48 protein-coding genes and 6 pseudogenes (1 of these 54 running past the window's edge) are annotated in these 57,671 nt (G+C 42.9%); 38 read left to right on the top strand and 16 right to left on the bottom strand.

The window, feature by feature from the left end; genetic code table 11:
• Nucleotides 1-982: part of a mucin-binding protein coding region (locus FC30_RS09505; RefSeq protein ID WP_162255310.1), annotated on the top strand (this coding region is incomplete at its 5' end). 524 nt of the annotated region lie to the left of the window's left edge; the window shows 982 of its 1,506 annotated nt.
• Between the two features lie 244 nt (nt 983-1,226).
• Entirely contained in the window at nt 1,227-2,027 is an 801-nt protein-coding gene (locus tag FC30_RS02015; protein WP_235804163.1) for a mucin-binding protein, read from the top strand.
• Between the two features lie 42 nt (nt 2,028-2,069).
• Here FC30_RS02015 and FC30_RS02010 read toward each other — a convergent pair whose 3' ends face one another.
• From FC30_RS02010 to FC30_RS02000, 3 genes are all read right to left on the bottom strand, one after another.
• Complete coding sequence (locus FC30_RS02010) at nt 2,070-2,348, bottom strand: helix-turn-helix domain-containing protein (RefSeq protein WP_010689839.1); 279 nt, start codon at nt 2,346-2,348, stop codon at nt 2,070-2,072.
• 188 nt (nt 2,349-2,536) lie between these two features.
• The gene (locus FC30_RS02005; protein ID WP_010689837.1) at nt 2,537-3,055 is read right to left on the bottom strand and encodes a GNAT family N-acetyltransferase; all 519 of its coding nucleotides are present in this window, start codon (nt 3,053-3,055) and stop codon (nt 2,537-2,539) included.
• A gap of 11 nt (nt 3,056-3,066) precedes the next feature.
• Nucleotides 3,067-3,519, bottom strand: coding sequence for a MarR family winged helix-turn-helix transcriptional regulator (locus FC30_RS02000; RefSeq protein WP_035448746.1), 453 nt, complete (start codon nt 3,517-3,519; stop codon nt 3,067-3,069).
• A 156-nt stretch (nt 3,520-3,675) separates the two neighbouring features.
• Here FC30_RS02000 and FC30_RS01995 point away from each other — a divergent pair, with 156 nt between their 5' ends.
• The 6 genes from FC30_RS01995 (at nt 3,676) to adhE (ending at nt 11,930) form a co-directional block, all read left to right on the top strand.
• Nucleotides 3,676-4,488: a Cof-type HAD-IIB family hydrolase gene (locus FC30_RS01995; RefSeq protein WP_225361428.1), complete on the top strand. Its 813-nt coding sequence runs from the start codon at nt 3,676-3,678 to the stop codon at nt 4,486-4,488.
• Between the two features lie 22 nt (nt 4,489-4,510).
• A complete protein-coding gene (locus FC30_RS01990; RefSeq protein ID WP_010689830.1) occupies nt 4,511-4,933 on the top strand; it encodes a hypothetical protein in 423 nt (140 codons plus the stop codon).
• Between the two features lie 73 nt (nt 4,934-5,006).
• Complete coding sequence (locus FC30_RS01985; protein ID WP_010689828.1) at nt 5,007-7,238, top strand: heavy metal translocating P-type ATPase; 2,232 nt, start codon at nt 5,007-5,009, stop codon at nt 7,236-7,238.
• A gap of 15 nt (nt 7,239-7,253) precedes the next feature.
• On the top strand, nt 7,254-7,448 hold the full coding sequence (locus FC30_RS01980) for a heavy-metal-associated domain-containing protein (protein ID WP_004050031.1): 195 nt from the start codon (nt 7,254-7,256) through the stop codon (nt 7,446-7,448).
• A 126-nt stretch (nt 7,449-7,574) separates the two neighbouring features.
• A complete protein-coding gene (locus tag FC30_RS01975) occupies nt 7,575-8,858 on the top strand; it encodes a hypothetical protein (RefSeq protein ID WP_010689826.1) in 1,284 nt (427 codons plus the stop codon).
• A 381-nt stretch (nt 8,859-9,239) separates the two neighbouring features.
• Nucleotides 9,240-11,930: a bifunctional acetaldehyde-CoA/alcohol dehydrogenase gene (gene adhE, locus FC30_RS01970; protein WP_056938458.1), complete on the top strand. Its 2,691-nt coding sequence runs from the start codon at nt 9,240-9,242 to the stop codon at nt 11,928-11,930.
• A 133-nt stretch (nt 11,931-12,063) separates the two neighbouring features.
• Here adhE and lacD read toward each other — a convergent pair.
• From lacD to FC30_RS01955, 3 genes and pseudogenes are all read right to left on the bottom strand, one after another.
• A pseudogene (gene lacD / locus FC30_RS01965) lies at nt 12,064-13,047 on the bottom strand (tagatose-bisphosphate aldolase).
• Nucleotides 13,048-13,169: 122 nt separating this feature from the next.
• Nucleotides 13,170-13,861, bottom strand: a pseudogene (locus FC30_RS01960) (GntR family transcriptional regulator).
• A gap of 5 nt (nt 13,862-13,866) precedes the next feature.
• Nucleotides 13,867-14,586, bottom strand: a complete 720-nt coding sequence (locus FC30_RS01955; RefSeq protein WP_010689815.1) for a GntR family transcriptional regulator — start codon at nt 14,584-14,586, stop codon at nt 13,867-13,869.
• 373 nt (nt 14,587-14,959) lie between these two features.
• On the opposite strand from FC30_RS01955, the gene FC30_RS01950 reads away from it, so the two are divergent.
• The 7 genes and pseudogenes from FC30_RS01950 (at nt 14,960) to nagA (ending at nt 21,684) form a co-directional block, all read left to right on the top strand.
• Nucleotides 14,960-16,684, top strand: a complete 1,725-nt coding sequence (locus FC30_RS01950) for a glycoside hydrolase family 35 protein (RefSeq protein WP_373878871.1) — start codon at nt 14,960-14,962, stop codon at nt 16,682-16,684.
• A pseudogene (locus tag FC30_RS01945) lies at nt 16,681-17,163 on the top strand (PTS sugar transporter subunit IIB). Before FC30_RS01950 ends, FC30_RS01945 begins: the two are co-directional and overlap by 4 nt.
• Before the next feature lie 6 nt (nt 17,164-17,169).
• Nucleotides 17,170-18,063, top strand: coding sequence for a PTS mannose/fructose/sorbose/N-acetylgalactosamine transporter subunit IIC (locus FC30_RS01940; RefSeq protein WP_010689811.1), 894 nt, complete (start codon nt 17,170-17,172; stop codon nt 18,061-18,063).
• Nucleotides 18,050-18,874: pseudogene (locus FC30_RS01935) on the top strand (PTS system mannose/fructose/sorbose family transporter subunit IID). The gene FC30_RS01940 and the pseudogene FC30_RS01935 overlap by 14 nt, the downstream one beginning before the upstream one ends.
• Nucleotides 18,875-18,942: 68 nt before the next feature.
• Complete coding sequence (locus tag FC30_RS01930) at nt 18,943-19,341, top strand: PTS sugar transporter subunit IIA (RefSeq protein ID WP_010689810.1); 399 nt, start codon at nt 18,943-18,945, stop codon at nt 19,339-19,341.
• Between the two features lie 12 nt (nt 19,342-19,353).
• Nucleotides 19,354-20,520 (top strand): AgaS family sugar isomerase, encoded by a 1,167-nt coding sequence (locus tag FC30_RS01925; protein ID WP_010689808.1) that lies wholly within the window; start codon nt 19,354-19,356, stop codon nt 20,518-20,520.
• A gap of 15 nt (nt 20,521-20,535) precedes the next feature.
• Nucleotides 20,536-21,684, top strand: a complete 1,149-nt coding sequence (nagA, locus tag FC30_RS01920) for an N-acetylglucosamine-6-phosphate deacetylase (RefSeq protein WP_010689807.1) — start codon at nt 20,536-20,538, stop codon at nt 21,682-21,684.
• 86 nt (nt 21,685-21,770) lie between these two features.
• Here nagA and FC30_RS01915 read toward each other — a convergent pair whose 3' ends face one another.
• Complete coding sequence (locus FC30_RS01915; protein WP_010689806.1) at nt 21,771-22,874, bottom strand: vitamin B12 independent methionine synthase; 1,104 nt, start codon at nt 22,872-22,874, stop codon at nt 21,771-21,773.
• Between the two features lie 208 nt (nt 22,875-23,082).
• On the opposite strand from FC30_RS01915, the gene FC30_RS01910 reads away from it, so the two are divergent.
• The 7 genes from FC30_RS01910 to FC30_RS09715 all read left to right on the top strand — a co-directional run bounded on the left by FC30_RS01910 (nt 23,083) and on the right by FC30_RS09715 (nt 28,442).
• The gene (locus FC30_RS01910) at nt 23,083-24,348 is read left to right on the top strand and encodes a serine hydrolase (protein WP_010689805.1); all 1,266 of its coding nucleotides are present in this window, start codon (nt 23,083-23,085) and stop codon (nt 24,346-24,348) included.
• A gap of 25 nt (nt 24,349-24,373) precedes the next feature.
• Nucleotides 24,374-24,901 (top strand): hypothetical protein, encoded by a 528-nt coding sequence (locus FC30_RS01905; protein WP_010689804.1) that lies wholly within the window; start codon nt 24,374-24,376, stop codon nt 24,899-24,901.
• A gap of 215 nt (nt 24,902-25,116) precedes the next feature.
• Nucleotides 25,117-25,755 carry a YfbR-like 5'-deoxynucleotidase gene (locus FC30_RS01900; RefSeq protein WP_010689803.1) on the top strand — a complete coding sequence of 213 codons (639 nt, stop codon included), beginning with the start codon at nt 25,117-25,119 and terminating at the stop codon, nt 25,753-25,755.
• Nucleotides 25,756-25,854: 99 nt separating this feature from the next.
• Nucleotides 25,855-26,283, top strand: coding sequence for a nucleoside-diphosphate kinase (gene ndk / locus FC30_RS01895; RefSeq protein WP_033193035.1), 429 nt, complete (start codon nt 25,855-25,857; stop codon nt 26,281-26,283).
• Nucleotides 26,284-26,338: 55 nt separating this feature from the next.
• Entirely contained in the window at nt 26,339-27,205 is an 867-nt protein-coding gene (locus FC30_RS01890; RefSeq protein WP_235804162.1) for an ArgE/DapE family deacylase, read from the top strand.
• Between the two features lie 5 nt (nt 27,206-27,210).
• Entirely contained in the window at nt 27,211-27,483 is a 273-nt protein-coding gene (locus FC30_RS09720; RefSeq protein WP_225361426.1) for a M20/M25/M40 family metallo-hydrolase, read from the top strand.
• Between the two features lie 707 nt (nt 27,484-28,190).
• On the top strand, nt 28,191-28,442 hold the full coding sequence (locus tag FC30_RS09715) for a hypothetical protein (RefSeq protein WP_225361425.1): 252 nt from the start codon (nt 28,191-28,193) through the stop codon (nt 28,440-28,442).
• 82 nt (nt 28,443-28,524) lie between these two features.
• On the opposite strand, the gene FC30_RS01875 is transcribed toward FC30_RS09715, so the two are convergent.
• Nucleotides 28,525-33,138 (bottom strand): S8 family serine peptidase, encoded by a 4,614-nt coding sequence (locus tag FC30_RS01875; RefSeq protein WP_010689797.1) that lies wholly within the window; start codon nt 33,136-33,138, stop codon nt 28,525-28,527.
• A gap of 213 nt (nt 33,139-33,351) precedes the next feature.
• Between FC30_RS01875 and FC30_RS01870 the strand changes: the two genes are divergently transcribed.
• The gene (locus FC30_RS01870; RefSeq protein ID WP_010689794.1) at nt 33,352-34,092 is read left to right on the top strand and encodes a threonine/serine exporter family protein; all 741 of its coding nucleotides are present in this window, start codon (nt 33,352-33,354) and stop codon (nt 34,090-34,092) included.
• 14 nt (nt 34,093-34,106) lie between these two features.
• Nucleotides 34,107-34,559 carry a threonine/serine exporter family protein gene (locus FC30_RS01865; protein WP_010689792.1) on the top strand — a complete coding sequence of 151 codons (453 nt, stop codon included), beginning with the start codon at nt 34,107-34,109 and terminating at the stop codon, nt 34,557-34,559.
• Nucleotides 34,560-34,575: 16 nt separating this feature from the next.
• On the opposite strand, the gene FC30_RS01860 is transcribed toward FC30_RS01865, so the two are convergent.
• Nucleotides 34,576-35,523, bottom strand: coding sequence for a helix-turn-helix transcriptional regulator (locus FC30_RS01860; protein ID WP_010689787.1), 948 nt, complete (start codon nt 35,521-35,523; stop codon nt 34,576-34,578).
• Between the two features lie 164 nt (nt 35,524-35,687).
• On the opposite strand from FC30_RS01860, the pseudogene FC30_RS01855 reads away from it, so the two are divergent.
• Nucleotides 35,688-35,915: pseudogene (locus FC30_RS01855) on the top strand (Mor transcription activator family protein); the annotation flags it as partial.
• Nucleotides 35,916-35,997: 82 nt separating this feature from the next.
• Nucleotides 35,998-36,762, top strand: a pseudogene (locus FC30_RS01850) (tyrosine-protein phosphatase); the annotation flags it as partial.
• 67 nt (nt 36,763-36,829) lie between these two features.
• Here the strand turns inward: FC30_RS01850 and FC30_RS01845 are convergent.
• The 7 genes from FC30_RS01845 to FC30_RS01815 all read right to left on the bottom strand — a co-directional run bounded on the left by FC30_RS01845 (nt 36,830) and on the right by FC30_RS01815 (nt 42,102).
• Complete coding sequence (locus FC30_RS01845; protein ID WP_010689781.1) at nt 36,830-37,675, bottom strand: DUF72 domain-containing protein; 846 nt, start codon at nt 37,673-37,675, stop codon at nt 36,830-36,832.
• A gap of 39 nt (nt 37,676-37,714) precedes the next feature.
• Nucleotides 37,715-38,125, bottom strand: a complete 411-nt coding sequence (locus FC30_RS01840; protein WP_010689779.1) for a peptide deformylase — start codon at nt 38,123-38,125, stop codon at nt 37,715-37,717.
• Between the two features lie 52 nt (nt 38,126-38,177).
• A complete protein-coding gene (locus tag FC30_RS01835) occupies nt 38,178-39,341 on the bottom strand; it encodes an MFS transporter (protein ID WP_010689777.1) in 1,164 nt (387 codons plus the stop codon).
• A gap of 2 nt (nt 39,342-39,343) precedes the next feature.
• Entirely contained in the window at nt 39,344-39,904 is a 561-nt protein-coding gene (locus FC30_RS01830) for a DUF536 domain-containing protein (RefSeq protein ID WP_010689775.1), read from the bottom strand.
• A gap of 126 nt (nt 39,905-40,030) precedes the next feature.
• Nucleotides 40,031-40,666 (bottom strand): cyclic di-AMP binding protein CbpA, encoded by a 636-nt coding sequence (gene cbpA / locus FC30_RS01825; protein ID WP_010689774.1) that lies wholly within the window; start codon nt 40,664-40,666, stop codon nt 40,031-40,033.
• Between the two features lie 156 nt (nt 40,667-40,822).
• Complete coding sequence (locus tag FC30_RS01820; protein ID WP_010689773.1) at nt 40,823-41,038, bottom strand: hypothetical protein; 216 nt, start codon at nt 41,036-41,038, stop codon at nt 40,823-40,825.
• 101 nt (nt 41,039-41,139) lie between these two features.
• On the bottom strand, nt 41,140-42,102 hold the full coding sequence (locus FC30_RS01815; RefSeq protein ID WP_010689772.1) for an L-lactate dehydrogenase: 963 nt from the start codon (nt 42,100-42,102) through the stop codon (nt 41,140-41,142).
• A 279-nt stretch (nt 42,103-42,381) separates the two neighbouring features.
• Here FC30_RS01815 and pth point away from each other — a divergent pair, with 279 nt between their 5' ends.
• The 12 genes from pth (at nt 42,382) to lysS (ending at nt 57,244) form a co-directional block, all read left to right on the top strand.
• A complete protein-coding gene (gene pth / locus FC30_RS01810; protein ID WP_010689769.1) occupies nt 42,382-42,948 on the top strand; it encodes an aminoacyl-tRNA hydrolase in 567 nt (188 codons plus the stop codon).
• A gap of 19 nt (nt 42,949-42,967) precedes the next feature.
• A complete protein-coding gene (gene mfd, locus FC30_RS01805) occupies nt 42,968-46,501 on the top strand; it encodes a transcription-repair coupling factor (protein ID WP_029507350.1) in 3,534 nt (1,177 codons plus the stop codon).
• Nucleotides 46,491-48,080 (top strand): putative polysaccharide biosynthesis protein, encoded by a 1,590-nt coding sequence (locus tag FC30_RS01800; protein WP_056938457.1) that lies wholly within the window; start codon nt 46,491-46,493, stop codon nt 48,078-48,080. Before mfd ends, FC30_RS01800 begins: the two co-directional genes overlap by 11 nt.
• On the top strand, nt 48,077-48,346 hold the full coding sequence (locus FC30_RS01795; protein WP_010689766.1) for an RNA-binding S4 domain-containing protein: 270 nt from the start codon (nt 48,077-48,079) through the stop codon (nt 48,344-48,346). Before FC30_RS01800 ends, FC30_RS01795 begins: the two co-directional genes overlap by 4 nt.
• 79 nt (nt 48,347-48,425) lie before the next feature.
• A complete protein-coding gene (locus FC30_RS01790) occupies nt 48,426-48,833 on the top strand; it encodes an FtsB family cell division protein (RefSeq protein WP_010689765.1) in 408 nt (135 codons plus the stop codon).
• Between the two features lie 79 nt (nt 48,834-48,912).
• The gene (locus tag FC30_RS01785) at nt 48,913-49,413 is read left to right on the top strand and encodes a S1 domain-containing RNA-binding protein (RefSeq protein ID WP_010689764.1); all 501 of its coding nucleotides are present in this window, start codon (nt 48,913-48,915) and stop codon (nt 49,411-49,413) included.
• 59 nt (nt 49,414-49,472) lie between these two features.
• A complete protein-coding gene (tilS, locus tag FC30_RS01780; RefSeq protein WP_082597201.1) occupies nt 49,473-50,843 on the top strand; it encodes a tRNA lysidine(34) synthetase TilS in 1,371 nt (456 codons plus the stop codon).
• Nucleotides 50,836-51,378: a hypoxanthine phosphoribosyltransferase gene (hpt, locus tag FC30_RS01775; protein ID WP_010689760.1), complete on the top strand. Its 543-nt coding sequence runs from the start codon at nt 50,836-50,838 to the stop codon at nt 51,376-51,378. The genes tilS and hpt overlap by 8 nt, the downstream gene beginning before the upstream one ends.
• Nucleotides 51,379-51,457: 79 nt before the next feature.
• Complete coding sequence (gene ftsH, locus FC30_RS01770) at nt 51,458-53,578, top strand: ATP-dependent zinc metalloprotease FtsH (protein ID WP_010689759.1); 2,121 nt, start codon at nt 51,458-51,460, stop codon at nt 53,576-53,578.
• Nucleotides 53,579-53,690: 112 nt separating this feature from the next.
• The gene (gene hslO, locus FC30_RS01765; RefSeq protein ID WP_056938456.1) at nt 53,691-54,578 is read left to right on the top strand and encodes an Hsp33 family molecular chaperone HslO; all 888 of its coding nucleotides are present in this window, start codon (nt 53,691-53,693) and stop codon (nt 54,576-54,578) included.
• Between the two features lie 70 nt (nt 54,579-54,648).
• Nucleotides 54,649-55,644: a tRNA dihydrouridine synthase DusB gene (gene dusB / locus FC30_RS01760; protein ID WP_010689754.1), complete on the top strand. Its 996-nt coding sequence runs from the start codon at nt 54,649-54,651 to the stop codon at nt 55,642-55,644.
• A 103-nt stretch (nt 55,645-55,747) separates the two neighbouring features.
• Nucleotides 55,748-57,244, top strand: a complete 1,497-nt coding sequence (gene lysS, locus FC30_RS01755; protein WP_004050100.1) for a lysine--tRNA ligase — start codon at nt 55,748-55,750, stop codon at nt 57,242-57,244.
• Nucleotides 57,245-57,671 lie beyond the last annotated feature (427 nt).

Genomic DNA, 57,671 nt, shown 5'->3' with positions numbered 1-57,671 from the left:
ACATGTGCACTATATCGACGATACGACAGGTAAGAAGTTGGAAGTTGTTCATGTCACCGGTAAGACGGATGAACCAATCAAACATGACAGCAAAGCTAAAGTCCAAGGTTACTTGGATAAGGGCTACGAATTAGTCTCAGATGGCTTTGCCAAAGCGGGTAAACCAAGTTACAATGCTGAAGATGAAGATCAACATTTCGAAGTTCATTTGAAACACGGATCTAAAGTGGTCAAAGCCGATCCAAGTAATGCGGATAGCCAAAAAGAAGTAAAACGGACGATCATTGTGAATGCACCAGATGGAACTAAGACAACTAAGGTCCAAACCGTTGTCTTCACTCGTGACGGTTCTAAAGATCTTGTAACTGGTAAGATTTCTTACCCAGATTGGGATGAAATTGCAACAAAAGCCTTTTCACAAGATGACGTGCCACAATATTTAGGTTATACTTCAATGGTAGCTGGAAGAAAACAAACGACAATTGCTGCCAAAAGCGTTCGTCCAACTGATGCTGACCAAGTGATCGAAGTCAGCTATGTTGCACGACCAAGCCAGCAAGTTATTACCTATCAAGATGAAAATGGTAACCAGATCGGGACCCAAGTGATCACTGGCCATACGGATGAAACGGTGAAATTAGTCCCAGTTCTCCCTGATGGTTGGGAATTGCTCGATCCGGATAGCCTACCTGAAAATGTGACATTTACACCAGAAGAAAACCCAGTATTGGTCATCACAGTTAAGCGGACTGCTACAGAAGACAGTGCTAAAACTGAAAAGACCGGTGAAAATACTGAGGTAGCTGAGCAAGAAGTTGTAAATGATACGACTGATGTCACAACTAATGAAAAGAATGAAGCAACACTTCCACAAATGGGTGAAAGTGATACTGAAGCTTTAGCATTTAGCTTATTAGGTCTAGTAACAGCAGCCTTTTCCTTGTTTTATTTTGGCAAAGAGAGAAGAAAGACTGATAACTAAAAAGAAATGATCAATGGATAGAAGTATTTTTAGTTAGCCATAGGAGGGACCACCTTAGATGATCTAGTCATTTATGGTGGTCTTTCTTAGTTTTAGGGGTTGAATTAGAATTTTTAGAAATTTTTCTGACGGTATTGCCGTCAAATACCAAAAAGTAGCGACCACTGCACAAACAACATTTGAATTTGTTGATCCGCGTGATCTAAAAACACCAGTCGCAATGTATTCGTACAAGACAAAAAAATTGGTAACAAGTGGGGTACTGGTCGCTGATGAAGTTCAAGAATTTGAACAAGTCAAGGTGCTAGTCGGGTATATGTATCATCGAACAAAGCGTAGATTTAAGGTGATCGATCCATATCGCAATGGACCTTTGGAAAAAGAAAGTCTCGAATTGCGTGATGATCGGGGCAATGTGCTGGGAGAAATGCCTTGCCAAAGTATCCCGCACGGTCATGTGATCGTGATCCCAACGATCTTTTCGAAAAACGATGAGTACTATACTTTAAAAGAGATCACCACCTTATTAAGAGATGATAAAAAAGCAACGATTGCCAAATATGAGCTAGCCCAAGTCACCGAGTCGTTGGACAAGACAACACTGACGACGCGCTTTGTGACGAAAACTGGCCAGCAGCTTTGCCGGGCCGCTAAACAGACGATCACCTGGAAGACACTTAAGTATCGGGATGCTAAAACGAGTCGTTCCTGGAGTGGTTCAAGCATTCCGGAAGAATCCAACTATGTAGCGGTCAAAAGTCCTTTGATCATGGGCTATGTAGCGCAAACAGCGGGCTTAGGACCAGCTAGCTTGAAAGCTAAAGAACAACAGATCGTCTATCAAAAATTAGGTAAGATCATTGCGATCGATAATGATGGCAATATTTTAGGTACGAAAAAATATTGCAATGATCGAACTGATCCTACGCAAGCAGCTGAGACTTTTTTACCATATATTAAAGGTTATCATCGTGCGATCAAGGCTGAAGCGATCTTACCGAGTGATCCAAGTTGTGATATTTTTGTTAAATATCTAGCCGACTAATAAATAAGCAGCTCCTAACGACATGAGCGCTATTGGGGCTGCTTATTTGTATACCATTTTAAAGTCGTCTAGTACTAATAGAATATGTTGGCTTATACGTTCGCTTGGTATTGGATCCATAGCTGTTAATTCGTGAATGAGTCGTAAAGTACTAGGTGTTAAGGTTTCAAGTGAGACATTATTTTCTTCCTGAAGTAATTCCGAGATCGAGATCCCTAGTGCTTGACAGATCGCATATAATTTCAAAAGATTGATATTTGTCTTTTGACCACGTTCTAATTTGGAGATAAAGTTGGTCGAAAGGTCACTGTATTCAGCCAATATGCAAGTTATTATCCATGAAAAACTACCCCTTTACTGCATGGAAAGTGTATACATGGATAATAAAGATAGTGATAATATATTAATACGGTTTATAGTCACTAAATTTATGGTTCGAAACCAAAATAACAGTACTATATTTATAGAAAAGGTTTTAAAATCCAAAAAAAGTTGGTAGGTTTCAATAACTACCAACTTTTTTTGATCATAATGAGATCAGTCTGTTCGTCAGTTCCCATGAAAAATGAGTGCGATCCGTGTTGAATAAAGCCCATTTTTTCGTAGAAAGCAAGGGCGGGATAGTTTTTCTCCCACACCCCGAGCCAGATACTGCTGCAATTTTTTGCTTGAGCGAGCTTGAGGGCTTCTTGGAATAAAAAGCGTCCCAAACCATGGCGTTTGAAGGCTGATCTGATGTAGATGCGTTCGATCTCAAGGGCATTAGGGGCAACTTGTTCACTTTGAGACTCGTTTAAGTTGACTTTTAAATAGCCGGCAAGTTGGTCATCTAAGTAAACAAAGTAAAATTGTGAGTTAGGATCATTGAGCTCGGCGGTCAATTTATTGAGGTCATAGGCTGTTTTTAAGTAATCGGCGAGGTCTTGAGCACTATTTTGGTCTTTAAAAGTATCGCTAAAAGTTTCAATGCTTATTTTTTGTAGTGTTTCAACTTCAGCTATAGTGATGCGTTTTAATGTTTTAGTCATCATATTTACTCCTAATAAGTTCGTTTTTGGCCTTTTTTGACGATCTCCCAATCTTTTTCGATATTACTGCGTACTTGTTGTAATAATTGTTGCAACTGCACTTGTTGTTTTGCGGTCAAATGCTTTAGGGCCGTCTGTTCTGAGTAGTTATGTTCGGCCCGAAGAGTTGGGTAGATCTGAGCCCCTTTTTTAGTTACAAAAAGGGGCTTATTTTTTTTATTATCAAGTTGAGTTCGGCGTTCGATCAAACCGTTGGCTACTAGTTTTTTGATCGCCCGGGAAGCCGTGGTCTTGTCGACTTTGAGGCAATTAGCCAACTCTTCTAAGATGATCCCGGGCTGTTCGTAGATCCTGACCAAGTAGAGATATTGGCCCTTGGAGAGTTCTAGGTCTTTGAATTCGACATTACTGATTGAATCTAAAGCCCGGGCGATCGTGCCGATCTCACGTAAGATCTCTGTCATTTTGAGCACTTCCTTTTGGTATAGTATATTTGATGTTTGTTGTAAATGCAACTATTTTTTAGAACGGAAATGAAATCGTTAAAATGGTATAATAGCTCTTGAACAATTAGAATGAAGGGCATGTGACGCGTTGATGTCGCATGGTAGGTGAGCATTTTGGATATAAAAATGGTAGCGATCGATATTGATGGTACGTTGGTCGATGATCACAAGCAGATCGGTGAAAAAACCAAAGTAGCGATCAAACAAGCGCGCAAGCAAGGCGTTTATGTGGTCTTATGTACGGGACGACCATTGTCTGGGGTCAAAGATTATTTGGAAGAATTAGACTTGGTGGGAGAAGACGACTATGCGATCACCTTTAATGGGGCTAAAGCACAGGTCACAGGGACAGGTGAAGCGATCTTTGAAAATCTTCTATCTCCCGAACAAGTGACTCGCTTGGATCAAGTCAGTCATGAAATCCAGATCAGAGGCCAGATCGTCATGCCAAATTCTGAAGTCATCACGACCTTTAAAAATATCAGTCCGTATACCGTACTCGATGCGTTCTATACGAAAATGCCACTTTATTACTGTGAGCCAGAAGAAATAGCTACACATTCGGCAGTGGCTAAATATATGTGGGTCGATGAACCAGAAGTGATCGCCGCTAAGACCAAGGACTTAGATCCAGCAGTGATCGCAGATAAGTATACCGTCCTTAGTGCGCCGTGGTTCTTTGAGATCATGCATCCTAAAGCCCACAAAGGCGCAGCCGTGCTCGAATTAGGTCAGCATTTAGGCCTAACTAAAGATCAGATCATGGTTTTAGGGGATGAAAACAATGATCTGACAATGTTTGAACTGGCTGGATTTGGGGTCGCGATGGGCAATGCTAATGACCAGATCAAAGACCTTGCCAGTGCAGTCACAGCGGATAATAATCATGATGGTGTCGGTGTGGCACTAGAAAAATATGTACTTTAAGAATTAGAAGGGAAGCAGTGAGATGGGAATTGTTGGTGAATTTTTGCTCCACAGATGGTATGTTTTTGTGATCGCCATCTTATATTGGCTCGTGATGAAATATCTAGGAAAAGGGACGCGTTTTGCCCGTGAAGCCAGCCAAGTGTCAGCTACTTTGCAGATCTTGTTTTTACTCGTTTATACGGGGTCAGCTCTATGGTTGTTAGCTTCAGGAACGGCTGCTAGTCAAGCCTTTACTTTATTTACGCTGGTAGTCAACATTGGCGGTGTCGTATTAGTTTTACCGCTGTTTTTGTTGATCTTGTATCGTTTATGTACCGCTAAATTTTTAACCCGCTTGCCTGAATGGGGCAAGAACTTATTTCGCTTGATCTGTTTTGCTTTGTTAGGCTTTTTCTCTTACCCTATCTTGGCGGTAGTCGTGACTTTATATTACGGCTGGTAAAGTGAGCTTTTTAGTATCACCCTAAGCTCGTTTTATGATAAACTACAGTTGTAAACGATTAGAGGTGAGACAGATGGAAAAAGATAATTTTGCGATCGAAGGGATGGTTTGTGCTAGTTGTGCGCAAACGGTCGAAAAAGCAGTGGCGCAACTGCCAGATGTCAGTGAGGTTGCGGTCAATTTGGCGACCGAGAGCATGCAAGTTGAGCATGGATCGCAGGTCAGTGTGCAAAAGATCATGCAGGCGGTCAAAAATGCGGGGTATGCAGCGACTTTATCCAACACCCTTGATCAAGCCGAATTTGAAGCTAAGCAAGCTCAGACTAAAGCGCGTTTGTTGCATAAAAAGCACCAAACGATCGGCGCTTTGATCTTTGTGGGTGCGTTGCTTTTAGTTGCGATGGGACCGATGATGGGTCTAGCCTTCCCGCACTTTTTAGATGTGATGCATAGTCCTAAAAGTGCTAGTCTGATCCAGCTGGCGTTAGTTTTACCCGTGTTGTGGTTTGGTAAAGGCTACTTGATCACAGGGGCTAAGGCATTATTTGCCCGGCACCCTAACATGGATTCGTTAGTCTTAATGGGAAGTGGTGCGGCACTCTTATACAGTTTGGTAAATACTTATCTGGCTGTGGTAACGGGGCACCACCATGATCTTTATTACGAGGCAGCCGGGATGATCATTGCCCTTGTCATGTTAGGTAAGTACTTTGAGGATCTTTCGAAGCAAAAGACCAACTTTGCTTTGACTTCGCTTTTGACATTGGTACCTAAAAAAGCTCTATTAGTCGTAGACGAAGGAAAGACTAAAGAAGTGCCGGTCGCAGAGCTTAAAGTCGGGGATACCTTTTTGGTTCAGGCAGGGCAAAGTATCCCCGTTGATGGTATCGTTTTGGCTGGCGAGACGACTGTCGATGAATCGATGTTGACGGGTGAAAGCTTGCCAGTCGCCAAAAGCACTGGTGATCTCGTGAGTGCCGGCACGGTCAGCCAAGTTGGTCAATTGACCTGTCGTGCAACGCGGGTCGGAAGTCAAACGGCACTTTCGCAGATCGTAGCCTTGGTCGCCAAAGCTCAAGGTTCAAAAGCACCGATCGCCCGGCTAGCTGATCAGATCGCGGGCTATTTTGTACCAGTGATCATGGTGATCGCAACTTTAGGTGCATTGGCGTGGCTTTTGACGGGGCATTCGTTAGGTTTTAGTTTAACGATCTTTGTTTCGGTCTTAGTGATCGCTTGTCCGTGTGCCTTAGGGTTGGCGACTCCGACTGCGATCATGGTCGGGACCGGTAAAGCAGCCAAAGCGGGGATCTTGTTCAAAAACGGGACAGCCTTAGAACAACTATCACAAGTGACAACGGTCGTCTTGGATAAGACGGGAACGATCACCCAAGGCAAGCCAACGGTGACTGATGTTTTAGCTAAACCAGGGCTAGATCCGGCGACGATCTTACAGTTAGCCGCTAGTCTAGAGTTTTACACTAAGCACCCGTTAGCCCATGCGATCTTGCAGGCCTCAACCGCTGAAACGTTACCCGTCAGTGACTTTGAGACTTTGCCTGGGCGGGGCTTGACGGCTAAGATCGATGGCTTGACCTATTTTCTGGGCAACCATAAGCTTTTAGTCGAACAAAAGCTCCCAACTGAGACACCATTGGTAAAACAGGCCCGATCCTTGACGCAAGCTGGCAAAACAGTGATGTTTTTGAGCACTGAAAAAGACCTCTTGGGTGTGATCGCCGTGCAAGATCCACTGAAACAAGATAGTCGCCGTGCGATCGCGCAACTGCACAAGTTAGGGGTAAAGACTGTGATGTTGACGGGCGATAATGAAAAGACCGCCCAGGCGATCGCCAAACAAGTCCAGATCAGTGAAGTTATCAGTGATGTCTTACCGGCTGATAAAGCAGAGACTGTCTTAGAGTTACAAGCTAAAAGACAAAAGGTCGCAATGGTCGGAGATGGGATCAATGATGCGCCGGCTTTGGCCAATGCCGATGTCGGAGTTGCGATCGGCAATGGAACTGATGTGGCGATCGATTCGGCTGATGTCGTTTTGATGAATTCAGATCTCAGTTCATTAGCCCAAGCACTATTATTGAGTCATAAGACTTTGGTCAACATCAAAGAAAATCTCTTCTGGGCCTTTTTCTACAACTGTCTCGGGATCCCGGTCGCTTTAGGTGTCTTGACGTTCTTTGGGGGGGCGTTGCTTGATCCGATGATCGCTGCTTTGTGTATGAGTTTTAGTTCAGTATCAGTTGTTTTGAATGCTTTGCGGTTGAACCGTGTAAAATTAAACTAAGTGAGGATGATAGTAATGGAAAAACATACAGTAAAAGTTGAAGGTATGAAATGTGAAGGTTGCGCTAAGAAAGTGCGTGAAAGTTTAAGTCGTGTCGTGAAAAATGTTAAGGTCGACTTGGAAAAGAAAACGGCGGAATACATCGGGGATGAAACAATCGATGGTTTGAATCAAACCTTGGATGGAACGCCATACTCAGTCAGCAAATAGCTAATTATTAAGGTGTTGGTATTCTTGCCAACATCTTATTTTTTTCTTATATATCTTTTACGAGCAGTAGTTTAGAATAGAGGTGTGGGCGAAAATTTTAGTAAATTACGAAAGGGGAATCTGCAGATGCATGATTATCGCAAAGAAGTACAACAATTGCTCGATGTGATGGGGAATAGTGAGCAGGAACTAACTCTAGGTGCTAAAGCGATCCAGCTGATCTTACAAATGGCAGCTAAGGGAAGTTCAGCCGAAGTGATCGAAGAAAAGCGAGCATCAGTAACACCTGAAGCGAAAGAAGATGAAGAGGAAGGTCCGCAGGCTCAGCCTGAAGAAGAACTTGAAGCGAGCTCAAAACTAGTAGAGAAAGTTGAAGCGGAGTCTAAACCAGCAGTTCAAGAAGTTGAACCAGTGGTCGATGAACCGACCGAAGAGAGCAAAGAAAAAGCCAAAATAGATCGGACTTCGCAAACTTTGCAAGCTTTGTTGAGTGAAAAAGGTGACAGTCAAGCGTTAGATAATTGGGTGCAAAAAGACCCTAAGATCTTTGAACGACTATTTGATATGGTAATGGTCTATAAAGTCTCAACGCGTCGGATCGGGTTTAAAGCTTATAATAAAAACAATAAAGAACTGAGATTTAGAGAAACGATCCGGAATCAATTCAATCCTAAAAATGGCGATGCGATCTTAGTCAGCAACGCCCATACGGATTCACCCCGGATCACGAAATTGATCAGACGACCAGCTGAGTCGTATTATCCTAATACGGTGACCTTTGACCGCGGGGTAGTTGAGGTCAACACTGATAAAGAACTGATCGTTAAACGCAATGTAAGTGGGAAAAAGCTTCGCGTCGATGGCGAATTATTTGAGTATAAGATCCCAGCTCAAGCCTATAATATCCATGAAGGTAGTATCGTGCGGTTGCGTTGGTATGCCCAACCGCGTGGTGAACGACAAAATGAGGATATCTCACTAGCTTGGGTCTATCCAGAACGCCAAGAAAAAGTTACCACGCCAGCGCCGAAAAAAGAGAAGGACCCTAAGCCACAATATCAACCGACGATTGAATTTGATCTAGCAGGTAAAACAGTCGGGATCGTGGTCGGACGCGAACTATATCGTGATAAATACGAAGCAATCATTGAGGCACATAATGGTAAGATGCTGATGGTCGACGCATTCTATCATCGCCGTGCCCCAGAAAATTATTTTGCACGGCGCTTGAGTGAAGCGGATTATGTGATCATGGTCCAAAACCAAAATAAACATAATACGAGCTATGCTTTAGCCAAGATCAAAGACCAATTTCAAGGCTTTGCGGTGGCTAAGAACTTGACCGGGATCCAGGTAGAACAAGCTATCTATCGGGCAGTCAAGGGTCTACCGGCATTCGTAGCTGGTTAAACGTCGGATGAATAACACGAGACTTTCCATGATGTGTATTTTGCATTGTGGGGAGTCCCGTGTTTTCATTAGCGAACAAATGACGCAGAATATCAATAAGATAAAAAATGCACAAAGTATTAGACATTTGCTAAAAAAATTATGGTAGTTTTGATGGGGCTACTAAAAAGATGTTTTTTGAGGCCGTACGAACAAAAAGTTAATTTTTTACATAAAGTAAGCGCTGTTGTGGATGGAGCGTTTCTTGTTTAAGAAAGAGTAAAATAAATTGAAATCGGTATCAATAAGGGTTAATATAGTTAGTGAAAGTATTCACGAAAAAATTTATCGAGTGAATTACTAGTCACTTTTAGTTTAAATATTTTGGGAGGTTCCAGATAGATGAGCAAAGAAAAGCCAAAGAAAAAAGTATTAACTCCAGAAGAAAAAGAAGCAAAGATGCAAGCAGCTCGTGTTTATACCGATGGCTTGGTCGAAAAAGCGTTAAAGGCAGAACAAGAATATGCGACCTTTACGCAAGAACAAGTTGATAAGATCGTAGCAGCTGCAGCTTTAGCTGGCTCTGAAGCAGCTTTGACTTTAGCTCACGAAGCAGTCGATGAAACTGGCCGTGGGGTAGTTGAAGATAAAGATACTAAGAATCGTTTTGCGACAGAAAACATTTATAATTTGATCAAAAACGAAAAGACAGTTGGTGTCATTTCGGAAGATAAGATCAAAGGCCAAGTTAAGATCGCAGCTCCATTAGGCGTCTTAGCCGGGATCGTGCCAACGACCAACCCAACTTCGACCACGATGTTCAAAGCTTTGATGGCTTTGAAGACACGTAATGCGATCGTCTTTGCTTTTCACCCACAAGCGCAAAACTGTTCCGCACACGCAGCTAAGATCATCTATGAGGCAGCATTAGCAGCTGGAGCACCAAAAAACATCATTCAATGGGTCGAAAAACCATCACTTGAAAACACAACTGGTTTGATCCAAAATCCAAAGATCGCATCTATCTTGGCAACTGGTGGCCCAGGCATGGTCAATGCAGCATTGCGCTCGGGTAACCCATCAATGGGTGTAGGTGCTGGTAACGGGGCAGTCTTTGTTGATCACACTGCTAACTTAGACCGTGCTGTCGAAGATCTTTTGATGTCTAAGCGTTTTGATAACGGGATGATCTGTGCAACAGAAAACTCAGCCGTTGTTGAAGCTCCAGTTTATGACGCTTGGTTACAAAAGATGCAAGAAAAAGGTGCATATTTAGTACCAAAAGAAGACTATGCTAAGATCGAAGAGTTCGTCTTCAATGATAACCACGGAGTAAACGGTCCGGTTGCAGGTAAGAGTGCTCGCTGGATCGCAGACCAAGCTGGTGTCTTTTTACCAGAAGGTAAAGACGTGATGTTATTTGAACTAGATGCCAAAAACATCGGTGAAAAGTTATCCTCTGAAAAATTATCCCCACTCTTGTCCATTTATAAAGCTAAAGACCGCAACGATGGTGTTAAGATCGTTGGCGCTTTGTTAGATTATCAAGGTGCAGGTCACAATGCTGCGATCCAGATCGGTTCACAAACAGACCCATTCATCAATGAATTTAGTGACAAGATCAAATCAGCTCGGATCTTGGTCAACCAACCAGATTCGATCGGTGGGATCGGTGATATTTATACGGATGCATTGCGTCCAAGTTTGACACTCGGAACAGGATCATGGGGGAAAAATTCATTGTCACATAACTTATCAACAGGTGATCTTTTGAATGTTAAGACAGTTGCTAAACGTCGTAACCGTCCACAATGGGTACGCTTGCCAGAAAAGATCTACTACGAAAACAATGCGATCTCATACTTACAAGATGAGACAGAAGATATCAAGCGTGCCTTCATCGTAGCCGATCCAGGAATGGTCCAATTTGGCTTCGTTGATAAAGTTTACGATCAATTAGCCGTGCGGGATACACCAGTGAAGACGGCCCTTTACGGAACGGTAAAACCTGATCCAACATTAGGACAAACGATCGAGATCGCTCGTCAAATGGCAGAATTTAAACCAGATACAGTGATCGCTCTTGGTGGTGGTTCATCCTTGGATGCAGCTAAGATCGCCCGTTATATCTACGAATATTCCTTAGATCAACCAGCTGGTTTCATGGATGACTACGATAAAGTCAGCGAATTGTTCTTATTATTGCAACAAAAATTCGTTGATATTCGCAAACGTATCGTTAAATTCCACCATGCGACTGCAACTAAATTATTTGCGATCCCAACAACATCAGGTACTGGTTCAGAAGTGACACCATTTGCGGTTATCACTGATGATAAGACCCACGTGAAGTATCCGTTAGCTGATTACGAATTGACACCACAAGTGGCGATCGTGGATCCAGAATTTGTTATGACTGTGCCAAAACGCACCGTTGCTCTTTCTGGGCTAGATACTTTATCGCATGCTTTAGAAGCATATGTTTCTGTAATGTCATCTGAATTTACCCGTCCATGGGCGCTTGAAGCGATCAAGTTAGTCTTTGAAAACTTAGTTGATTCATACAACTTTGATCCAAAGAACCCAACGGCTGCTGGTGAAAAAGCTCGTGAAAACATGCATTACGCCGCTACATTAGGTGGGATGGCATTTGCTAATGCCTTCTTAGGGATCAACCACTCGATCGCCCATAAAACAGGTGGGGAATTCGGTTTGCCACACGGCTTATGTATCTCGATCGCTATGCAACCAGTTATCCGCTTTAACGGTGTGTCCGGTAAGGTAAAACGTTCACCATATCCACGCTATGAAGTATACCGTGCTCAAAAAGACTACGCAGATATTGCTCGTGCTTTAGGGCTCAAGGGCAACAGTGATGCCGAATTAGTTGAAGCATTATGTGCTCGGATCGCGCAGTTGTTCAAAGATCTCGATGTTGAACCTAAGTTATCCGCTAATGGTGTTACCAAGGAACAATTTGAAGGGGCCTTGGATGAAATGGTCGATTTGATCTACAATGATCAATGTACACCAGCTAACCCACGCCAACCATTCTTAGAAGAGATCCGCGAATTATTGTGGGAACAATTTTAATTAAGTAAAGCCCAAGAGCGAGTTTCAGGTGACTGAGACTCGCTCTTTTTGGTGTAGATAAAAGGCTATAAAATGCAAAAAAAACTTAGAATTACAAAATGTGATCCTAAGTTTTTTGTATTTTAGTTTATTTTTAGATCAAATTTTTACTTGCAAGTGGGGTCGCGGTTTCTTTTAGGACTGTATTTAAAGCTTCGATATTTGCTTTTCCTTGGGTCTCACACCAGAGACTCGCTGCGCCCGCACCATCTTGAGCAAATGGGACGACGCTATCCTTCCAGGTCGCACGCCCACACAAGACACCGTTGAATTTTGAACCGGCTTCATGGGCAAAGTAAAGAGTATCTTGGAACATCTGTGCTGACACGCCCGCACTTAAGAAGATAAATGGAACGCCAGCTGCGGCTTTGGTCTGTTCAGCAAAGTAAGCTGCTGCTTGTTCCTTGGTGTAGACTGCATCCTCATCTTTTGCAAACCCAGCAACATAAGCCATATTAACTGGAACTTCGACTTTCAAGACATCAACGTTATAACGCGGTTTAGCAAATTCGCGCATCATCTCGATGACTTTATGCGGTTTGACGGCTGCGTATTCTTTGCTCTTGGTGTCTTCGATATTAGCATCATAGGACATCAATTAGAGGAAAAACGGGATATCTTCAGCTACGCACTCACTGCCGATCCGTTCGATGAAGGCTTGTTTCTTTTCGTTGATCGCCATCGGTTCATCGACATCATAGTAGACCATGAACTTAACGGCATCAGCGCCAGCTTCTTTTAAGCGTTTAGCCGACCAATCGGGCAAAAGATCGGGCATGCGTCCCGGTTCGCTGACATCATAGCCCGTTTTTTCGTAAGCTAGCAAAAGCCCGCAGTTGCTGTCACGGGCTAAAGCAGCGGGTAAACCATATTCTGGATCGAGTAAGATCGCCGATGAATACGCTGTCATTTTTTGGGAGATAACTTTTTTGAACTCGCTTAGATCAGAACTGGTTACGGGATGGTCAGCTTTTTTAGCCAACATCTTTTTTAATGAACCGCGTTGATCGATCGCAAGTGCTGCAATAATACCATCAGAGTTAGAGAGTCGCTGTAAAGCTGTTATTTTTCCTATCATGATCTCGCATCATTTGTTTTAAAATGTTTGTTTGTGTTCTTGTAAGTTTAAATTACCACGGAGAAAATGATTAGTCAAATAATAGTGTTTATAAATGTTTGAAAATGTCATTGAGTCGGACTTTAAAGTTTGATCTTGTAATACTCCCACCGTTTATACGAACAGATATATTCAATGATCTGTCCGCTGAGCGATAGCGTTGTTGTGCGTTCTTGTTTGACGGTCGGGGTCTCTTCGCTGATCTCCAACAGAGCAGCGATTTTTTTCGGGGTCGGTAAGATGATCTGGTTGTATTCGACAAAAGGTTCTGTGTTTAGATGGATCTTGAATTCATTTTTCATTTGGGTATAGATCGAATTGTAATAAGAAAGATCATGGGGATGGGTCACAAAGCGTTCGGGTAAATAAGTGCAGTGGTAGATATATGGGATCTGTTTAGCCCGGCGTACCCGTTCGATCACATAATAAAAGTCAGTTGAGGTAAGACCTAGTTGGGTCAAGATCGTGGGATGGTTGTCCCGCGTGATACTGATGACTTCCACGCGATCATCGGGGGCGTAAAGACCTCTAGATCGCTGAACTTAACAGTCTTTAGCTTGCGCGAGCGTGAGATAAAGGTCCCTTTACCTTGGTAACGCACTAAAAAGCCTTCAGCGACGAGTTCTTTTAAGGCGCGGATCACGGTGATCGAACTGACGTGAAAGCGTTTGGTGAGTTCAGCTTCACTGTAAAATTTGTCACCGCTTTCAAATTTACCGGATGAAATTTCATTTTTGAGATTATTTTTGACGAGTTGGTGCTTAGGGATCTTCATAATAATTACACATCCTTTGTGAGGGGCACTTTGTAAGCAAAATAGCGTGAAGGAGCGGTCGTGATCGTAAATTCAAAGGGACGGTCGAAGCTATCATAGGCGAGCCGTTGGATCTTAAGACAGGGTGAACCCACGCGTAGATCGAGTAAGTCAGCTTCGCGTTCGTTGATGAGACTAGCAAAAAATTCCTCTGCGCCATCCTTGATCTTCAGCTGATATTTAGTGGCAAGGAGGTCATAGAGCGAGTTTTTGACCAGTTCATTGCGTTTTAAAGCGGGAAAACGTTCAGCTGGTAAAAAGGTTTTTTCAAACAAAACTGGCTGATGCCCCAATAAGCGTAGGCGCTCAACGCGGTAAACTGGTTCATCTTGAGCTAAATGGAGCATTTGGGCGACATAGTAATTAGGGATCGTTTGGGTAAAAAGCAAGATCTCAGTCGTGGGTGCCTGCTCAGCGGGCATGTCTAATTTGCTAAAACTGTAAAAATGTGCGTAATCATATTGAACGGGTTCATAAGTCACATAATAGCCGACATTTTTAGCTTTGGCGATCAATTTTAGGTCTTCTAATTCACTTAAAGCAGCACGTACGGTGGAGCGACTGACGGAATATTTGTGCGCTAATTCTTTTTCTGTGAAGAAGCGGGTATTCGTTGGTTGCTGAGTCTCTAAGATGTTTTTGATCAATTTGTCTGCTAGAATAGCATATTTAGGGCGTTTTGTCATCGCTTAACTCACCTACTTTGAAAAAATTGTACGTTGAAAAAAAACGCAAACTGATAACGTTTCACCCCAATTATACACTAAATGGTATGTAAATTAATACTGAAAAAGTATAGCAAAAAAGCTTAATTAATTGTGTAAATAAGCTAGAATTAAATTATAAATGATAACGCATACAAAAGTGTGTGACTAACCATTACAGGTATATACCACTTTCAGCTGAACCATTTTTTTGTAGCATTTATTTATTATTACCGTAACTTAGTATATTAACATAATGATTTTATTCAAGAGGACAGATGAATATGGAGAATTTTATCGTACGAGAAGATGGACTTTATCTAAACGATGAACCGTTCAAACTTCTCTCGGGGCGATCCATTATTTTCGGATCCCACGTGAACAATGGTATCGGTCCTTATATAACTTAAAAGCTTTAGTTTTCAATACGGTCGAAACATATACGGCCTGGAACCTCCACGAACCTAAAGAAGGCGTGTTTGATTTCAGTGATCGGCTTGACCTCAAGGCTTTCATTGAATTAGCCCAGCGTCTAGGCTTGTATGTGATCGTGCGCCCGTCACCATACATCTGTGCGGAATGGGAATTTGGCGGCCTACCAGCTTGGCTCTTGACGAAAGAAAATGTCAGGTTACGCGCTAATGATCCTGTTTTCTTACAGGCTGTCGCGCGTTATTACCAAGAGCTTTTTCAGATCTTGACGCCATTGCAGATCACGCATGGTGGTCCGATCATCATGATGCAGATCGAGAATGAATACGGCTCATACAGCGAGGACAAAACTTATTTACGCCAGATCAAAGCTTTGATGGAAAAATACGGTGCTGATGTGACATTGTTTACCGCCGATGGGGCTTGGCAAGCAACGTTACGTGCCGGGAGTTTGCTAGAAGACAAGATCTTAGCGACAGGTAATTTTGGCTCCCATGCCAAAGAAAATTTCGCAGCGTTAAAGGCGTACCAAGAAAAAATGGGGGTCAAGCAACCCTTGATCTGCATGGAATTTTGGGATGGCTGGTTCAGTCGTTGGGGCGAGCCCGTAGTCAAACGTGATCAAGCTGAACTTTTAGAAGCATTGCGTGAAGTTTTAACGCTAGGCGCGGGTGTCAACCTGTACATGTTCCATGGTGGTACTAACTTTGGTTTCATGAATGGCTGTTCAGCACGTAGGGAACACGACTTACCGCAGATCACATCATATGACTATGGTGCCCCGTTGAATGAAGCCGGCGAACCAACGCCTACCTACTATGCGATCCAAGAGCTGATCAGCGAGATGTATCCAGAACTTGAACAAAAAGAACCATTAGTCGAAAAGATGATCAACATTTGGGATATCAAATTGACAGGTCAAGTCGATCTATTCACTTGTTTAGACCAAGTCAGTGAAAAGCATAACAGTCAATATCCCGAGTCGATGGAAGCGTTGGGCAGTGGCTATGGCTATGTGTTGTATCGCACGCAGATCTTACGCGATAAACTAGACAAAGAACGTTTTCGCGTGATCGATGCCAGAGACCGGCTAGGCTTTTATCTAGATGGTGAGCATGTAGCGACCCAATACCAAGAAGAGATCGGAGCTGACATCGAGGTCAAGTTACCTAATGAAACTACTCGACTCGACATCTTAGTCGAAAACATGGGACGGGTCAATTACGGGAGCAAGTTATTAGCCAATACGCAACGCAAAGGACTCGGACGTGGTGTCATGGATGATCTACACTTTATTTTAGGTTGGGAACAGTATATTTTGAACTTTGATAAGCTTGCCGCAGTTGATTTTACAGGTGAATGTGTCAAAGGCCGACCGAGCTTTTATCGCTATGAGGTCGAGTTAGCTGAGACCGGAAACTGTTATCTAGACTTAAGTGGTTTTGGCAAAGGGGTCGCGCTGGTAAATGAACATAATTTAGGGCGCTTTTGGCAAAAAGGCCCGCAGTTAGCGCTCTTTGTTCCCGCTGAATTCTTAAACCAAGGTCAAAATGAAATCGTTATCTTTGAAACAGAAGGCATTTATCAAACTAAGCTGAATTTGGTAGAAAGACCGATCTATAAACATATTGAGGAGGATGCGCAATGATTATTGCAGTACGGATCGATGGACGTTTGATCCATGGACAGGTAGCTAATTTATGGACGACTAAGTTAAATATTACACGGATCATGGTCGTAGATGATGAAGTTTCACAAAGTGCGATCGAAAAAAGTGGGCTTAAGCTTGCAACGCCAGCGGGAGTCAAATTGAGTGTTCTTCCGTACGCGCGCGCAGCGGAAAATATCTTAGCTGGTCGTTATGACTCACAACGTTTGTTGATCGTGGCCAAAAAACCGCATTATTTATTGAAATTAGTTGAAGCCGGGGTCCCACTTGAAGAGATCAATGTGGGTAACATGTCACAGTCAGACACGGCGACTTCGATCACACGCTCAGTGAATGTTGATGAGTAAGATGTTGCCGAATTCAAAGAATTGAACAAACATGGGGTCCATTTGATCCATCAAATGGTGCCTGCTGATTCGGCTGAAGATTTTATGGAGCTATTAAATAAGAAAGGGTGAGCCTAAATGACAATTGCATGGTGGCAGATTTTACTACTTACGTTGTATGCCGGATACCAGATCTTAGATGAATTGCAGATCAACTCCTCGGCTGGTTCCGCTGTTTTTGCCGGTTTGATCTCCGGTCTTGTAATGGGTGATCTAAAGACTGGTTTGTATATTGGTGGGATGATGCAGTTGACGATCCTTGGGGTCGGAACTTTTGGTGGCGCTTCCATAATCGATGCCAACTCGGGTACGATCTTGGCGACTGCTTTTGCCGTTTCGGTCGGGATGGATCCAAAACAAGCGATGGCAGCGATCGCCGTGCCGGTGGCCGCCTTGATGATCCAGACTGATATCTTGGGTCGTTTTGCTAATACGTATTTTGCACACAAGATCGATAAAGATGTGGAAAACTTCGAATACAAGAAGATCGAACGTCACTTCTTGATGGGTGCGATCTCATGGTCACTTTCCCGGATGTTACCAGTGTTCCTAGCTTTAGCCTTTGGTGGTGGCTTAGTTTCCAAAGTCGTTGGTTACTTGAACGGCGATCTCAAATGGCTAGGTGACGGGCTCTCAGTTGCTGGGGCAGTCTTACCAGCTGTCGGGTTTGCGATCTTATTGCGCTACTTGCTAGTTAAGAAACACTTTGCTTATTTGATCTTAGGTTTTGTGATCACTGCACTATTGACAACGCTCTTTGGCAATATCCAATTGCTCGGCACAAGTGTTGCTGGCCTAGACAAGACTTTAGTAGCTAACTTCAACAGTATGCCAATGTTAGCGATTGCTTTGATCGGTCTAGCTTTAGCCTATATCTCTTACAAACGCAGTGATGCGGATGCACCAAAAGCACCGCAACAACCACAGGTAAATAATAACAGTGAGGGGGAAATTGAAGATGACGAACTCTAATAAACCAAAAACAACAGGTTACAAATTGACCGATGCCGACTTCAAGCAGATCAACCGGCGCAGTCTCTTTGGCTTCCAGTTAGGCTGGAACTACGAACGCATGCAAGCGTCAGGTTATCTGTATACGATCTTGCCACAATTGCGCAAGATGTATGGTGACGGAACACCTGAATTAAAGAAAATGATGAAATTACACACCCAATTCTTCAACACGTCAAACTTTTTCAATACGATCGTTACAGGGATCGACTTGGCGTTGGAAGAAGAAGGAACTGACTCAGCTGAAACTGTTAATGGGTTGAAAGCTGGTCTGATGGGACCTTTAGCCGCGATCGGGGATGCGATCTTTGCGGCCTTGATCCCAGCTATTTTCGGTGCAATTGCTGCTGACATGGCAGTTAAAGGAAATCCTTTAGGTGTCTTGATCTGGGTCGGTGCAAGTATCGCCGTAATGATCTTTCGTTGAAGCCAATTAAAATTTGCCTACAAAGAAGGAACTGAACTGGTAACAGCGATGCAACACCGCTTGACCGCTTTGACGGATGCTACAACTCAGCTTGGTGTCTTCATGGTCGGGGCGTTGGTAGCAACGATGATCAACGTTAAGCTCGCTTGGGCCCCAATGATCGGGGATGTTAAGCTCGATTTCCAAAACAACTTAGATATGTTGCTACCACGTCTTTTACCAGCTGTGATCGTATTGGCGATCTACTGGATGTTAGGTAAGAAGAATATGACTTCGACCAAAGCGATCTTTATCGTACTCTTTGTTTCGATCGCGTTATCAGCTTTAGGTGTTATTTCAAAATAGACTTTTAACGGACCATGGTGAAGTAGCTTCATTGTGGTTCGTTTACCATAGGAAAGGAAATGAAACTTATGAAACCATTAGTATTGATCAGTCACGGAGATATGTGTGTTGAATTGAAGAAAAGTGTCGAAATGATCATGGGGCCCCAAGACGATATTTACACAGTATCGCTATTGCCCAATGAAGGCCAATCAGAGTTTTTAGCTAAATTTAAAAAAGTCGTTGCTGGATTAGATGATTTTATCGTGTTAGCCGATCTATACGGCGGGACACCGTGCAATGTGATCGCAAAACAGATCATAGCCGGCGCTAATTACCGACTCTATGCTGGGATGAACATGGCAATGGTGATCGGGTATTTGAACGCAGAAATGTTAGGTTCAAAGGCAGATCTTATTGCGGAAGCGCGTAATGGCGTGACCGATGTCAATGAAGCGCTCCATGGCTTGATCGATGCAAATAGTTAAGAGGTGATCAGATTGTTTGAAAAAAGTAACGCGACCTTAGAAAAATTAGGAGCCGTTATTACGACCCGTGAGATCCAACAAGAACCAAAACTTTGGTTAGAGACCCTAGCAATCTGTCAACAGCATCAAGCTAAATTAGCTGACTTGTTGGCTAGCTTTGAGCTCAAAGAAAACCAAAAGATCCGCGTGATCTTCACAGGAGCGGGGACCTCACAGTATGTGGGGGATACCTTAGTTCCTTACCTGCGTCGGACGGGGGACACGAACCGCTTTGAATTCGTGAGTCTAGGGACTACGGATATCGTGGCAGCACCCAAAGACTATCTGTTAGCCGATGAACCGACCTTACTCGTGTCCTTTGCGCGTAGTGGGAATAGCCCTGAAAGTAAGGCAACTGTGAAACTGGCAAATAAAGTCGTCAAACAGGTCAAGCATTTGGTGATCACCTGTGCTACTGAGGGCGCTTTAGCAGTTACAGGAAAGGCTGATGCGAACAGCTTGGTCGTCTTAATGCCAGAACTTTCTAACGATAAAGGATTTGCGATGACCGGATCATTTACGTGCATGACGTTAGCGGGTCTCTTGTTCTTTGATCAGACTGACCAAGCTAAAAAGATCGAATATGTAAAAACGGCGGCTAAACTAAGCGAGTATGTGATCGAACAAGAAGCTCAGTTAGCAGCTTTGGTCGAGCTTGATTTTGACCGGATCGTTTATCTAGGATCAGGCCCGTTGAGCGGACTAGCTCGGGAAGCGCAATTAAAGATCTTGGAACTGACTCATGGCCAGATCGCGACAGTCTTTGATTCTTCGATGGGCTTTAGACATGGGCCAAAATCCTTTATCAATGCGAAGACTTTAGTGCTAGATTTTGTCGCTAATGATCCGTATACCCGCAAATATGATCTTGATGTGTTAGAAGAAGTTCACGCCGATCAGATCGCTTTGCAGACGGTAAGCATCGGGCAAGTGAGTGGCCATGAATTTACTGGCCAACGCTTTGATTATCCACCAAGTGAGATCTTACCAGAAGGCTACTTGGTCTTGCCTGATATCATGGTGGCGCAAGTGATCGCTTTATTGACTTCACTTAAGATCGGTAATACACCTGATACTCCATCACCAAGCGGGACCGTTAATCGTGTTGTTAAAGGTGTTTTGATCCACGAATTTGAATAAAGAAGGCGAAATGACATGCATTATTATGTAAAAGCACAGACATTTTTAACTAAAAGTGGGGTAAAAACTGGGGGCTATTTAGAGATAAAGGATGGTAAATTTGGCCGTTATCTACCACCAGAGACTGATCTTTCTGCTGCAACGATCATCGACAAAAAAGATGCGATCATTGCCCCGGGCTTAGTTGATACGCACATCCATGGCTTTGCGGGACATGACGTGATGGATGCCTATCCAGCAGGCTTAGCTGAGATCTCACAGGGGTTACTTTCATGTGGGGTAACTTCCTATCTGCCGACAACTTTGACCGCACCACCACAAAAGTTAGCGCAGGTTTGTCAGTTGCTAGGTGAAAAAGCCCATGAAATATCAGGGGCCAAGATCCAAGGGATATATCTTGAGGGACCTTACTTTACTACGGAGCATAAAGGAGCACAGAACCCAGCGTATATGCGCGATGCAGATTTTGTTGAGCTCGAACGCCTGCAAGCTTACGCAAAAGGAATGATCAAAAAGATCGCCCTTGCCCCAGAACATCCTGGAGCGCTCGAATTTACCAAGCAAGCTGTCAAAAGTGGGGTCAAGGTTTGTCTCGGGCATAGTAACGCGACCTACGAAGAAGCGATGGCAGCTGTGGATGCTGGCGCTGACATCTTTGTTCACACGTATAATGGAATGAGTGGCCTAAATCATCGGGCACCTGGAATGGTCGGAGCTGCTTTTGCAAGTGATGCTTACACTGAATTGATCTGTGACGGGCATCATGTTCATCTGGGAGCGATCACAGCGTTGCTCAAGGCTAAACAAGAAAAGACCGTTTTGGTGACTGATTGTATGCAAGCCGGTGGGATGCCTGAAGGTGAGTATATGTTAGGCGAGTTTTTGGTCGAGGTCAAAGATGGAGCGGCCCGACTAAAAGATGGTGGCAGTTTAGCTGGCAGTGTCTTAGAGCTATTTACCGCAGTCAAAAACCTTGTTGATTGGGGGCTATGTAGCCTTTCAGAAGCATTTGAAATGGCAAGTGAGCTTCCAGCTAAGAGTGCCGGGATCGCCGATGTCTGTGGTAGTATTCAAAATGGACGTGACGCTGATTTCTTGGTAGTCAGTCCAACTTTAGGGCTCAAAGAAACTTATGTTGATGGACAAAGTGTTTATCAAAAATAATGCTCTTTTTGATAAGCGAATAAACTCCCGCTCAGGATGCAAGAATGCACCTTGAGCGGGAGTTTTTGCTAGTAGTTATTTACACACTACCAGATCTCTTTACCTGTTTCGACTACTAATTTGACCTTGGCCCATTGTTCATCTTCGGTCAATTCGTTGCCTTCTTCTGTTGAAGCAAAACCACATTGAGTTGAGATACCCAGATTTTCTAAGGGTACTAGCTTGGCTGCTTCAGCTACTCTAGCCTTTAATTTAGCTGGATCTTCTAAGTCAGGGAATTTTGATGTCACTAAGCCTAAAATGATCTTAACGTCTTTTCGATCGTTCCAGATCCGCTTTAAGGCATCAAAATTGCCGGAACGTTCATTATCGTATTCTAAGAATAATTCATCATAGTTCAAAAGACTTAAGTATGGTGCGATCACGTCATAGCTACCACTGAATAGGTAAGTCGATTTGAAATTGCCCCGACAAATGTGGGTCGTGACGGTCATATCGGCTGGGACTTTTTCGAGCATCTTATTGATGACAAAGACGCTATCTTTGGCTAAAGCTAAATATTTGTCGCGTTCTTCACCCGTGGTTTCATTTAACTTGCTGATCAAAAAGGCCCAGGTCGTATCGTCTAATTGTAAATAACGACAACCTAGATCATAGAAATGCTTGATCGTTTCACTATAAGCTTGAGCTAAGCCCTTGAGAAATTCTTCCCAATTAGCATAGAAGAGTTTGTAATTTTTACTGCGATCATCTCTAAAGAAAAGTGTTGGAGAAGGGATCGTTTGTTTAGCAACAACGCCCTTTGGAACGATGCTCTTTAGATACTTAAATTGTTCAAAGAAGGGGTGGTTGGGATTATATTCGATACGGCCGCCCAATTCAACATTGTCAGTTCGGGTCTTTTCCCCGTGGAATTTATAACTTTGGCGATAATCATAGCGTTTGACGCCCTTGAAGCCCCAAAAAAAATCTAAATGCCACCAACTGCGACCAAATTCACCATCGGTTGCATCCTTTAAGCCAAGTTTAGCTTGTTTTTCAACAACACGTTTGATCTCTTTTTTCAAGATCTCATCGTAATTGGCTTGATCAATCTTACCGTTTGCTAAATCCTCTTTAGCATGTTTTAATTTATTTGGTCGTAAAAAACTACCGACAACATCATAGTGTGAACTAAATTTTTCACTCATAATTAATGCCCCCTTGAAATCGTGAAGTGCTAAAACTCACGTTACTTTAAGGATAACGCTAATTTTCCACTTAGACAAAGAAAAGCAATTTTGTAGCTAAAAATAGTGAAAAAACCAAGGAAAGTTTCAAGGATAAGGTACCTATTAAAAACGACCAATTTTAGCTAGAATAATACTAAAACTAGAGATAATGAAGGGATGTTAAGATGTGAAGTGTCCAAAATGTAATTCGACTAATCCAGCTGGCTCAAAATTTTGCCAAAGTTGTGGTGAGACCTTGCCAGATCCAATTGAGCAAATGCCAAGCTCTAAGCCAGAAAAGATCTGCCAAAATTGTGGGACTCCAAATGATATCAAAAATGATTTTTGTGACCAATGTGGTACCCCATTTGATGGCACGGCTCCAAAGCAAGCGCCAGCGCCAGAACCGACCTATTCGCGGACGCAAGGGCCTTATGCGGGTGTTCCCCAACATAAAAGCAATCTAGCCGGGATAATCATTGGTGTAGTTGCAGGGCTACTTGTTTTAAGTGTTGGTGGGTATTTTGCCTATAATACACTCAATAAACCAGCTAACGAACCGACTTCTGTAGCTAAAAGTAGTAGTAAGGATAAAAGTTCGACTGTAAAAGAGAGTAGTAGCGCTGCTTCTAGCAGTAGTGAAGCTCCAAGTTCAAAGTCCAACTTTGATGAAGCTAAAGTCAAAGAACTTGTAGCTAGTGATATCGGCGGGATCGCTGGTGATAAAACGGTCTACGTGGCACCGATGAACGAAGATGTGAGTTATCTTTTGAACAATCAGACCCAAAGTGCAGCTTCGGTGATCAAGCTCTTTATTTTAGCGGCAGCCTATGCCCAACAAAAGATCGGGACGATCAATTTAGACGATACGTATACCCTTTCCAATGCTGATAAAGTTGGCGGGACGGGTGTGATCCAAAACATGCCAGCCGGTAAGACCTTTACTTACCGTGAATTATTAACTTATATGATCGATGAAAGTGACAATACAGCGGCTAACATCATGATCGATGCTTTAGGTGGGATCGATAAAGTCAATGCACAGATCGAAAAGATGGGAGCCTATGATACTAAGTTACAACGTAAGATGATGGATACGAAGTCACTTGAGGCTGGCCGAGATAACATCACGTCGGCTGCTGATGTGGGTGAATTGTTGAAGAAAGTTTATAACCACAAATTGATCAGTAAGAGTGACAGTGCTGAATTCTTAGATATTTTAAACAAGAACCGTGATCATGATAAATTAGTTCGCGACCTACCAACTGGGGCTAAAGTCTACAATAAGACTGGTATCATGCAAAATTACGGGATCTTAAATGATGCAGCGATCATTGAAAATGAAAAAGGTGCCTTTGTTGTCGTTGTTTTGACCCAAAATGGTGATAACAATGAAGAACGATCTGCCATGAATAAATTAGGTTTGGACCTATACAATACCCTTTTACAATAAGCTTAGTGTGCCATGAGGTGATAACATGAAAAAGCATTTACGTGTTTTGGGCGTGCTTGTTTGCCTGTTACCCCTGATGACAGGGTGTTTGCCCCAAACTAAGGTCAAACAAGAATCTAGTAGCAGCCATAAAACTAGCCAAACAACTAAAAAGAAGACTAGTAGCAGTAGCTCTAGTTCTAGTGAAAGCCAAGTCAGTGAAACGTCAAGCAGTCGAGCCGCCGCTTCACATGCCCCAGTGACAAAGGGGGTGGCTGGGGAGCAACCAGCTACTGCATCAAGCCAAGCGCCGGCAGCGACCAGTTCTGTTGTTGGACAGACTATAACCGATGGGATGGATTTTTACTATCGTTTAGCAGTCCAAGCAGGAATATGTGATCCTAATGTTTCACTTGAGGATTTTTATCGTGAAGCAACTTGGGGTGATCAACAAGTTACTTATCAAGGACGGACAGTAACTGTTAAACGTATCCACGAGGGTGAGGGTGCGTATGAACAGGACGGTAAAACGGTGATCGATAAAGATATCTATGAGATCGTTTCGGTAAATTGAAAATAGTGCACAAAAAAATCGGGTGTGTCGTAGCTGTATGCTAAGAAACTACCCGATTTTTTGTGCATTTTTACGCACTGTTATAGTAGTCGTGCTCCGAATTGTAATGCCTAGCGCATGGTTATGAATAGTCAATAATGCTAAAAGAATAAGATATTTGCAAAAAAGTTGCTTACGGTGTATCCTAGTATGAAATATATACGGAGGTGTTTTTCATGGGCATGCATGAATATTTAAAGAGTTTGAGTGATCTTGAGATGATCAATCGGGCCCCAGGTTATTTCAAATTTGAAGAACACAATGTAGCGGCCCACTCATTTAAAGTGACGCAAGCTGCGCAAATGTTAGGTGATATCGAAGAGCAAGCGGGTAATGAGGTCGATTGGCGTTCACTGTATGAAAAGGCGCTTAATCACGATTACACAGAGCGTTTTATCGGGGATATCAAGACACCGGTCAAGTATGCGACCAATGAATTGCGGACGATGTTGGCTAAAGTTGATGAGTCGTTGACCGAAAACTTCATCCAAACTGAGATCCCCGTCGAATTTCGCGCAGCCTATGAGCGCAGATTTGCAGAAGGTAAAGACGATACTTTAGAAGGAAAGATCTTGTCAGTCGCAGATAAGATCGACTTGATGTATGAGTCCTTTGGTGAGATCCAAAAGGGTAATCCAGAACCAGTTTACATGGATATTTATCGTTCAAGTTTAAAGGCGATCATGAAGTTCAATGATATGGCAAGTGTGCAATATTTCTTGAAGATGATCTTGCCGGAATTATTGAAGGATAATGCGAACACCAATGCGCAAAATCATTTAGCGATCATGACGACCCAGATCATTCAACAATAGCCAAAAAGACGCTGTTTAGGTGTCTTTTTTTGTTAAAAACATTAAAGTATTAATTAAGGAAAATAAGTGTTATCCTATTTGTGGACAGGAGTGATCAAATTGACAGAACAACGAACTTTAGTGTTAGTTAAACCAGATGGCGTCGAAGGTCAACACATCGGCGATATCATTACCCGTATCGAACACAAAGGCTACCAGATCACAGCCTTGAAAGTGATCCAAGCGACTAAAGAGCAACTTGAAGCGCACTATGAAGATAAAGTCAATGCGCCATTTTTCCCAGAATTGGTCTCATATATGCAAGAAGGACCGATCGTTGGGATCATCGTGACCGGAACCAATGTCGTTCCTATCATTCATCGCATGGCAGGTGCAACCAACCCTGGCCAAGCTGATTGGGGCACAGTGCGTGGAGACTTTGGGCGTGAATGGCCCGACGGTAATTTGCGTAATGTGATCCATACTTCGGATAGTCCAAGTGAAGCTGAAAGAGAGATCAGCATTTGGTTCCCAGAAGAAAGTAGATAAATTTACCAAAGATCGACAAGTTGTCGGTCTTTTTAGCTAGAAAGAAGGAACATATATGGTAGTTTTAAATCAAGCCAAGCGCCTCGAACTCTTGGAAAAGCTAGTCGCGATCCCTTCAGTCAATGATCATGAGCAAGACGTAGCCCAATTTTTACATAAATATTTAGCCAAATATGGGATCAGTTCGCAGTTAGTTCAAGTAGCTCCAGATCGTGCTTGTTTAGTTGCCCAAATCGGGACTGGGACACCTTGTCTAGCACTTGCGGGACACTTAGATGTGGTTGCTGCCACAGCTAGTGCTTGGCAAAGTGATCCCTTTGTTTTGACCGAACGCAACGAAAAACTATATGGCCGTGGTGCTAGTGATATGAAAGCCGGGGTGGCAGCTTTGGTGATCACTTTGATCGAATTGGTCCATGCCAAGAAACTGCCAAAGGGACAAGTACGGCTGTTATTGACGGTCGGTGAAGAGATGGAGCAAGCCGGCTCGAAGTTACTTTACGAGCAAGGATATATGCAAGATGTCGATGCGTTACTGATCGCGGAGCCGACTGATCTAAAAGTAGCTTATGCTTATAAAGGATCGATGGATATAAGCGTCATCTCGCGGGGAAAGAGTGCGCATAGTTCGATGCCAGAACAGGGATATAATGCTTTAGAACCATTGATCGAATTTTTATATCAGACTAAAAAAGCTTTTCTAAAGGCAGCCAAACCAGATGAACTGTTAGGCAATGCGACCTTCAATGCGACTGTGTTGAAGGCTGGGAGCCAAGTCAACTCGTTGCCTGAGCGAGCCACCGCTGAGATCAATGTTAGAACGACTCCGACTGTGGATAATGAAAAAGTTCAAGCACTGATCGAGCTGTGGAAAAACAAACTAAATGACACGGGGCTAAGCTTACAACTACAACTTATCTAAATAAAGTGGCAGTCAAAAAAGATCCCGATTCATCTTTGGTGCACTTGGCCCAAGCTTTAGGCGAGAAATATTTGGGGCAGACGATCAAAAAGATCGCATTAGCCCCAGTGACGGATGCGTCCAACCTGACTTTGGACAAGCCAGCAACTTTTCCATTAGCGATCTTTGGTCCGGGGAACCAAAGTGTTCATCAAGTCGATGAATATGTGGATAAGTCACAGTATCTGGCATTTTGTGAGCTTTATCAGGCGCTGATCGTGCAGTATTTGGAGAAATAAATTATTGCAAAGGGGAGAAAAAGAGGATCTATTACAACCTGCAGTAGTTGTGTTGCTAACACTTGAATTTATTTTAATTGTGTTGATTTGCTTGTACTGGTGGAAGTTGTTGGAATTTAGTTGGTAAGTTTTTGAGAAATTGGCTAGTCAGGTAACGTGTTCTAACTGGTTCATAAAATTTTTTGAAGTCGATCAAGCACGTGCAGGAATGTTTTTATTTGGTGCCAGTATGAGTATTGGTAGTATGTTATTTATGATCATTTTCTTTTTTACAGAGTTTTTTTCAAATCAAAGTTTGCAGAAATTAAAATGGTATGTACTAGCGGGAAACATTTCGATAATTTTTTTGACACCATTATTGATGTTAAATCCATTGCTACTTGTATTCACGATAGTTGTTGCCTTAGGCGCATGGGCTCTGATTTATGTTAATGGTTAAGATAAGGATGTTGGCAAAGTCCATTATCTATTGCCTAAATCATTTACGATAACGTCGGATCAATACTGATGGGACGCTAAAAGAAGCTAATTTAAACGAACATGGGTATATTTTTGCAGCTGGGATCAAAATATCACACTTGATAGATAAATATTAGATTTGATAATCAAAAGCACTGGGACTAATGTTTCTTCGAGAAAAGTATTGTCACTTTTGTTGAGTGATGGGACTTTGTACGCCAAGTTTCACCAGGAATATTAAGCGGTAAATGAAGCTAAACTTGATAGTCAGTGGCAGGGGGAATGCACTCAGAAAGCATTTGTCAGATGCCGAGATCGAAGAAATGATCGCACCGTATATTAAAGAACGGCTTTGGGACAATGATCAAGCTACTCAAAATCTCCAGCAGGTCCAACAATATCAGACTAAGACAGCCGATTTTAGCAAGAGTCTATCGAAAGTAGCTAAAAATATCCAAGACGATGATACCAAAGCAAGTAAGGAATTGTTTAAAACTTGATCGGGTCTCCAGTAGACACCATATAAAAATGCCACTCAAGGATAGCAGCTATCCTGAGTGGCATTTTTGCGTTATTTAGTTGTTATTTGGTTTCTTTTTTACGATCAAAACCAACTAGCGTAAAGAGACTAGCTAAACCGAGCGCTAAGAGACCTAAGATCGAAGCTTGATGTTTTGCTTCACCTGTTTGTGGTAGGTCAGTAGTTGCTGGTGTAGCAGGCGTTTTGGCTTTATCTTGGAGTACAGGAGCAACTTGTTTGTTAGCTGCTGTAACGTGTTTTTTATCTGTGCCTGAACCGGTAGTGTTATCTTTACCAAAGCCAGTTCCAGTATTTTCTTTTTCTTGATCTTGGCTTGCAGCTTGATCTTTTTTAGTGTCTTGATCATTTTGGTCGTGTCGTTCCTGATCTTGTTTTTCTTGATCTTGTTGTTCCTGTTTTTCAGAGCTATCTGATTCTTTTTCAGGTTCGACCGTGTAGACATTCATCACAGCCGCTACATTGCCGTATTTATTGACTAAGCTGTAGAGGCCATCTGGATGGAACTCTTCTGGATCGAGCTCTTGGAAGCTTTGGGTCGCTGGATCAAAGAACAGAAGGGATGTTTCTGGATATTGTTCGACGAATGCATCGGCATGGTTGCGCTCAACATCTACGGCTGCTGGGACCTCTGATTTAGGTTGGTAGTAGACAAAGAACTTCCGGGTCGTGTGATTACCCGTCACGTCGAGCACATCAAGCGTATAGACGTGTTTTGTCTCACCATTTTCATCATTTAGGACAAAGCTTCTTTCAAAGCCGTAAGGAGCGTATGGATTGCCTCCGTGGTTGATACCTGAATGGTGGAATTCACGGAATTCGTTATCCCCGTTGAAGAAGAAACGGTAACCATCGAGATTATCGTGGGCAGATCCTTTGATCGTGAAGTTTGGTTCGTTAGTGTAAACGTAATAATTTTCACCGTCAAAATCGTAGTTAGCGACATTTTCAAATTCAAGTGTTGGTAAGACTGTATCTAAGATGACTTGAACTGTTCCACGTGTCTTTTGGCCATCTTTTGTGGTGTAGATATAGGCAAGTGGACGTTGTTCGGTCGGCTTGATGTTGAATTCAAAGCCAAAAGTCCCATCTTCGTTGAATGAAACGTGATTTTGTGGATCTTGTTCATCAGCGCTATTTCCCAACATGATCAATTGCACCACATCTGGGCTAACTTTACCAGTCACATGGAAGGTTTGTGCCTTAGGATCATATACGCCATCAGCGATTGCTTGAGCGCCGATCCAGTTGTAGTTGTTATCTTCAAGGTAGTCAAAACTGATCTCTGAGTTAGGTTCGCTTCGGGTCGTTAGGTCGCTCAAAGCATGTCCTGGTAGTACACCTGGCGCACCTAAAGTAGTTGGATCAGCCTTTTCTTGGACTAGATCAGTCTGTAATTCAGCAACATTAGCGAAGTTATACCGCTGTGGTTGGTTACTTGGACGTGCATCAACTCCGAGATAAGCTTTATCGGAAGCTGTAGTTTGGACCACATTAAAGGTCGGTCCCGCAACTTCGGTCCAGCCTAATAAGACAGTCCGGCGACTTGAATTTTTGACTTTGACTTCAAAAGTCGCTAAGCCATCTTTGACACTTGCTTCATAGACATCTCCGGTGAAGTAGTCACGGGCAAAGGCTTTGACTCCATTACCGGCTGTGACAGCGGCATAGACAAAGACGTGTTCTGGATCATTAGTTGTGACGGTATCTAAGTCGATCCCAAAGCTTTGTACAGTCGTGTGTGCTTTTTGCCAAGCAAAGGCAGCCTTTGGTGTTGCCGTATTTAGGGTCAATAAGACATCTTTACCAGCTTGATCAGCCGTGAAGACGACTTTTTCAACGTCAGCGTTGACATTTAAGCTGTAAGTTGAGTTAGCTTTTGGTTCAACTAACTGGCCATTGTAATAGAATGGTTGGGTCGTCCCACCAACTAGAGTATAGCTGTTAGTTTTAGCATCATAGAATTTGCTATCTTTATCAAAGCTTAGTCCGTCAACGGCATTCCAAACATTGACCGTTTGAGGGACTGTTGCTACACCGGCAACTTCGCTGGTAAAGAGACCTACATTGTCGGCAGTATCAGCGACCATGACGGTGACTTGGTTTTGTGCTGCGGTAAAGGCGGCTAATTCCTCTGGTCTCAATTCAAAGTTAGCAGTCCCACTTAGCTTCGCCTCGTCATTGAATTTTGAAGCACCTTCATTTAGTTTGTGGCCAAAGAGCTTACCATTGATCTGAACGACAGCATAGGAATAGTCAGTAAAGCCTGCTCCCGTATCGGAAAAATCAAAGCTCAAATGACCACTTGGTTTATCAGCAGCAGTGTCGAGCGTTAATTTATAGTTGCTAATCGTTGGAGCTGTTGTATCGATGATGATCGGGTAATCAGCTGTTTGGACTTTCTTTTGTCCATCATTGTAGAGCGTGGCAACAAAACGGTAAGTATATTGTCCATCGGAAGCTACTTCAAATTCACCAGTCTTGTCATTATAGACCATTCCGTCCCAATCAAAGGTGTTGGGATCATTTCGCATGGAGACCGATAAACTCACATCTTGGTTACGGTCGGATTGGTAAAATGATTTATCTAAGCCTTTTTCATCGGCAACGACCCGGACAACTTTACCATTTTGATCCAAAACAACGACTTTTAAGTCTTGCAAGTTTTGTTTGACAAAGGCAACTGGTTTTAAGAGATCGCTCTTATTATCATTATTTGGTGAGAAGGCCACTTTACCATCTTGATAGAGCTTAGCCACTTGTTGCCAGTTGTAATCACCGTCTAAGTTGACTAATTTCTTCAATGATTCTTCATCAGCGATCCCACGTGGGTAATTGTGGTCGTTGACAAAGTAATTACCACCGTAAACATTTGTGGCATCATTAGCTTTTTTATCTAAAACTTCTTCACTAGTCATATCCCCAAAGTAGCCGAGGAAAGGTACGACTAGGGTGTTTTGCCCATTGTCGCCGGTAAAACGGAGCCAGCCTTCGACTAATTGATCTGGTGTAACACCATCTAGAGCTAAAGTATAAGGAACGGTCACTGTTTGGCTAGCTTTGACAACGACTTTGCTAGCGCCATTTACGCGCGCCCCAGTCAATTGTTCTTCGTAATAGTAACCAGTAAAGTCGTCACGTTTTTCGGTGAAACCACCACCAAGGTCATCGAAAGTATAAGTTTGATCGACGTTACTCAAGTTGGTAAAGGTCAAGTTGAATTGTGTGTTTGTCCCGATCTGGCGTAAAGAAAGTGAACTCGTTCCATCATCAGCCGTGATATAAACAGGTGAAGCAACGGCAGCACCAACGTTGATCTGGCCGGCACCTTGACGTCGTGGTGAGACCACTACACCTGACATTGCATCCAATAATGGTTGTGAGGTGTTCATCAATAAGGCTTTAGTTGCTTGGACAAGTTCAGCATTTTTGAGTGAGGTTTCCTTTTGTAATTTTTGCATCACTAAGGTAGCTGAGCCTGCAGCAAACGGCCCCGCCATCGAAGTCCCACTCATTGTCTTATAGCCATCGTCATTTCCCGTTGAAACGATCTGGACCCCAGGAGCGGAGATATCTGGTTTCAAAGTGAAGTCTTGCATTGGACCCCAAGAAGAAAAGTCAGCCATGTTAGCATCAGCACCTTGCCCAGAGTTTGCGGCGGCAACTGTCAAAGCATTGCGCGAAGCCCCAGGATTAGCGACTGTGCTACTTGAAAATGGTTCAAAAGATCCGTTTGCTCCACCTGGTGAGTAGTGGGCATCTGGAGCTTTGATACTGCCCGCATGTCCGTTGTTTGAGGCCGAGATCGAAACAAAGACACCGTGGTCGATCGCATATTGGACCGCTTTTTGTTCGACATCATTTAGATCTGAGGCAGCGACCCCTTGGCCTAGTGACATTTGGATGACGTTAGCGCCTAAATTGACAGCATCATAAATAGCTTGGGCGATATCATCAGTATTTTCATCGGCAAATTGACCGTTAAAGACCCGTAAAGCTAAAATTTGGCTTTCAGGTGCGACCCCAACGGCATATTTTTCATCCCCATTTGGACGACCGTCAGCTCCGATGATCCCAGCTACGTGTTGTCCGTGTTGGGAAGCGCCGGGGCCATCATCTTTGATCCAGTCATTGCTTTTTGAAGCATAGTTATAGACGAACGGGAATTTTTCAGACGCATAACTACCATAGCCGAGCTCGTTGATCTTAGCTTGGGTATCGGCTTGTGAAAGTTTAGGGTCTGTTGGTGCTTGTTGAAAATCTTTATGCGTTGTGTCAGCACCAGAGTCGATCACTGCTACGACCATCCCTTGGCCGCGGTAGCCTTGATCCCAAGCGCCCTCTACATTCCCCTTTTCATGGTCAGCTTGAGTCGTTGGAGCTGGTGTTTCACTGTCCGGTGTTTGTGTGGCCTCAGTTGTGGTGGCCTCAGTGGCTGGTGTCTGCAAGCTTTGTTGTGTTTCAGGCTGCGTTTGGGTCGTTTGTTGTTCATTTTCAGCCGTGGTAGTTACTTCTGTTGTAACTGCTTCGTCGGCTAAGACGCTTGGTGCTCCTAAGAATAAGAGAGCCCCAGAAGCGGTAATGATCGCAGCACTCACCCATCTTTTCTTAGCTTTATATAATTTATAACGGCGCTTTTCTTCATAATTGTGTCCCATGCAAGTCACTTCCTTTTTTAGATTAAGCTAAATATAGCATAAATCCTTAATAAAATATAGATATTTTTAATATAAAATTATATTTTATGTAATGTAATGTTAATAATTTTAGATGTTTATAACGGATTATGGTAGTAAATGATCGTAATTTTGGGAACTAAAATGTTAAAATGTTAGCTAGATAAAGCAATTAAGTGAACTAGGGGGGAAATCATGGAAGATAAGGATCTAATTATCGAAACCACGCTGTTAGCGGGGAAGATCATGATCGAAAATGGAGCTGACATGGCACGGATCGATGATACTTTGAAACGGATCGCTAAGAATTCAGGTGTAACGGAACCCGATATCTTTGAGACAACGACGGGGATCATGATGTCGATCAAGGGAGCCAATGCACAAGTCATTGCGATCGAAAAGCGCCGGATCGATCTGGAACGGATCTCGCGGGTCAATGATATCTCCCGAGCTTATCAAGCTAAGACCAAAACTTTAAGGGAAGTCCATGATCATCTGATGACGCTTGATCAGACGACCCCTGATTTTAGGTTACGGTGGTTAGTGTTAGCGGCGGGGATCGTGGGTGCGACCTTAGAGATCATGTATAACGGTTCATGGCAAGATTTTTTGCCGACCTTTGTGATCAGTGCTTTAGGCTATTATCTGTTCTATGTGGTCAATACGCGTTTTAAAGTTAAATTTGCGAGTGAATTTGTGGCTGCTTTAGCGATCGGGGCCTTGGCAGTCTTGAGTGTCAAATACGGCTTGGCTAAAAATTATAGTATCGTGATCATCGGAAGCGTCATGCCGTTAGTTCCGGGGGTCCCGTTGACCAATGCGGTACGTGATCTCTTGGCGGGGCATATTCTAAGTGGGATCGCCCGGGCAACGGAAGCCTTGTTGACCGCTGTTGCGATCGGAATGGGCATCGCTTGTGTTTTACGCTTCTTTTAGAAAGGAAAATTAAGATGGATCTAACAACGATCGTGATTCACGTCATTTTCAGTTATCTGGCTACGGTTGGCTTTGCGGTCACCTTGAATATTCCACGTTCAGCTTTGAACGTCTGTGGCCTGATCGGAGTCTTAGGCTGGATGACATATAAATTCTTATACCTTGCTCACACTGGGATGGTCTTAGCTAATCTAGTTGCGGCGGTCGTGATCGGTATTTGTTCGGTGATCGCAGCCCGGATCAAGCAAAAGCCGATGATCTTGTTCAACGTCCCGAGTTTAGTGCCATTAGTTCCCGGGGGCCAGGCTTATCGTGCAGTCTATTATTTTGCTTTTAAAAATGATGAATTGGCCTTACGCTTTTTAGTGGAAGCAGGGATGATCGCTGGGGCTTTAGCGATGGGCTTTTTCTTGGCCGAATTGTTGGCACAAGTTTATTTCAAATTCAGTGAACAAAAAAGAGCCTAGATCCAGGCTCTTTTTGTTAAGTAGTATAATTTTGGAGCATCTTTTTGATCTCTTGTTCCATTTTAGCTTTGAAATCAGCTGGGCTTAAGACTTTGACGCGTTTACCTTGACTTAAAAGCCACATCATTGCACCTTGATCGATAGTTTCAGCTTCGATCACAACGGAATCGGCTAATTTTTTAATGACTTTAGAGTTAGGGAAACGATCTAAGGCTGCTTCGACGGTCCCAGAGAATTCAAAGGTGATCGTGATCAGCTCGCCTGGGGTCATGTATTGGATATTTTGGCGTAATTTCCCATCTTCATAGCGTAAATTTTGTGAGTGTCCCGCTTTTTTCTCGAGTGGGGTGTAGTCGATGATCCGATCTAGGCGAAAGAAAAGGTTTTTTTCGGCATCTTGGCTGTATGAAATAACGTAAAAGTAATAATCTGAAAAAATGATCGCTTTGGGCAGAATAGTGTGTGTTACTTGTTTTTTATCTTGTCTAGTATATACAATGTTTAAGAGCCGATGTTTAACGATATAATTGGAAAATTCCCACAATATCTGAAGTAGTGCTTTGGTATGTTGGAGTTCGACGTAATTACTCTGTTCATTTTTGATGATCCAGTTCAATTCTTTTTGTTCAGCTGGTGTCAGGTTATCGTTTAGAGCTCCTAAAAGATGATCGGTCTCTTTTTTCGTAAAAGCACGGCTGGCAAGGAGGATCTTACATAATGCCAGGGTCTCAGCTTTGCCCAATGTATTATTTTGCCCCGCTAAGTGAAAACCCTTAGTACTGTGACTGTATTTTAGTTCGGCATCTGGGCGGTATTCTTCTAAGAAGAGCCGGATATCCGCTAAGTCACGCTGGATCGTACGGGGATCGACTTCATATTTTTGGGCAAATTCTTCTTTGGTGATCGAGGCCCCAGTGAGCAATTTGTGATAGATATCTAGTAAGCGAGTTGCGCTAGATGACATAAAAACACCTTCTTTTTTAAAATGACAATATATGTCTATGTAACCCTAGATAATAGAAGATGTCAAATGAAAACTGCCTTGTGATCTGCAAGGAAAAATAAAGTGAGGATAACAAAATGACAGATTAAGTAGATAAAGAATTATTAAATGAATTTTATCAGGAGTTAGCCGACTTGATCAGGTTGGAGAATGCGTACAAGCTCCACGAAACTTATCGGGGACTATCATACACGTTTCCGATGCGCCTCTACGATCCTAAAAAAGTAGCGCAAAAGATCGTGGCCGAGTACAACGGCGAAAATGCAAGTGAGTTAGCGCGGCGCTACGGTTATTCGATGCGGTGGGTGTTAGAAGTTTTGCGCAAGGAACGCGAAAGAAAACACAAAGATTGAAATAAAATCAAAACCTAAGTATAGTGGCAGTAAAGACAATTAGGAAGGTGAGAGCATGCCAGTTTTATTACCACTAGAGTAGGGTGTTAATTTTAGAGATCTGGGTGGCTATCGGACTAAAGATGGACAGCAGATAAAGGCAAATAAGGTGATCCGCGCCGCTTCTTTAGGCAATTTATCGCCTAAAGACATTGATTTTTTAGCGGAGTATGGTTTGCGTCATGATGTTGATTTTCGTTCATCGGAAGAACAAGAAAATGCACCGGATAAAGTTCCAACGGGTGCGACTTACCATTTTGCACCGGTATTTCCAGAAGATGAGACCAAGAGTACTGCCAAAGATCAGCGAGCAAAGCAATTTTTCACCGATCCGCAAGCAGGTTTCAACAATATGTTACGGGCTTACCATGATATCGTGTTGACCGACAGTGCGAAGAAGGCGTACCGGCATTTCTTTGATGTCTTGTTGGAAAATAGTGATGAAGGTCGTTCGGTGCTGTTCCATTGTTCCGCGGGTAAAGATCGTACCGGGATGGGTGCGATCTATCTTTTGACGGCATTAGGGGTCGATGAAGCAACGATCAAACGTGATTATTTAGCTTCAAACAAGTATTTAGCCCCTTGGCAAGAAAAGCAATTAGCCAAGCGTCAATTACCAAAGACAGGTCAAGAGATCTATTTGACTAATCTTCGTGCGTTGGGTTCAGTCAATGAGACATATTTAGAGACTGCGATGAACGTGATGCAGCGCGAATATGGTTCGTTAGAAAATTATTTGCACAACGAATTAGCCTTGACCAAGTTGCAGGTAGCAGACCTAAAGAAGATATATTTAGATAGAGTGTGAGCAAAAGTGTTTAGTGCCGTATGGGTAATACTAAAAAAGATAGCCTGGTTGGGGCTATCTTTTTTAGCTAGATCAGATTCAATTGGGTCGGCGGTGGTGGTCCGAGGCCCTCAAAGTCGATCCCTAACAGCTCTTTTAAAGCCAGGGCGTTAGGGACTGCATCGCCCGCGGAATTATTGTTGAAGATGATGCAGATCTCTTTGACATCGTTTTGCAGGCCGGTAAGAGTTTGTTTGAACTGTTCAAGTTCAGCGTGATCGTAGCGATAAAGAGTTCGTTCCTTACGCCAATTGGGACCTTTTTTGAGCCAACCTTGTTGGTTACGGCCGTGTAAACGCCAAAACATCAAGTCGGGCGTCGTTACCACCGGATAAAATGGCACAGAAGCCTCAGTTTGATGTGGTTCATCAGCTGCCGTTAAAGTAAAGCGCTCTTGGCGACAAAACGCAACTAATGACGGGAGTGTCTTAGGCTGATACCAAGCTTGATTGCGAAATTCTAAGCATAACGGTAGCTCGGGCAACCAGGCTCTGATCTGGCGCAGATAGTTGATGCTTTTTTTCGTGGGGATAAAGTACGGTGGAAATTGAAATAAGACCGTCTTCAATTGACCAGTCGCTACCAATGGAGCTACCGCAAGTTTGAAGTTGACAAAAGTTTCTGTCAATTCGGTCAAATTAGCTTTTTTATCGACATGGCCTGTCATCGACCGGTGAGCTTTAACGACGAATTGAAAGGTTGGTGGGACTTGCGTTTGCCAATTTTTGACGGTACTTATACGGGGGATCCCATAAAAGAAGGTATCGACTTCAACAACAGGAAAATTTGCCGCATACTCTGCCAATGTAACAGGGCGGTCTTCAGTGATCAGAGCTTTATGTTCGCTCCAAGTAGTAGCACCGATCGTGATCATAAGCAAAATCCTTTCGACTGGGTAAAAGTAAAACTGTAACTAGATCAAGATCCCATTTAGATGATCGATCTCATGTTGGATGATCTGGGCGATGAAACCTTGAAATTCCTGTTTTTGCTTGGTAAAGGTCCGATCAAAGTATTGGACTGTGATCAGGTCATAGCGCGTTGTCTCTGTTGTCGTTGTAAGTGAAAGACAGCCTTCTGTTGTTTGATAGGGCCGCGCTTTTTTGATGATCTTAGGATTTAACATCGGAAAAGCTGGGGGCCCCATCTGACAGACGATGATCTGTTTGTTTTCACCGATCATATTGGCTGCCATACCTACGCAACGTGCTTGATTAGCTTGTAACGTATCGAACAAGTCAGCAACGACCTGATCGTCTTTGGGCGTAGCTGGAACAGCTTTTTGACTTAAAAATTTAGGGTCGTGATTGATTTCACGGATCATAATAACACCTCTTGATAATAAGATAGCAGTGTGCCCAGCTCTGGACATACTGCTATTTTTGATATATTTTAACACCGATAGCTGCGATCAGAAAAGCAAGACTACCTAGAATAAATGGGCCTAAAACATTGACGTCATATAAAAGCCCAGCGACAAAGGCTCCGATGATCCGGCCAAATGATTGGGAAGCTTGATAAAAGCCAAGGACAGTCCCTTGGGTCGCTGGTGTAGCTTGTTTGGTGATCAGATCTTGGACCATTGGCACACTGATAGCATAAAAGCCGTAGAAAATTAGATTTAAAGCAAAAAAGCTGCTCAAACCAGGAGCTAAGCAGACCGCCCCCATAAAGAAAGCACAGATGAACAAAATATAAGTCGTGCTTTTATTGAGGTCAGTTTGTTTGACCAAATACATTCCTAACGTCATCGTAGCTATAAGTGAAATCAGCCCGACTGCCCCTTTAAAGCTACCATTATAGCTCGTTGCCAGATCAAAGACGTCTTTTAAGTAATAATTGAAGCTTTGATCAAAGGAAGTATAGCCTAAGAAGGTCAGAGCTGAAACGCCTAATAAGATCCAAAGTGCCCGTGAGAGCTGAGTATCTTTAGTTGAAAAGCTACTAAAAAAGTTCAAACTGCGGACTGCTTCTTTGAGATCTGGGGCTTTTTGGGCGGTAAGATCTGGACCTAAGAGTAGATAAAAGGCGACACCTGTGAAAAAGAGTTGCCCGATCTGGAGCGCAAAGGCCCAATAAAGATCGTATGTCCCAAGCATCCCGCCGACAAAGTAACCCAGAGCACCAAAGACGGTTTGGACCGCTGCGTTTAAGGTCAAGTTGGCACCTCGTTCTTTAGCGGTGGAGGTATTGGCGATATAATTCAAAGCCCCAACAAAAAAGGCTCCACAGGCAAAGCCCGCCAATAAGCGCCCCCATAAGATGATCGCTGGGGTATGTCCGATCGCAAAGAGAACTTGGGCTAATGAGTAACCTAAGCAGCCCCAAGTCATCAAGACTTTAGATTGAAAACTCTCAGCTAATTTTCCAAAGAAAGGTGAGCCAAGAAACATCCCCAAAGACATCACGGAAAAAGCATAGCCAAACATGGCACTATCGAGTCCGAGTAGCTTGAAATAAGCTGGGGTGATCGGATGAGCGTAGTTAGCAGCAAGATTAAATGAAGCGATAAGTGCTAAAAAGGTTTTCTTTTGTTTCATGCTTAACTACGCTTGTTGCGACGAAACCAGCTAAAGAAGCCCCGCTTTTTAGGTTTCTTTTCTTCAGTACTGATCGCATTAGTCGTCTTATAGCTGACACCTTGGGTCGGATATAAGATATGTTGGGCTTGGCTATTTTCGGGTAATTGACGTTGAACTTCAGCCGCTGCGATCTTGATGGCATCAGGATCGGTCTCTTGCAGAGCTAACAGATCGTTTAACTGTTTCGTGGCGGAAAGAGTCAATTTTTGTTGATGATCGATCAGTTGGTGTAATTCTGCGATCTGGCGGTCTTTTTCGCGTAACTGTTCATTGATCAATTCGAGTTGGTGTTGTAATTGATCAAGGTGTTTAGCTTCAGTCGCAAGGGTAGTTTTTTTGCTAGTACTTGGTAAAAGTAATTCGCGCCTTGCTTGTTTTAAGGTATCTTTGCTGTAAAGTTTAGAGCGTCCATTTATTTCAACTGGTTGGATCTGATTGACTTTTAAAAAGCGGTAGATCGTTGACCGACTGACACCGACATTATCGGCAAGCTCTTGAGTCGTATAAAGTTTTTCGGCCAATAGGGCTCATTCCTTTCGTTAAGAGGTATAGTTATAAACATTTTAACACACTCACTGTAAGTTGTTACATAACTTTAGTGATAAGAAATATCCCCCCACTTGATGATAAGTAGGGGGATAAAGGTATTAGGCTTGTAAGTCTTCGATCTCAGGGACCTTGAAGTTCTTGCGCTCTAAGCTTGCGACGATCCGTTCCAATTTTTCATGTGAAACATCGGATGGCAAGGTAAATAATGTACGGCGGACTAATTCACCTTGTTGCACATCAAGTGTGATACAGCTTGCGATCGAAGTGTATTTAGTGATGATCTTAGCCATATCGACTAGATCACCGCGTTCACCTGAGGAGACAACGGTCAAAACATAGCTACCGACATTGAAATTCCAAGATTGGGTCAACATATCCAACAAACGCGTATGTGTCAAGATACCATAGAAGAAATTATTTTCATCTAAAACCGTAATATATGGAAGATCTTTGATCGAGAAAAATACATTAAAGAAGGCTGAATCGATCGGGATAAACTTGTTAGCATTCTTTAACAAATGGGTCACGGGTAGGCTCATATCACCTCCACGAGATTTGTGACGGTAGATATGCATCTTATAGATATTTCCCCGGAAGATCTTGCCAGTTTCATCCAAGATCGGTACACAACGGTAACCGGGATCTTCGAGCACTGTTAGGGCTTCTTCCAGTGTGATATCTTCTTTAACTGTAACGAGATCTTTTTTAGGCTTGATCAATGTTTTCAGTAGCATAAATATCTCCTCGGCTTTCATTTTGTTTTCATAATATCCTAATACATAATAACATAAAAAACAAATAATGGAAGCTAAAAATTGAATAAATGTGCAAAATTTTGCAAAATGTTCTATTTCAAGTAAAAAGGCCGGTCAAGACCAGCCTTAAAAAAATCAAACTTGTTTTACTTTCACGACGAGATCGACAAAGTCTTTTTTAGGATGGAACTTATCATGCACGATAAAGGTGCTGCTGACAACTTCCCATTGCGTTTGTTCATCGCCGACCATGATAAAGTCCCCTTTGTGGGGAATAAATGGTAACTCGGTAACGATCTGTCCTGACCCTTCATTGATCGGGACATCTGCGTTGATCTGTGTTTTAAACATTTTAACTCACACCTTTCACGTTCATTTTACCACAGGATATGGTGAATAAAAAAAGCAGCCGAGGTCAAGACCTCGACTGCTTTGAGCAAAATGCTAAGAGATTAGTCTTCTAAGCTCTTCAAACCGTTTGTAAGAACTTCTTTCAAAGTCTTAGCAGATTCTTGCATTTGCTTCATTTCTTTTTCGTTCAAAGGAACTTCGATAACTTGCTTAACACCATCAGCATTAACTACAGCAGGTGTACCAATGTAGATGTCGTTTAAGCCGTATTGACCATCCATGTATGCGGAGATTGGCAATACTGTATCTTCGTCACGTAAGATAGCTTTAGAAATACGTGCAAGAGCAGCCGCAACACCGTAGAATGTAGCACCTTTCTTGCTGATGATTTCGTAAGCTTTATTTCTAACGTCATCTTCCATCTTATCAAGAGTTTCTTGAGAGATGTTGTTAGCTTTTACCCAATCCAAGAATGGAACAGCACCGATCGTTGCAGCTGAGTAAGCAGCAAATTCGGAGTCACCGTGTTCACCCATGATGTATGCGTGCATAGAACGAGGATCCTTGATGCCTGTAAGGTCAGCCATAGCAACACGAAGACGTGCTGTATCCAAGGATGTACCTGAACCTAAAACGCGTTCTGTTGGGAAGCCAGAGAACTTCCATGTTGCGTATGTCAAGATGTCAACTGGGTTAGCAGCAACCAAGAAGATACCGTTAAAACCAGAATCAACAACTGGTTTAACGATTGATGACAAGATGCGTAAGTTCTTGTTAACAAGGTCAAGACGAGTTTCACCAGGCTTTTGAGGAGCACCTGCAGTAATAACAACTAAGTCTGCATCTTTGCAGTCAGAGTATTCTGCAGAGTAGATCTTCTTAGGATATGTGTAACCTGTAGCATCGATCAAGTCTAATGCGTCACCTTCAGTACGTTCTTTAACAACGTCAACGATACCGAATTCTTCAGCAATACCTTGTAAAGCCATTGCATATGCATAGCTAGAACCAACAGCGCCGTCACCGACTAAAATAACTTTTTGATGATTTTGTGTTTTTGACACAGTAATTCATCCTTTCTTAAGTAACTTAATTGATACTCCATAAGTATAACATGTTTTTCAGTAAATGGTGCAAAGTTTTCACGAGTTTGTAAGTTTTTTTTCAGTAGAAATCACAAAGTGTGGTATACTTAGTGAAATTAAATCAATTATTGGAAGCGTCTTTTTAGACGCTTCAATGCTAGATGTACGCTTAACTGTGCCTAAGTACGGTTTGAACAGTGTGCATTTTTTTTGGTAATGTAAATTTTCTTTTAGATGTGAAAGGTTTTGAATTTAAAGATGAAATTGATCGTAGGATTAGGTAATATTGGCCGTCAATATGAAAATACCCGTCATAATACGGGCTTTATGATCGTGGATCGCTTTGCAGATGCAAATGGTCTTTCCTTTAATAGGGAAAAATTTGATGCTCAACTAGCTGATGGTATGGTCGGGGGCCAAAAAGTTTTGTTGGCTAAACCGACTACTTATATGAATGAATCAGGTCGTGCAGTTCGCCAGATCGTGGATTATTACGACTTAGATCTTGATGATGTGATCATCGTCTATGATGATATGGATCTTGATTGTGGTCGTTTACGGTTGCGGCAAAAAGGCTCTGCTGGAGGACATAATGGGATCAAGAGTTTGATCGCTCATTTAGGCACCCAACAATTTGACCGTTTACGGGTGGGGATCGATCATCCGAAGCAAACCAAAGTCGTTGATTGGGTCTTAGGTCGCTTCACGCCAGAACAACGCGAAAACTTCGATCTAGGAGCAGCTGATGCAGTAGCAGCGTTAGAAGAGTGGGTCAAGACCGATGATTTTGCGCAAGTGATGAATAAGTTCAACCGTAACAGGTAAGAAAGGATACGCCATGAAGATGAAACTAAAGGAAGCCTTTCAGAGTCTTCCAGAAGTCAAAGAGTGGTCACAAAAAGAACCAGGTCGTCATTTGATCACGGGACTGACCGGCTCGGCTAAGACGCTTTTTTTAGCTGAGCTGTTCTTAGAAAATGCAGGTCCAAAATTGATCGTCTGTGATGACTTGTATCGGGCCCAACAGTTAGCTGATGATCTTGAAAGCATCTTAGATCCAGCTGATGTTTTGTTGTTTCCTGTCGAAGAGATGCTGGCGTCAGAAATGGCAACGAGTTCACCTGAATTTAAAGCGCAACGTGTTTTAGCGTTGGAAGCGTTAGCCAAGCAGGAAAAAAAGCTGATCGTGACTTCAATGTCGGGGTTACGGCGCTTTTTACCCCCAGTTGAACTTTGGCAAAAAAGCCAGTTAGATCTGGTCGTTGGCCAAGACTATGAATTAGCTGAATTGGTGCAGTTGTTGGGCCAAATGGGCTATACGCGTCAAAAGCAAGTTGAACGCCCAGGCGACTTTGCACTGCGGGGCTCGATCCTAGATATTTTTCCTTTAAATATGTCAGATCCGCTCCGGGCAGATTTTTTTGATACGCAGTTAGATTCATTGCGGACTTTTGATGTGGCTGATCAGCGCAGTTTAGAAAATATTGAACAGGTGCAGATCTTACCGGCAACTGACCTTATTTTTAATAAGGAACGTTTGGAAAAAGCGGCGTTAGCTTTAGATGAAGCTGTCAAAAAAGCTTCCACTAATCTGGCTAAAGAAACAAAAGAGCAACTGGATAAGAATTTTTCAGCTAAGATCGATACCTTTTTGAAGGGTGAATTAAGTGCTAAAGATCTGAGCTTAGTTGAGTATATCTATCCTGAAAAGCTCAGTTTATTCGATTATTTAGCTCCAAATGGTGAAGTATTTTTTGATGACTACCCGCGTTTGCGCGAAAAAGAAAAACAACTAATTCAAGAAGAACAAAATTGGATCGTTGAGCAGTTGGAAAAACAACAATTACTTGCGAATGCTGTTTTAGGCCACGAATTGAGCTCTTTAGAAAAGAAGGTCAAACAGTCTAAAAACTTTTTAGCCGCCTTTCCTAAGGGGATGGGGCGGATGCGCTTTGTGCAGCATTTAGACATCAAAGCACGCATGGTCCAACAGTTCTTTGGCCAAATGCCACTGCTAAAAGCCGAAGCAATGCGCTGGAAAGAAGGCGGTCAAACCGTTGTCTTGCTGGTCGGTACTAAAGAACGCCAAGAAAAGTTCCGTCAAACGTTAGCCGATTTTGGGATCACGTCTTTATTAGGATCAGTCGATGACATCCAGCCTGGTCAAGTGCAGATCGCTTTAGGTCAGTTGAACAGTGGGTTTGAATTACCGGAATTAAAATTAGTCGTTTTGACTGAACAAGAACTCTTTGCTAAACGCTCACGCAAACAACCTAAACGCCAAACGATGAGTAACGCAGAACGTTTGAAGAGCTATACCGATCTGAAAAAAGGGGATTATATCGTTCACGTCAACCATGGGATCGGGCGTTTTATGGGAATGCAGACTTTAGAAGTCGGTGGTAAACACCAAGACTATATGACGATCGTTTACCAAGAGGATGCCCAGCTCTTTATCCCGGTCTCTCAGCTCGATCGGATCCAAAAATACGTGTCAGCGGAAGGCAAGACGCCACGGATCAACAAGTTAGGTAGTAACAAATGGGCTAAGACCAAGAGCAAAGTTGCCGCTAAGATCGAAGACATTGCCGATGAACTGGTCGAATTGTATGCGCAACGTGAATCTAATAAAGGGCATGCCTTTCCCCCAGATGATAGTTACCAACGGGAATTTGAAGCGGCTTTTCCTTTTTCAGAAACACCTGATCAGTTGCGGAGTGCTAAAGAGATCAAAGCCGATATGCAAAAAGAACGCCCGATGGATCGTTTGTTGATCGGTGATGTGGGTTACGGCAAGACTGAAGTTGCTTTACGGGCGGCCTTTAAGGCGATCGAAGACGGCAAGCAAGTTGCTTTTTTAGCGCCGACAACGGTTTTGGCGCAACAACATTTTGAAACGATGCAGGCGCGCTTTGAGGGTTTTCCCGTCAATATCGGTGTCTTATCACGGTTTAGCACTAAAAAACAAGTTGATGAAACTTTGGCTAAGCTAAAAAGTGGTGAGTGTGATGCCGTTGTTGGGACCCACCGTTTATTGTCTAAAGACGTCAAATTTGCTGATCTGGGCTTGTTGATCATCGATGAAGAACAACGCTTTGGGGTCAAGCATAAAGAGCGTCTAAAAGAACTCAAGTCGACTGTCGATGTTTTGACACTGACAGCTACGCCGATCCCGCGGACATTGAATATGTCGATGTTAGGTGTGCGGGATCTATCGGTGATCGAGACGGCGCCGATGAATCGGTATCCGATCCAGACCTATGTGATGGAACAAAATTACGGGGTGATCGTGGATGGTATCAAGCGCGAAATGGCACGTGGGGGGCAAGTATTTTTCTTGCACAATCGAGTCGATGATATCGAAAAAAAGGTCGATGAGCTACGGAGCTTAGTGCCCGAAGCTAAGATCGCTTATATCCATGGGCAAATGACAGAGACTCAATTGGAAGGGATCTTGATGGACTTTATCGCGGGCCAATACGATGTGTTAGTGACGACAACGATCATCGAAACTGGGGTCGATATCCCAAATGCCAATACACTTTTTGTGGAAAATGCTGATCGGATGGGGCTAGCTCAGCTCTATCAATTACGCGGACGGGTCGGACGATCGAACCGTGTCGCCTATGCCTACTTCATGTATGAACCTGATAAAGTTTTAACGGAAGTGAGCGAAAAACGTCTGGAAGCGATCAAGGACTTTACCGAATTAGGTTCAGGGTTCAAGATTGCGATGCGTGACCTCTCGATCCGGGGAGCGGGTAATCTATTAGGTAAGCAACAACATGGCTTTATCGATTCGGTCGGCTATGAGTTGTACACGCAGATGTTGAATGAAGCAGTCGCTAAGAAACGTGGCCTTAAGCCTAAGTTACACACGGATTGTCAGATCGATCTTTCATTAGAAGCTTATCTACCCCAAAGTTATATCGAAGATCCGCGCCAAAAGATCGAACTTTATAAGCGGATCCACCAATTGGAAAATAAAGAACAATATGAAGAGATCAAAGAAGACCTCATCGATCGTTTCGGTGAATATCCTGTTGAGGTGGCTAATTTACTAGAAGTTGGATTATTGAAGCTATATGCTGATCATGCATTATTAGCCAATATCACTCAAACTAGTGCAGCTAAGCTCACATTGGATCTTGCGCCTGTAGGGGTGAAAAAATTCAATGCCCCGATGATTCTCAAAGCGTTGGATGCAGCTGGACTCGATGCGACCTTTGAAACGACGGACAAAAAGACAGCTATCAAGTTGACTTTGCAACCAGCACAGCAACCAGAACTCTTGGCTAAGCTCCAAAAATTATGTTTTAATTTAATGGCTGAGATCGATAACAAACCACAGATCGAGGAAACCGTAGATGAAAAATGAGCAAGTCAAAAAGACGATGAAAGGGGCTTTGATCCTTTCGATCGCGTCGTTGATCGCTAAGATCTTAAGTGCGGTCTATCGGATCCCCTTTGAAAATATTGTTGGAAATACTGGTTTTTATGTCTATCAGCAGGTCTATCCGCTCTATGGGATCGGCGTTGCTTTTGCCTTGACCGGCTTTCCGGTCTACATTTCTAAGCTAGTTGCCGAACAACGCGATGAAGCGGCCAAACTGCGCTTAGTTCAACAGGTATTTTTGATCTTGTGCGTTTTTTCGGGCGCGATCTTTGTCGGACTGCGGGTATTTGCCCCGATTATTGCACTTTTGATGGGAGATCCACAGCTGACAGTTTTGATCAAAAGTGTGGCTTGGATGTTTTTGTTCATGCCATTTTTGGCGGTCGGACGGGGCTATTATCAAGGGACATTTGATATGCTCCCGACTGCGATCTCACAGGTGACTGAGCAATTCATGCGGGTTGGGATGATCATCTTAGCAGCCTGGGCCTTTACACTTTTTGACTGGTCCTTATACCGGATGGGATCTGTTGCGATGTTGGCCTCTAGTGCGGGGGCAGTAGTTGCTTGTTTGAGTTTTATCAAATTTTATGCTAAAAAGTTTTTCAAAAAAACGGCTGCCCCTAAATTCAGTTATCTTTACCTGATCGAAAAACTCTTTAGCGATGGTTTGATCATCTGTTTATTTGCTTCGACGATGGTCTTGTTGCAGTTGATCGATTCTTTTACGCTCGTACGTGGGTTATTGCACAACGGGATCCCAGCCGCGGCGGCTAAAGATCTAAAGGGTATCTATGATCGAGCCCAACCGTTATTACAGTTAGGCATGGTCCTTGCGATCGGTTTTTCTTCAACGCTCTTGCCGGCATTGAGTCAAGCGTTGCAAAAGCGGAAATACGCTGAATTTCGGCGGATCGCACAAGTTATGTTGCGTGTCAGTGCGGCGATCTCGGTGGCAGCTTGTTTTGGGATGGGCGTCTTGATGCCACAGATCAACACTTTACTGTTTGGGGATGCGAATTTGAGCGCCGAATTGGCCGTTTATGTAGTCAGCGTGATCTTTATCACTTTGATCGGGACCTATAATTCGATCTTGCAGAGTTTGAATCAGTTTTTGATCACGGTTGTCGGTCTGCTAGGTGCTTTAGTTCTAAAATTCGTACTAAATATCTGGTTGGTCGGGCGCATGAATATTATGGGTGCCAGTGTTGCGACCGTGCTTAGCTTGATTTTTGCGCTAGTCTTTATGCTGTTGTTTAGCCCTGAGATCGTCAAAGGGTTGTTCAATGAAGGGCATTTTTGGCTCAAGTTAGGCTTAGCGATCACTGTGATGCTGATCAGTGTGCGGATATTTACCATGAGCTACATGCATTTTATCGGTAATGAGCGTAGCGATACGCTCGTCATGTCGCTTGGAGGAGCCTTTTTAGGGGCTCTGGTCTTTTTAGGGTGTGCCTTAGCGTTCAAATTATTTAGCGTCCGCGAATGGCTCATGTTACCCGGGGGCAAAAAGATCTTGAAAGTTTGGCAAAAAATTATCAGAAAAGAGGGAATCTTATGAGATTAGATAAATATTTAAAAGTTTCACGTGTGATCAAACGGCGCAGTGTGGCAAAACAAATCGCCGACCAAGGCCGGATCACGATCAATGACAAAGTTGCTAAGTCCGCTAGTGATGTGGTAACAGGCGATACTTTAGTGATCAATTTTGGAAATAAAACTTTGACTTTGAAAGTTCTAGAATTAAAGGATACGACCAAAAAAGATGAAGCTAAGGGTATGTACGAGATCATCAGTGAAGAATATAAGGAAGATTTTAGGCTCTAAATTGAATCTTTAACACCAAGTTTGTTATAATCGTCGTAAATATGTAACGGTTTTGGATGATTTGGTGAGGTCTAACTGAATGAAAGAAGATAAGCAAAAGATCAAAGTCATGAATAATGATTTTTATCGGGAAAAAACAGCTGCCAAAAAGCGGATGGCCGCCAAAAACCGGCGTTATCTGCAACACAAAGTCATAATGCGTTTGTTTGCAGTGATCGCGACGGTCGTGACCGTTGTTTGTCTAGTCCAAGTCGGACGCAACTTGTGGCAAGCACATACGGTCAAGCAACAGACGACAACTGCTCAAAAAAAACTTGATAAGGTAAAAAAAGACAATTCTAGCTTGAAACTACGGGTAAAGCAGCTAAATGATGATGAATATTTAGAGAAGTTGATCCGGGAGAAATATTACTATTCTCGTGACAATGAAACGATCTATAATTTGCCCGATGATAAGGCTAAAAGTGTCTTAGATTCAGAAAAATAAATTTTTTTGGTTAAACTACTAGTATCGTGATATACTTAGGTGTATTTTATTAGAACTTTCTAGGAGGAAAAATTTTTTTATGTCAATTGAAGTCGGAGAAAAAGTCAACGGCAAAGTATCAGGAATCACTAATTTTGGTGCTTTTGTGGATTTAGGGGATAAAAAAACTGGCTTGGTGCATATCAGTGAAGTTTCAAATAATTTTGTTAAGGATATCCATGATGTGTTGACAGTAGGGGATAAAGTAACAGTCAAAGTGCTTTCGGTCGGTGAAGATGGTAAGATCAGTTTATCGATCAGAAAAGCAAGCGACAATGTTCAAAAAGAGTTTGAGAAAAATACCAAAGAAGAGCGCAACCAACGTGAAGGCGACTTCCGGAACAATGGTAAGGGAAATAATCACAGAAATAACGGTAATGCGGGCAAGGGTCGTTCCTTTGCGCCTCGCAAAACTGAAAACAAAAAGAAAGACTTCGACTCTTTATTGGCTGGTTTCTTAAAAGAAAGCGACGAACGCTTGACCTCTTTGAAACGGAATACGGAAGGTAAGCGCGGTGGCCGTGGTGGGCGCCGTAGCTAAGATATAAAAGGACTGTGGCATTTTGTCACGGTCCTTTAGTGCTTTAAGGGAGAAATTTTATGCAAGCGACAAAACAGCAGTTTGCCCTACAGTGGCAAAATTTAAAGCTCTCAGCTAAAGAAAAAGTCTTGGTGGCGGTCTCGACGGGAGCAGATTCGATGGCATTATTGTGGCTGTTAGCGCATTTGCCGGTAGCAATGCGTCCGCAGATCAGTGTGGCATATGTCGATCATCAATTACGCGACCAAAGTAAGGCTGAGACAGAATTTATCCAACGCTATTGCCAAGAACACGGGTATCCTCTTTTTATCAAGACTTGGGCTGTAGCTGAGCATCCACAGACTGGACTGGAAGAAAAAGCCCGCAAAATGCGATATGGATTTTTTGAAACAGTACTAGAAAAACAAAAGATCAAGTACTTATTGACGGCGCATCACGCCGATGATCAAGCTGAGACCTTTTTGATGAAGTTGTTGCGTGGGGGCGACTTGGCGCAATTGACGGGGATCAAAAGCAGACGTAAATTTGGGAATCGAGCCGAGTTGCTCCGCCCGTTGTTGGGCTTTACCAAAGCACAATTGTTACATCTAGTTCAGGAACAAAACATCACATATTTTGAGGATGAGACTAATGGACACGATGACTATTTGAGAAATCGCTTGCGACACCACGTTATTCCGCAATTAAAGCAAGAAAATCCGCAATTTTTAGCGCATGTGGAAAATTACGCTACGCAGTTGAGTGAAGTTCTTAGCTTAGCCGATGAAGCGAGTAAAGAAAAATTGGCTAAATTACAACAAGATGATGGTAGCTATGCCTTAGAGCAGTGGCAAGCGTTGGCCGTGCCGTGGCAAAATCAGCTTTTACGCCAACTTTTCCGACAAAATCAGCTAGAATTATCGGAAAAAAAACTGGCTCAAGCTAACCGTTTGCTAAATAACACTACTAAGCCACAGGGACAACTCGATCTGGGCCAAGGATATTTTTTGGTCAAAGAATACCATCATTTCTGGATCGCTGATCATCCTTTGCCAAGTGAGAACTTAGAGCTTCAGCGATCTTTGGCATTAGGCGAGTGGCAATGGATATCTGAGACGGAAAAAGTCGGGCTCTTTTTTAAAGATGCTTACCGCCCGCGCCCAGGTGATGATATCTTAGCCGTGTCTGCAGAGGAGGCACCATTTCTTTTGCGTCACCGGCGACCCGGCGATCGTATGAAAACTAAGATCGGAACTCAAAAAATCAAGCAGATCTTGATCGATCGAAAAATAGCGAAAACTAAACGTGAGCGTCTGTGGTTAGTTGCAGCCAAGGATGGAAACATTTTATGGGTCGTTAAAGTGAAAAAAACTGATTTGTCACCACGGCTCGTAAATGCTAAAATGCAATACATAATAGTTTTGCGAAGAGAGGTAAAAGATGATGAATAACGACATCAAAGAAATTTTATACAGCAAAGAAGATATTCAAGCAGTTGCCCAAAAATTAGGGGCACAGATCACCGCCGACATGAAGGATAAAAACCCCCTCGTGATCTGCGTTTTGAAGGGTGCGATCTTGTTTATGGCCGATATCGTGCGTGAGATCGACACGTACTGTGAACTTGATTTTATGGATGTATCCAGCTATGGCGATGCAACTGAATCATCTGGTGAAGTTAAGATCATCAAGGACTTAGACGTTTCTGTCAAAGATCGTCACATTTTGATCGTCGAAGATATCATCGATACGGGTCGCACTTTGGAACGGTTAGTAGAATTGCTCAAACACAGAAATGCAGCTTCAGTTAAGATCTGTACTTTATTAGATAAACCTGAGCGTCGGGTGAAATCTGTCGTGCCTGATTATGTTGGCTTTGAAGTGCCAAATGAATTCGTGGTCGGCTATGGTCTAGACTACATCGGACATTACCGTAACTTGCCTTACGTAGGTATTTTGAAACCAGAAGTTTACGAGAACAATTAATAGTCAATATTAGTCAAATATGATATTATTGGTTCGATAGCTTTAAATTTTATGAAATTTACCTAAAAGGAGGAACTCCATGAATAATAACAAAAATGGACTAGTGAAGAATAGTCTATTTTACATTGTGATCTTCCTTGGCATTATGGGTGCGCTCTATTACTTTGTCGGTAATCGTGGCGGTACTCAATCACAACAGATTCAATCGAGCCAATTCATTACCGAATTGAAGAAAAACAATGTCAAAGATTTCACAATGCAACCAGCAGGTAGTACCTACCGCATCACAGGTACCTACAAAAAACCAGCTAATGTGGAAAAGACTGGTGGCCTAACAGGTATTGCGGGTACCTCTACTAAAGTCTCGACCTTTACGACCAACGTGTTGACCAATGATACCTTAGTTAAGCAGATCGAAAGCTATGCTACTAAGAATAAAGTCAAATATGGCGCTAAAGAAGAGGAATCCAGCAGTATCTGGGTCCAACTCTTGATCTACGTCTTGCCCCTTGTCTTCTTTATCTTCTTCTTCTACATGATGATGGGACAAGCTGGCCAAGGCGGTGGCAATGGTCGTGGAGTGATGAACTTTGGTAAATCCAAAGCTAAGCCAGTTGAAAAGAAGAACAACAAAGTTCGCTTCTCTGACGTAGCTGGGGCCGAAGAAGAAAAGCAAGAATTAGTCGAAGTAGTCGAATTCTTGCGTGACCCACGTAAATTCCTTTCTTTGGGTGCACGGATCCCATCCGGTGTGTTACTCGAAGGACCTCCCGGAACTGGTAAGACTTTGTTAGCTAAAGCAGTCGCTGGTGAAGCGGGAGTACCATTCTTCTCGATCTCTGGTTCTGACTTCGTGGAAATGTTTGTCGGTGTCGGGGCTAGTCGTGTGCGTGATCTGTTTGAAAACGCCAAGAAGAGTGCGCCAGCCATCATCTTTATCGATGAGATCGATGCTGTCGGTCGGCGTCGTGGCAATGGCATGGGGGGCGGTCACGATGAACGTGAACAAACCTTGAACCAATTGTTAGTTGAAATGGATGGTTTTGAAGGTGATGAAGGTGTCATCGTGATGGCCGCTACGAACCGTTCTGATGTTTTGGACCCAGCCTTGCTACGTCCAGGACGTTTTGACCGTAAGATCTTAGTTGGTCGCCCTGACGTTAAGGGCCGTGAAGCGATCTTGAAAGTCCATGCCAAGAACAAGCCACTTGCTAAAGATGTCGATCTTAAGATGATTGCTAAGCAAACACCTGGCTTTGTCGGGGCTGACCTTGAAAACCTGCTCAACGAAGCCGCTTTATTGGCTGCTCGGCGCAACAAAAAAGCGATCGATGCCTCAGATATCGATGAAGCTGAAGACCGCGTGATCGCTGGTCCAGCTAAACGTGATCGCGTTATCAGCAAGAAAGAACGCGAGACCGTGGCTTACCACGAAGCTGGGCATACGATCGTTGGTCTGGTCTTAAACGATGCGCGGGTCGTTCACAAAGTTACGATCGTCCCACGTGGTCGTGCTGGTGGTTATGCGATCATGTTACCAAAAGAAGATCAAATGCTGCTTTCCAAGAAAGACATGCAAGAACAAATTGCTGGCTTGATGGGGGGACGCGCTGCTGAAGAGCTTATCTTTGGGCAACAATCCTCTGGGGCTTCCAATGACTTCCAACAAGCAACTCAATTGGCACGTGCAATGGTGACCGAATACGGGATGAGCGATCAATTAGGTCCTGTCCAATATGAAGGTCAAAGTGGCATGTTTGCTGGGGATGCTGTGCCTGGTCAATCCGCCTTCTCGATCAATACAGCTAATGCGATCGATGAAGAAGTCAAACGCTTATCCGAAGAAGGTATGGCTTTGGCTAAGAAGATCATTTCAGAGCATAAAGAGCAGCATGAAGTTATCGCAAAAGCCTTGCTTGAATACGAAACACTTGATGAAAAGCAAATTTTGAGCTTGTATAAGACAGGTAAGATACCAGCCCAAAATGAAGATGAGTTTCCAAGTGAAAAAGCAACAGCGACGACTTTTGAAGAATCAAAAGAAGCTTTGGAACGTAAAGAAGCTGCTAAACGTGAAAACAAAGTAGCTGATGAAACGACATCTTTCCCAAGTGAAAAAGATGCAACTGCTGATAAAAATAAAACCACAGTCTTCTATCCAAAAAAGGATAAAAAAGACACAGACTCGGATAAAGATTAGTCTTTGAGCGAGTGGTGGAATAAATTTTAATAGGAGGAAGTAAGTTGGCCTATGTGCCGCCCGCTTGCTTCCTCCTTATTTGTTGAAAAAGATAAAGGAATAGGTGAATAAAATGTCTGATTATTTAGTTAAAAGTTTAGCCTACGATGGGCAATTACGTGCGTATGCGGTCGATGCAACCCAAACAGTTCGCCAAGCACAAGAATATCATGATACTTGGAGTGCGGCTTCTGCAGCTTTAGGTCGAACATTAGTCGCAACTTTACTATTATCGGAAGCTTCATTAAAGGGTGAAGGTAAGATGACAGTGAAAGTCAACGGTGATGGACCATTGGGCGCGATCGTCGTTGATGGTAATGCCAATGGAACGGTCAAAGGCTATGTCCAACACTCACATATCCATTTACCATTGAACGATAAGCACAAGATCGATGTTAAAGGTGCAGTCGGAACGACAGGTTTCCTATCCGTTACTAAAGACCTGGGCTTAAAAGAACCATTTACCGGGCAAGTACCGCTTGTTTCGGGTGAATTGGGCGAAGATTTTACGTATTACTTGGCTAAGTCCGAACAGATCCCATCAGCTGTTGGGTTGTCAGTTTTTGTCAATGATGATAATACGATCCAAACAGCTGGCGGCTTTTTGATTCAAGTCATGCCAGGAGCAACGGATGAAGTCTTGACTAAACTGGAAGAACGCTTAAAAGACTTGCCACTAGTTTCAGAAATGATGCGTGAAGGTTTGACCCCAGAAGATATCTTAGTCAAATTATTTGACGAAGAAAATGTTGAGATCTTGGATAAAAAGCCGGTAGCGTATGAATGTGATTGCTCTAAGGACCGTTTTGCCCAAGCGATGGCCAGCCTACCTGAAGCAAATATCGAAGAGATGATCAAAGAAGATCACGGCGCAACTGCTTTATGTCATTTTTGCAATCGTGAATACCATTTTTCAGAAGATGAATTGCGTGAGATCGTAAAAAATGCAAAAGAAAAGTAGTCGTTTAAATAAAAGTGTGCTATTATCTACAAACGAAGTAAAGAATGATTTTATGAGGTGAAATTGATCCATGGAATGGAAAATTGGAGATATCACGATCCCAAACCAAGTTGTGGTAGCCCCAATGGCTGGGGTGACCAATGTGGCCTTTCGGATGATCTGTAAGGAATTTGGTGCAGGTATGGTCGTATGTGAAATGATCTCGGATAAAGGGATCCATTTCCGTAACAAAAAGACACTTGAGATGTTATTTGTCGATCCAAGTGAACATCCAGCAAGTGTGCAGATCTTTGGTGGAAGCAAGGAAACTTTAGTCGAAGCAGCTCAGTTTGTGGCGGAAAATACCAATACTGATATTATTGACATCAATATGGGGTGCCCTGTGCCTAAAGTTACTAAGACCGATGCTGGGGCAAGATGGTTACTTGATCCGGATAAAGTATATGAGATGGTCAAAGCCGTTTCGTCATCCGTTGAAAAACCAGTTACCGTAAAAATGCGGACCGGTTGGGATGAGGACCACATTTTGGCGGTCGAAAATGCATTGGCAGCGCAAGAAGCTGGGGCTAGTGCATTAGCAATGCATGGTCGGACAAGAAAACAACTTTACTCAGGTCATGCAGACTGGGAGCTATTGCATGAAGTGGCTAATAAGTTGACGAAGATCCCATTTATCGGTAATGGGGATGTTCGCACGCCGCAAGATGCTAAGACGATGTTGGATGAAGTTGGTGCTGATGCCGTGATGATCGGACGGGCGGCTTTAGGCAATCCATGGATCGTTAAGCAAACGACACATTACCTAGAGACTGGTGAATTATTAGAAGAACCAAAACCAGCTGAAAAGATCGCAGTGGCTAAAGAGCACTTGCATCGTTTAGTTGAAGCTAAAGGTGAAATCGTGGGACCAAAAGAGTTTAGATCCCAAGCGGCTTACTATCTTAAGGGGATCCCACGTTCAGCCAGAACCAAAGCTGCTTTGAATTCAGCTGATACAGAGCAAGAAATGCAAGAGATCTTTGATAATTTCTTGGCTGATATGATCGCTCAACCAATTCGGCGTTAATTATGACTTTTGAGTATGCTATAATTAAAAAATAGTAAAGATGAAACGTGTTCGAAAAGGCACCACCTTTTCTCACACTCTAAAGAAAGGCGAGGATTTTTAAATGGGTAACCAACAAAACATGAATGACCAATTGCGTGTACGTCGTGAAAAGATGCAAGAATTGCGCGCAGAAGGTATCGATCCCTTTGGTCATCGGTTTGAACGTGATTCAATGAACCAAGACTTGCATGATAAGTATGGTGAAATGGACAAAGATGAATTAAATGGCTTGGAGATCACAGCAACGATCGCTGGCCGTATGGTAGCTAAACGTGGTAAAGGTAAGGTAGGCTTTGCTGATCTACAAGACCGCACTGGTAGAATGCAACTTTATATCCGTAAAGATGAAGTGGGCGAAGATATGTATCACATCTTCAAGCGCTCAGATCTGGGTGATTTCTTAGGTATCAAGGGTCACGTTATCAAGACTGATATGGGTGAATTGACGATCAAAGTGACAGAATTGACTTTCTTATCCAAAGCTTTGCGTCCATTACCAGACAAGTGGCATGGTCTTCAAGACGTAGAACAGATCTATCGTCAACGTTACTTGGACTTGATCTCCAACAAAGAAAGCTACGATCGTTTTGTGAACCGTAGCCGGATCATTTCAGCTATTCGTCGCTATTTAGACGGCGAAGGCTTCTTGGAAGTGGAAACACCAGTGTTACATACCCAAGCTGGTGGTGCTGCTGCACGTCCATTTATCACTCACCACAATGCTCTAGATATCGAATTATATCTTCGGATCGCCCTTGAATTACACTTGAAGCGTTTGATCGTTGGTGGGATGGAACGTGTGTATGAGATCGGTCGTGTCTTTAGAAATGAAGGTATCGATACACGACATAATCCAGAATTTACAATGCTTGAATCTTATGCTGCATACTTTGACTTTGAAGATGTTATGGATGAAACAGAAGGTATCTTCAAAGCCGCTGCTTCAGTAGTGTCAAATAACAACATCGTGAACTATCAAGGTAAAGATGTCGATTTTGATAAGCCATTTAAGCGCGTGCACATGGTCGATATCATCAAAGAATATACTGGTGTCGATTTCTGGGAAGAAATGACTTTAGAACAAGCTCGTGCTTTGGCTGATGAGCATGGTGTTCACTATGAACAATACTGGAAAGTTGGTCATATCATCAACGAATTCTTCGAACAATTCTGTGAAGATAAGATCGTTGACCCAACATTTGTTTACGGCCATCCAGTTGAAATTTCACCGTTAGCTAAGAAGAACGTTAAGGATCCACGTTTCACTGATCGCTTTGAATTGTTTATCTTGGGTAGCGAATATGCTAATGCCTTTACTGAGTTAAATGATCCGATCGATCAACGTGAACGTTTTGAAGCACAAGTGGAAGAACGTCAAGCTGGTAACGATGAAGCAGAAGGTATCGATGAAGACTATATCGAAGCTATGGAATATGGTATGCCTCCTACAGGTGGTCTAGGTATCGGTATCGATCGTTTGGTGATGCTGTTGACAGATGCACCTTCGATCCGTGATGTTTTATTATTTCCAACAATGCGTCCGATCGAAAATAACTAAAAATAAGATATTTTTTCTATGCTGTGGCTGCTTAGTCACAGCATTTTTTTGATATATGTAAGTTGATCAAAAAAATTAAAAAAAGTCCTTGACGCTTAAATGTATTCCTTGCTATACTATAAAAGTTGCTGATGCAGAGCAGTTACTTAAAAATATAATATAAAAAAGATGTTGACATCATCTTGGGAATCATGATATTATATTTAAGCTGATTTGTTACAGCAGAAAAAATAAAACAAAAAAATATTGACATCATTCAATGTTTTTTGTTAAAATAATCTAGTCGTCAAAAAACGACTGAGATAAAAATTAAAAAAGTTGTTGACATGAAAAATTCAATGTGTTAAAATGTTGATGTTGATTGTATCAACTGAGTAGATCTTTGAAAACTGAACAAAGTTTCGATAAGCAAATGTGCAGGGTCTCT

The organism is Ligilactobacillus animalis KCTC 3501 = DSM 20602 (assembly GCF_001434535.1).
Lineage (GTDB): Bacteria > Bacillota > Bacilli > Lactobacillales > Lactobacillaceae > Ligilactobacillus > Ligilactobacillus animalis.
This window is presented reverse-complemented; position numbering and strand designations above follow the sequence as displayed.

Coding starts and splice junctions, on each gene's coding strand:
- FC30_RS01870 (WP_010689794.1), top strand. CDS start 33,352: ATGGAAGATAAGGATCTAATTATCGAAACCACGCTGTTAGCGGGGAAG.
- FC30_RS02005 (WP_010689837.1), bottom strand. CDS start 3,055: ATGACTAAAACATTAAAACGCATCACTATAGCTGAAGTTGAAACACTA.
- FC30_RS02000 (WP_035448746.1), bottom strand. CDS start 3,519: ATGACAGAGATCTTACGTGAGATCGGCACGATCGCCCGGGCTTTAGAT.
- mfd (WP_029507350.1), top strand. CDS start 42,968: ATGAAACTAAAGGAAGCCTTTCAGAGTCTTCCAGAAGTCAAAGAGTGG.
- FC30_RS01890 (WP_235804162.1), top strand. CDS start 26,339: ATGGTAGTTTTAAATCAAGCCAAGCGCCTCGAACTCTTGGAAAAGCTA.
- FC30_RS01940 (WP_010689811.1), top strand. CDS start 17,170: ATGACAATTGCATGGTGGCAGATTTTACTACTTACGTTGTATGCCGGA.
- FC30_RS01795 (WP_010689766.1), top strand. CDS start 48,077: ATGAGATTAGATAAATATTTAAAAGTTTCACGTGTGATCAAACGGCGC.
- FC30_RS01985 (WP_010689828.1), top strand. CDS start 5,007: ATGGAAAAAGATAATTTTGCGATCGAAGGGATGGTTTGTGCTAGTTGT.
- FC30_RS01845 (WP_010689781.1), bottom strand. CDS start 37,675: ATGATCACGATCGGTGCTACTACTTGGAGCGAACATAAAGCTCTGATC.
- FC30_RS01820 (WP_010689773.1), bottom strand. CDS start 41,038: ATGTTTAAAACACAGATCAACGCAGATGTCCCGATCAATGAAGGGTCA.
- lysS (WP_004050100.1), top strand. CDS start 55,748: ATGGGTAACCAACAAAACATGAATGACCAATTGCGTGTACGTCGTGAA.
- cbpA (WP_010689774.1), bottom strand. CDS start 40,666: ATGCTACTGAAAACATTGATCAAGCCTAAAAAAGATCTCGTTACAGTT.
- tilS (WP_082597201.1), top strand. CDS start 49,473: ATGCAAGCGACAAAACAGCAGTTTGCCCTACAGTGGCAAAATTTAAAG.
- FC30_RS01840 (WP_010689779.1), bottom strand. CDS start 38,125: ATGATCCGTGAAATCAATCACGACCCTAAATTTTTAAGTCAAAAAGCT.
- nagA (WP_010689807.1), top strand. CDS start 20,536: ATGCATTATTATGTAAAAGCACAGACATTTTTAACTAAAAGTGGGGTA.
- FC30_RS01800 (WP_056938457.1), top strand. CDS start 46,491: ATGAAAAATGAGCAAGTCAAAAAGACGATGAAAGGGGCTTTGATCCTT.
- dusB (WP_010689754.1), top strand. CDS start 54,649: ATGGAATGGAAAATTGGAGATATCACGATCCCAAACCAAGTTGTGGTA.
- FC30_RS01860 (WP_010689787.1), bottom strand. CDS start 35,523: ATGTCATCTAGCGCAACTCGCTTACTAGATATCTATCACAAATTGCTC.
- FC30_RS01835 (WP_010689777.1), bottom strand. CDS start 39,341: ATGAAACAAAAGAAAACCTTTTTAGCACTTATCGCTTCATTTAATCTT.
- FC30_RS09715 (WP_225361425.1), top strand. CDS start 28,191: ATGAAGCTAAACTTGATAGTCAGTGGCAGGGGGAATGCACTCAGAAAG.
- FC30_RS01865 (WP_010689792.1), top strand. CDS start 34,107: ATGGATCTAACAACGATCGTGATTCACGTCATTTTCAGTTATCTGGCT.
- FC30_RS01915 (WP_010689806.1), bottom strand. CDS start 22,874: ATGAGTGAAAAATTTAGTTCACACTATGATGTTGTCGGTAGTTTTTTA.
- hpt (WP_010689760.1), top strand. CDS start 50,836: ATGAATAACGACATCAAAGAAATTTTATACAGCAAAGAAGATATTCAA.
- ftsH (WP_010689759.1), top strand. CDS start 51,458: ATGAATAATAACAAAAATGGACTAGTGAAGAATAGTCTATTTTACATT.
- FC30_RS01980 (WP_004050031.1), top strand. CDS start 7,254: ATGGAAAAACATACAGTAAAAGTTGAAGGTATGAAATGTGAAGGTTGC.
- pth (WP_010689769.1), top strand. CDS start 42,382: ATGAAATTGATCGTAGGATTAGGTAATATTGGCCGTCAATATGAAAAT.
- hslO (WP_056938456.1), top strand. CDS start 53,691: ATGTCTGATTATTTAGTTAAAAGTTTAGCCTACGATGGGCAATTACGT.
- adhE (WP_056938458.1), top strand. CDS start 9,240: ATGAGCAAAGAAAAGCCAAAGAAAAAAGTATTAACTCCAGAAGAAAAA.
- FC30_RS01905 (WP_010689804.1), top strand. CDS start 24,374: ATGAAAAAGCATTTACGTGTTTTGGGCGTGCTTGTTTGCCTGTTACCC.
- FC30_RS01785 (WP_010689764.1), top strand. CDS start 48,913: ATGTCAATTGAAGTCGGAGAAAAAGTCAACGGCAAAGTATCAGGAATC.
- FC30_RS01955 (WP_010689815.1), bottom strand. CDS start 14,586: ATGACAAAACGCCCTAAATATGCTATTCTAGCAGACAAATTGATCAAA.
- FC30_RS01990 (WP_010689830.1), top strand. CDS start 4,511: ATGGGAATTGTTGGTGAATTTTTGCTCCACAGATGGTATGTTTTTGTG.
- FC30_RS01930 (WP_010689810.1), top strand. CDS start 18,943: ATGAAACCATTAGTATTGATCAGTCACGGAGATATGTGTGTTGAATTG.
- FC30_RS01875 (WP_010689797.1), bottom strand. CDS start 33,138: ATGGGACACAATTATGAAGAAAAGCGCCGTTATAAATTATATAAAGCT.
- FC30_RS01975 (WP_010689826.1), top strand. CDS start 7,575: ATGCATGATTATCGCAAAGAAGTACAACAATTGCTCGATGTGATGGGG.
- FC30_RS01900 (WP_010689803.1), top strand. CDS start 25,117: ATGGGCATGCATGAATATTTAAAGAGTTTGAGTGATCTTGAGATGATC.
- FC30_RS01790 (WP_010689765.1), top strand. CDS start 48,426: ATGAAAGAAGATAAGCAAAAGATCAAAGTCATGAATAATGATTTTTAT.